The following is a 57671-nucleotide window of genomic DNA, read 5'->3' as shown; positions in this document are numbered from 1 at the left end:
CGCGTTGCATGAACCGGCGGTTGGCGCGCGCGCCGCGCAGCACCGTGCCGTCGACGGCGAGGATCCTGCGGGCCAGCTCCTCGTCCACCGGGTAGTTGTCCTTGCCGCCGAGCCACCAGTCGTAGACCCGGGCGGGGTGGGGTCTGCTGGTGTCTATGCGGGTGGGCGCGCCCTCGGGTGCGGTCATGCGGTGTGTGCTCCTCAAGTGCCGTGATTTCGTTCGGTGAGTCCTGTGGCCGGTTCTGTGGATCGGCGGATCGGGGGATCAGTAGCCGTCGCGGTACTCGGCGATGATCTCCTTGGTGCGCTGGGCCGATGCGGCACCCGCCGTCATGTGGTCCAGGACCTCCAGGTGCGAGGCGACCTCCCGGCGGGAGTCCAGATAGAGCGCACCGGTCAGGTACTCCGTGTAGACCATGTCGGGCAGTTCCGGCTCGGCGAAGCGGAACAGCTCGAAGGGCGCCGACGTCCCGGGGTGCGGGCCGTCCAGGAACTCGGCGACCTGGATGGTGACATGGCCGCTCTCCGACGCGTCGAGGAGCCGGTCCAACTGATCGCGCATGACCTGGCCGTCGATGCTCACGGGCCTTCGCAGCACGGTCTCGTCGATGATCACCCAGAGGTGGGGCGGGTGTTCGCGGGTCAGCAGTTTCTGCCGGGCCATGCGCAGCGACACATGCCGGTCGACCGCTTCGGGGCCCGTGTGCCCGATCGTCCCGGCCTCCATGACGGCACGCGCGTACTCCGGGGTCTGCAACAGGCCGGGTACGAAGTGCGGTTCGTAGGAGCGGATCAGCCGGGCGGAGCCCTCCAGGCTCACATGCATACTGAACCAGTCCGGCAGGACGTCGGAGAACCGCTGCCACCAGCCGGGCGCGTTCGCCTCCTCGGCCAGGTCCACGAACACGGCCAGTTCGTCCTCGGGTACGCCGTACGCCCTCAACAGCACATGTACGTAAGGGATTTTGAGGGAGACCTCGGCCATCTCCATCCGCCGTACGGTCGCCGCCGCCACCCGCAGGACCCGCGCGGCCTCTTCCCGTTTCAGCCCGGCGGCCTCGCGCAGCTCCTGGAGCCGTCTTCCGAGCACCACTTGGCCCACGGTGGGCGCAGCCCGCCGCTCACTCACGCCACGCCTCCCCTACGCGCCGAAGTATCGCGAGCAGTGTGTCACGTTCCGCTGTCGGCCTGACAGATCGGAGGCCCGGAGATTACCCCGGAGGTAATCGACCCCGGTGAGCATGCGCGGAACAGTGGTGGCAACGGGTTCCGGGGCGGCGCACTCCGGTCCGGAACCCGGGTTCCGGTTCTGTTTCTGCCTTTTCTGCCTTGACTTCCGCTTCGACCACGATGGAGGGGATCCGCCATGTCCGCAACCCAGTTCGCCGCCGCTTCCGCCAGACTCGCAGCAGCGGACAGACTCCCTTGTGTGCCTTGTCCGAGGGGGCGATGGGGCCGGCCGCGCCGCCGGTCGGGACCGTGGTCATCGGTATTCCTCCGTGGATACCCCGGCCGGGGAGGAAACGGGCTCCTGCGGAGCAGAGCAGGGAAAGCCGGATCGCCGCCAGGGCGGTCCGGTGTCCGCCGACCAGCGCCTGGCACTCTTTGCTCACACGGGAACTGATAGAATGTGAGGCGTGACGCAGCAGGTCAAGCGGGCTTTCAAGTACCGCTTTTACCCCACGGACGAGCAGGCAGCTGAGCTGTCCCGCACGTTCGGCTGTGTCCGCCTCGTGTACAACAAGGCGCTGGAGGAGCGCACCCGGGCCTGGTATGGCGAGCAGCGTCGGGTCTCCTACGTCCAGTCGTCCGCCGCGCTGACGGAGTGGAAGAAGACCGAGGAACTCGCCTTCCTGGCCGAGGTGTCCTCCGTTCCGCTTCAGCAGGCGCTGCGGCACCTTCAGACGGCGTTCGGGAACTTCTTCGCCCAGCGGGCGAAGTACCCGCGGTTCAAGCGCCGGAAGAAGTCCCGCGCGTCCGCCGAGTACACCCGCAGCGCCTTCAAGTGGCGCGACGGGAAGCTGACGCTGGCGAAGATGGCGGAACCTCTGGGCATCCGCTGGTCGCGTCCCCTCCCGCAGGGCGTGGAGCCGTCGACCGTGACGGTCTCCCGGGACGCTGCGGGACGCTGGTTCGTCTCCATGCTGTGCGAGGACACCGCCACGCCGGACCCGGCCACCGCGGCGGCCGTCGGGATCGACGCGGGGATCACCTCCCTGGTGACCCTGTCCACCGGGGAGAAGATCTCCAACCCCCGGCACGAGCGCCGTGACCGGGCCCGCCTCGCCCGCGCCCAGCGGAAGCTGTCCCGTAAGGCGAAGGGCTCCGCCAACCGGGAGAAGGCCCGACGCGAGGTGGCCCGCGTCCACGCCCAGATCGCCGACCGGCGCCGCGACCACCTGCACAAGCTCTCGACTCGTCTCGTCCGTGAGAACCAAACGGTCGTGATCGAGGACCTCGCCGTCCGTAACCTGCTGAAGAACGGCAAGCTCGCGCGCGCCATCTCCGACGCCTCGTGGACTGAACTGCGCTCCATGCTGGAGTACAAGTGCGCCTGGTACGGGCGCGAACTCGTCGTGATCGACCGTTGGTTCCCCTCCAGCAAGCTGTGCGGGGCCTGCGGCACGGTCCGGGCGAAGCTGCCGCTGAACGTCCGTGAGTGGACGTGCGAATGCGGCGCTGCACATGACCGCGACGTGAACGCGGCGAAGAACATTCTCGCGGCCGGGCTGGCCGTGTCTGCCTGTGGAGACGGTGTAAGACCTCAACGGGAGTCCTCCCGGACGGGGCAGCCGTCGATGAAGCAGGAACCCCAGCGGGTGACCGCTGGAATCCCCCGCCTTTAGACGGGGGAGGAAGTCAAACGACGACCGTAGCCGAGCGGCAAAGAGGGGGCGAACGGACGAGCGGCCGGTACCCGAAGTGCGAAACGGTCGGCGGACACCCTCCTGACCTGGGCCGCAACGCCCGGCCTGTGGCACGCTTGGAGAGCACCCCACATCAGTGAAGGAGCGTGGCCATGCTCGTCGAACCGCTGTCGCAGAAGGAGATCGAGGACCGGTTGGCGGAACTGCCGGGCTGGTCGCTCGACGGGGACCGCATCGCCCGTTCCTACCGCCTCGGCTCGCACTTCGCCGCGACGGCGCTGGTCATCCACATCGCCCAGGTCCAGGAGGAACTGGGCCACCACTCCGACCTCACCCTCGGCTACGACTCGGTCTCACTCACCGTGAACACCCACAGTGCGGGCGGCGCCGTCACGGACCTCGACTTCCAGCTCGCCCGCAGAGTCGAGGCCCTCGCAGCGGGCCACGGGGCGAACTGACCGGGCCGAGGGATCGCGATCGTGCTGGACTACAACCAGGAGGCGGAGCGGTACGACGCCTCGCGCGGCGGCGAGCCCAGGGCGGCGGCTGCCGCGGAGGCCGTGCTGAGCCTCGTACCCGAAGCGGCACGCAGCCTGCTCGACGTGGGGTGCGGTACGGGCATCGTGACCCGGCGGCTCGCGGCGGCGCGGACCGGGACGCGGGTGACGGGCGTCGACCTGACCGACGCGATGGCGAGGCGGGCCGCCGCTCGGCTGCCGGGGACCGTCGTACTCGCCGACAGCCGTCAACTCCCCTTTCCGGACGGCCGGTTGGATGCGGTGACCAGTGTCTGGCTGCTGCATCTCGCCGGGCGGGCCGAGGATGTCCGGGCCATCGTCGGGGAGTGCGCGCGGGTGCTGCGGCCGGGCGGGGTGTACGTCACCACCGTCGACAAGGGCGCCTCGCACAACGTGGGCAGCGACATCGACGCCATTCTCGCTTCGCGCCCGTGGCGTGCGGCACCGGACGCGGCAGCCGACGTCGAGGCCTATGCCGCCGAGCACGGACTGGTTCCGGCCGGTGAGGCGCGCTTCCGGGGGCGTGGACAAGGACGCAGTCCCCGGCGGGCCGTCGCGGACCTGCGGCGCGGATGGTTCATGACGTTACCGCCGGGCGACCCGCTGGCCGACGACTTCGCCGCCCGCCTGGAGGCGCTGCCCGATCAGGACCGGCCCCGCCCGGACCCGGTGTTCACGCTGCGGGCGTTCCGCAAGCCATGGTCATCCTGAGGAGCCATCCTTCTGGGGGAAGGCGACTCGGGTGAAGGCCATCGTCCAGTTGGTCATCCAGGTCGCCCCGTCGTCGGCCGAGAACGCCTGCTCCCAGCGTGCCGTGCTGTCCGAGATCTCCGACCACACGAACCGCACCCGGACGTCCTTGCCGTCGCATGTGTCATCACCGTAGAACTCGCCCTGAAAAGCGCCCTGTTGGTCGGTGAAGCCGCCCTTCACCGGTGGGAACAGTCTGCCGCTGCCGCTCGCGGACCAGTTCAGCGACCACTCCTCGGTCTCGCGGTCGAACAACCGCAGTGTGAGTCCCTTCGACCCGAGGGGCGGCATGTCGATCTCCTCGATGTTCGCGGCCCCGTCGAACAGACTCCAGCAGCGGCTCGTTCCGTCGAACTCCTCCCAACTGCCTGCCAGGTCGAGGAAGTCGGTGCGGCGGCGGTTGCGGACCGTCCACCCGCCGTGCAGGAAGTCGAAGTCGTGCGGGCTGCTCATGAGCGGTCTCCAGTGGTTCCCTCGGGCAGGCTGTCGGCCAAGTAGGCGCCCAGGTCCGGGACATGGGGAGCCAGCAAGTGCCTTACCCAGGCGTCGCGTTCGTGCAGGATCGGCGGCAGCTCCCAGACGCAGCCGATCCAGGGGGCGTCAGGCGTGATGAAGTGCGTGGGGTCACGGTCCGGGCAGCCGAGCACCGGCTGGCCCGCAGCCGCGCCCCTGAAGTGCAGGACGTTGTCCCACACCCAGCTGTACGCGTTGAGGTAGGCGCCGTCGTCGCCGCCCCGGTGCAGGACGACGAAGGTGGCGGGCGGGGTGCCGTCCGGCTCCGGGAGCAGCTTCGGCAGCATCGCGTACGCGGCCTCCTCGACGTCGGGTGCGATGCCTCCCGGGTCGGTCGTGACGTGGTAGCGCTTGATGTGCCGGCCGGCCACCTCGACGGGCGGGAGAACGGTCAGCAGTTTCTCGCTGAACGGAGTGAAGGCGGTGACGGGGGTCACGGGGGTGTTGGGCATGAGGGGACGTTAAGGCCACTTCACTGACATCCTGTGTCAGTGAAGTGGGTGATGTTCGCGTGAGGTCCAGTCGGCTGCTTTCCGTCCTCCTGCTGCTCCAGACCCGGGGGCGGATGACCGCTGCCCAGCTCGCCGAGGAGCTGGAGGTGTCGGTGCGTACGGTCTACCGGGACGTCGAGGCGCTGAGCGCGGCGGGCGTGCCCCTGTACGGCGACGCGGGTCACGCCGGCGGCTACCGTCTCCTCGACGGCTACCGCACCCGGCTGACGGGCCTGAACGCCGACGAGGCCGAGGCGCTGTTCCTCGCCGGGGTCCCGGGACCGGCCGCCGAGCTCGGCCTCGGCTCGGTCCTCGCCGCCGCCCAGCTCAAGGTCCGCGCCGCCCTGCCGCCGGAGCTGCGCGCCCATGCCGACCGGATCAGCGGCCGCTTCCACCTCGACGCGCCCGGCTGGTACGCGGATGCCGAGGAGGCGCCGTACCTCCCGGCGGTCGCCGACGCGGTGTGGAACAGCCGGGTCCTGCACGTCCTGTACCGCCGCTGGGCCGAGCCCACCGATGTGGAGCGCCGCCTGGAGCCGTACGGACTGGTACTGAAGGCGGGGCGCTGGTACGTCGTCGCGGGACCCGGGCCCCGTACCTTCCGCGTCGACCAGATCCTTGAACTCGCTTCGTCCGACGAGGAGTTCACCCGGCCGGATACCTTCGACGTGGCCGCGTACTGGACGGCGTACCAACGCGACTTCCATGACCGGCTCTACCGCGCCGAGGCGTTGGTGCGGCTGGCGCCCGGCGTGCGGCTGTCGGGGCCCGCCGCCGACGCCGTCGAGGTCAACGGCCTTATGGATGAGGAGGGGTGGACCCTGGCGACGGTACCCATCGAGTCCGTCGACCGAGCCCACGGGGAGTTCCTGAGACTCGGTACAGGCGTCGAGGTGCTGGCGCCGGCCGAGCTGCGGGAGCGGATCGCCCGGACGGTGACGGAACTGGCGGCGCGATACGGCGACTTCGCGCACCCGAGCGGCAACTCCCCTGCGGGCGGCGGCGACTGAGGAGTGGAACCCGTCCGCCCCGCAGGAGGTAGGTACCGTGCAGCACCCGCAGCCGCATGCCCAGCCCCATCCCCCCACCCGCACCAGACGCCGGACCCTGCTGTCCGCCGTGACCGCCGGAGTCCTCGCCGCCGCAGGGCTGGTGTCGCTCTCCGCCGCGCCGGCCGAGGCCGCCACCGCCCGGCAGGTCGAGGCGCTCGACCGGGGTGTCGTCAGCGTGCACACCGACAGCGGCAACCTGGTCAGCTGGCGCTGGCTCGGCACCGACCCGAACGACGTGTCCTTCAACGTCTACCGGGCCGGTGCGCTGGTCAACTCGACGCCGGTCACCGGCTCCACGAACTACTTCCACTCGGGCGCCCCGGCCCAGGCCGACTACACGGTCCGGGCGATCGTCGGCGGCGTGGAACAGGCCGACTCCGTGCACGCGATCCAGTTCCGCACCGGATACAAGGACGTCCCGATCACCCCGCCCGCCGGCGGCACGACCCCCGACGGGGTCGCCTACACCTACGAGGCGAACGACGCCTCGGTCGGTGACCTGGACGGTGACGGCACGCTCGACTTCGTACTGAAGTGGCAGCCCACCAACGCCAAGGACAACTCCCAGTCGGGGTACACCGGCAACACGATCGTCGACGGGATCAAGCTCGACGGTACGCGGTTGTGGCGTATCGACCTGGGCCGCAACATCCGCTCGGGCGCGCACTACACACAGTTTCAGGTGTACGACTACGACGGCGACCGCAAGGCCGAGGTCGCGATGAAGACGGCGGACGCGACGGTCGACGGAACCGGTGCCGTCATCGGCAACTCGGCTGCGGACTACCGGAATTCGAGCGGTTACGTGCTCTCCGGGCCCGAGTACCTGACCATGTTCAACGGGCAGACCGGCAAGGCGATGGGCACCGTCGACTACGTCCCGGCGCGCGGCACCGTCTCCTCGTGGGGCGACTCCTACGGCAACCGGGTCGACCGGTTCCTCGCCGGTACCGCCTACCTGGACGGCGCCCGGCCCTCCCTGATCATGGCGCGCGGCTACTACACGCGTACCGTGCTCGCGGCCTGGGACTGGCGGAACGGGGCGTTCACGCGCCGCTGGACCTTCGACTCCAGCTCCTCCACCAACAGCGGCAAGGGGTTCGACGGCCAGGGCTCGCACAGCCTGTCGGTCGGGGACGTCGACGGCGACGGCAAGGACGAGATCGTCTACGGGGCGATGGCCGTCGACGACAACGGCAACGGGCTCTGGACGACGAAGACGGGGCACGGCGACGCCCAGCACCTCGGCGACCTGGACCCGGGGCACGCGGGCCTGGAGTACTTCAAGGTGTCCGAGTCCAGCTCCCAGCCGGCCGAGCTGTACATCAACCCGGCCAACGGAACCGTCAACTGGAGCATCGCGGCCTGCTGCGACAACGGCCGGGGAGTCGCCGGGGACATCTGGGCGGGCAACGACGGAGCGGAGGTCTGGTCGGCCTCGGACTCATCGATCCGCGACGAGGCCGGCGCCACCAAGGGCCGCGAACCGTCCTCCGTCAACTTCCTGTCCTGGTGGGACGCAGACCCGGTCCGTGAACTCCTCGACGGTACGCACATCGACAAGTACGGCACGTCCTCCGACACCCGCCTGCTGACCGGCGCGTCAGTCCACTCCAACAACAGCACGAAGGCCACTCCGGCGCTCTCCGGGGACCTCTTCGGCGACTGGCGCGAGGAGGTCGTCTGGGCGACGAGCGACAACACGGCCCTGCGTATCTACTCGACGCCGATCGAGACGACGACGAGGATCACGACCCTGCTGCACGACACGATGTACCGCACGGGCATCGCCTGGCAGAACACGGCGTACAACCAGCCCCCGCACCCCAGCTTCTTCATCGGCAACGGCATGCCGACGGCCCCGAGGCCGACCGTCTACACCCCGTGAACGACGGTGGGTGCGTGTCCCGCCGGACACGCACCCACCGGTTCAGGCGACCGTGCAGCTCTGGTCACCCAGCTTGAACGCGGCCGGTTTTCCGTTCGTGCCCGACCAGTTGCCCGTGAATCCGAAGCTGACCGACGAGCCGGCCGCCACGTTCGCGTTCCAGTTCACGTTCTTCGCCGTCACCGCGGCACCCGACTGGGTGTACTCGGCGTTCCAGAGTTGGGAGACGGTCTGGCCGTTCGGGAAGGACCAGCCAAGTGCCCAGCTGCTCCAGGCGGTTGTGCCGGTGTTGGCGAGCTTCACGTCCGCCTGGAAGCCGCCCGACCACTCGCTGGTGACCTTGTACGTCACCGCGCAGGCCCCCGTGGACGTAGGCGTAGGCGTAGGCGTAGGTGTCGGCGTCGGCGTCGGATCCGTGCCGCCTCCGCCGCTCGCGTCCGACGACTCGCCGTAGACGACACCGCGCCCGTTCGTCGACACGTACACGCGCCCGTACACCCTCGGGTCACCGGTGATCGCCGCGCCCGTCCAACCCCACTGGTGGGTGTCGTCGTTGATACGCGTCCAGGTCGCTCCCTTGTCCGTGGAGCGGAAGATGCCGCGTACTCCGCCGATCTTCGCGCTCGTGTAGAGCGTCTGGTACGTCGCTCCCGTCGCCGCCTTGCCGAAGCCGATGGTGTCCGCCTGGTCGACGTTGGACAGCTTGGTGAACGTCGTGCCGCCGTCCGTCGAGTGCCACAGGCCGTACGCGCCGTCCGTCGCGCCGCCCGCCAGCCAGACGTCACCCTTCGTGGCCGGGAGGGCCTTGAAGCGCACGCTGTCGCCGGCCGGGAGGCCGGTCGCCGCCGACGCCGTGAAGGTCGCGCCACCGTCCGAACTCACGTAGAACTTGCCCGACTTGAAACCGTAGAACGTCTTCGCGTCCACCCGGTCGGACTCGACGATCGCGCCTGCCGGGATACCCGACGACGCCGACCACGACGTACCGAAACCCGTCGCGTACTGCACGCCCGTGCCTGCCGGACTCCACACGAACCGGCTGCCGTCCGACGCCGCCGCGATCGTGCCGCCGCCCGAGACGCCCGAAGGGTCCGTCCCCGCGAACCAGTTGGCGCCGTTGTCCGTCGAGAACGCGACATGCGGGCCCGAGTCCAGGTCGCCGACGCGGGCCACGATCCCCGGGTTGGTCTCGGCGTAGTCCAGGCTCGTGGTGGTGGTGAAGTTCGGTGAAGTGAACATCATCGACGGGACCTTGGTGAGATCCGTGTGCCGGAAGCCACCGATGTCGCCCAGAGCGCTGAGCAGTACCGCACCGCCCGACGGGGGAGCGGCCAGGTCGAGGACCGCTGTCTCCTCCAGGCCCTGGACCATCGGTTTGATGCTGAACTGGCTGCCGCTGTCCCAGTTCGTGAGGTTCTCGGTGCCGTAGACCGTCGCGCCCGTTCCGTACATCATGCGGTTCGAGTTGAACGGGTCGATCTCCAGCGACTCCGTCATCCACCCCAGTTTCGGGCTCTGTTCGGGCGGCGAGGGGTTCGCGCCGAAGGTCAGCCACGGGGAGGACGAGACGTCCATCGTGAACCGGTTCGCGCGGGTGGGGTACGAGGTGTAGTCCCAGGCCTTCGTCCAGGTGCCGCCGCTGTCCGTGGAGCGGAACAGCTGCGTGTCCGGCCACCAGGAGCTGTACGCCGTCGCCATCACCGTGCCCGGCTTCTGCCGGTCGATCGTCAGCCCGCTGAACCCGTAGTAGGTGTCCGCCTCCGCGACCGGGCTGATGTTCGTCCAGGTGCCGGTCGCCGTCGCGTACCGCCACAACTGGCCCTTGCCGCCGTCGTACGGTCCGCCCTTGTCGCTGTACGGCAGGTACAGGTAGCTGTTCTTCGCGTCCAGTACGCCCTTGTGGGCCAGATAGCCGGTGGGCTGCCCGGCCACCCGCGACCAGGTCGCGCCCGCGTCCGTCGAGCGGTACACCGCGTTGTCCTTGTCGGCGACCCCGACATAGATCGTGCGGGTCGCGTTCCCGGCCGTACCCGTCGACTCGTCGAAGGTGACCCAGACGATGCCCTGGTTGTCGCTGGAGTACCCGCTGGTGTCGGTCGGATCCTGCGCGTAGTTGCCGACGTTGGGGAAGTTCGCCACCTGCGACCAGGTCACCCCCGAGTCCGTCGACCGCCACAGGCCCTTGCCGCTGGGCGCGCCCAGATACAGCACGCTGTTCCTGTTCGGGTCGACAGCGAGACGCTCACCCATGCCCCGGCCGGGCATGTTGCCGCCCAACTTGAAGGGCAGATCGGCCCGTTGCCAGCTCGCGCCCCGGTCACCCGACCTCAGCACGGCACCGTTTCCGGGGTCCCAGCTGTTGGTGTACGTGCCGACAGCCGCGTACACCTTGTTCGGGTCCACGGAGTCGGACGCGAGGCTGACCACACCGGTGTGGCCCCAGCGGTCCCAGCCGACCGAGTCCGTCAGCGGGGTCCACGTCTTCGTCGACTCCTGCCAGCGGTAGGCGCCGCCGATGTCCGTACGGGCGTACGCCAGGTTCTTCTCGGTGCGGTTGAAGACGATGCCGGGGACGAAGCCGCCGCCGTCGATCCGGGCGTTCTTCCAGGTGTACGTGTCGGCCGCGAGCTTCACCTCCGCGGCGGACGGGGCGGCGAGCGCGAGCGGGCCGGCCGTCAACAGGCCTGCGGTCAGGGCCAGTACGGCCGTGAGGATACGGGTTCTTCGCATGGGTGGGGGGTCCTCTCAGCAAGAGGTCTCTTGGGGAGTGAGAGCGTGGGGGTGGAGGTGGAGGTGGGGGGGGGAGCAGTACGCGACGACCGGGCGGCCCCCAGTGCGGGAGGGGGCCGCCCGGCCGCGGTACGCGGAGCTCAGGTCCGGTTGGACCCGGCGGGGGCTATTCGAGTAGCTCCGCGTACGAACCCATGGCGAGGGCTATGTCCGCCTGGGCCCAGAACCGGTGGTAGGTGAACGAGGGCGCGGCGCCACCGGCCAGGTACCCCTCGATCTTCGACCAGTTGGGGTCGTTCTTGTAGAAGGAGCGGAGCGAGATGAAGGTCGACGACGAGTTGACCGTGTCGCCGTTCGGCATCTTCCCCGTCCAGCCCGACGGCACGTAGACGGCGTCGTCGAAACGGTTGTAGTCCGTGCGGGTCTCCGGGACGGCGATACCCAGGGTGTCCTGGTAGTTGGACCACATGCCGTCCAGCAGCGCCTTCGCCGTCGTCGCCGCCTCGGTGTCACCGGAGCGGTCGGCGTAGTACGTCAGCGTCTTGGCGTACGCCGCCGCCACGCCCACGTCGTTGGTGTAGTCGGCGACGGTGACATGAAGTCCCGCGTTGGCGCCCGGAGTTGTGGCGTTCCAGGTGTCGGGGGAGCCCGACCACTGGAGCGTCGACGGGATGCGGTAGGTGCCGTCGGGGTTGACGGTCGTCTTGGACAGGGCCCAGTCGACCCACTTGTCCAGGACGGTCTTCGCCGCCGCGTTGCCCGTCTGCTGGTAGTACTCGGCGACCCGCTCCATGGACCACGCCTGGAAGCCGAACCACTGGTTGGACGGCGGGTCGTGGTACACGGGAGCTTCGTCGTAGTACATGCCGTAGAAGGTCGGCGTGCCGGTCGGCGGGGTCGCGTAGCGGCCCGCCCAGCTGTTGGTCGCGCCGCCCGCGATGGCACCCTCGTTGGACTGGAGCCAGCGGTAGAACTCGATCTGCCGCCCCAGGGACTTCGTCCAGTCCGCCTGCCCTGTCGCCGACTTGGGCTTCAGGTCGGCGTACGAGCTGAGCGCGTAGGCGGCCAGCGGGTTCTGGTAGCCGCCGTGCGTGTGGCTGGAGCCGATGCGCCAGGCCCAGCCGGCCGAGGTGTCGTTGGCGCCGCCCCACGCGTAGTACCAGGACATCAGATAGTGCGAGGCGTCCTTGCCGGTACCGGCGGCGCAGGTCGTCGGACCGACACAGTTGCCGATCTTCTTGAAGTACTTGTCGTACATCGAGTAGCGCAGGTAGTCGCCCATCTTGGCCGCCTTGCCGACGGTCGTCGAGACGTCACTGCCCTTGCCCTGCTCCTTCGCCCAGACATCGGCCCAGTACGCGGCCTGCACGGCGCGCGCGTCGGCGTCCGGGGCGTCGGTGTACTTCCACTGCTTCGCGTACGACGCGTCGCCGGTGAACAGGTCCAAGTACCCGTTCGTACCGCCGTACTTGAAGGCGTCGCAGGTCGGCTGCGGAACGGTCTCCCACACCGATTCCTGCGATCCGCGCTGGAAGGTGTTGATGTACGAGGGACCGGTGTCCGTCGGGCCCGCCTCGCACTTGCCGGGCGAGTTGCCGTAGCCGTACACGTTGTCGACGTCCTGGAGCCAGTGCATACCGTAGACGTCGTCCGTGCCGTACGCGGTCTTCAGCTCGGCCGCGATGGGGTCCGTGCCGACCGGGACAGCGGTGTTGAGCGCGGCCGGATACTGGCTCGGCAGATCGTACTCAGGGGCGTACGTCGCCGGCTTCGACGCGTTGTAGAAGGAGTTGGTCGGCTGGTCGGCGTGGGTGGGGATCATGTACTGCTCCATGATCGACCAGGCGCCGTTGAACTTGGTCCAGTCGCCCGTCACCTTGCCGTACATGGCCTGGAGCCACAGGAGGTAGCTGTACGCCTCCGACGTGGTCTCGTGGCCCTGGTCCGGCGCCTCGACGATCAGCGTCTCCACCGAGTGGTAGGGAATGCCCTCGGGGGAGAAGTAGCCGCTCGCCGGGTTGGTGATCTTCCCGTAGAGGTCCAGGAAGCGGGCGTCGTACACCTTCGAGGCCGCCAGCTCGGTGACGGTGACCGTCGCCTTGGCGTGGCCGGTGGCCGTCGAGTCGAAGACCGCCGATCCGGTGCCTGTCGCGTTGGCGGTGATCGTCACCTTCTGGGCCGTGTTCCAGTTCGACGGCGTGAAGGTGAGCGAGGCGCCGCCCGTGACAGACAGGCCGGTGTTGCCGCTCGCGCGGGCCGTCGCCACGGTCACGTTCACGCTCGGCTGTGTCGACAGCTTCACGTCGTACGTGCCCGTCTTGCCCTGCTGGACGCCGAGTTGGGTCGGTACGGCGACCACGGCGGGACCCGAGGCGACCGTGATGCCTACCGGCGTGGACGGCGCCGAGGCACCCAGGCTGTCGTACGCCTTGGCCAGCAGCGAGTGACTTCCCACGGCCAGTCCGGTGGCCGAGTACGTGTACGGCGAGGTCGTGTCCGTGCCGAGCAGCGTGGTGTCGTCGTAGAACTCGATCTTCGTGATCGTCGCGCTGTCCGCCGCAGCCGCAGTGGCCGCCATCGGCACCGCGTCACCCTGCGAGTAGACCGCGCCCGCGACCGGGCTGGTCAGCACCGTGACCGGCGGCTGGTGGGCCCCGGCGCAGGTCGTCCCGTTGATCGCGAACGAGGTCGGCGCCGCGTTGGCGCCGCTGTACGTGAACTGACCGCCGGTACTGACGGCGGCGCCGGCGGCGATCGTCGCGTTGTACGTGGCGTTCTGCACGGTGACCGTCTGGCCGGACTGGGACCAGGTGCCGTTCCAGCCGTTGCTGAGCTTCTGGTTGCCCGCGTAGGCGTACGTCAGTGTCCAGCCGTTGATGACGTCCGTACCGCGGTTGGTGATCGTCAGATCCGCGGTGAAACCGGACCCCCAGTCGTTCGTCTTGTAGTCGACGCTGCATTGAACTGCCGCTGCCTGAGCGGGAGTTGTGCCCGTCGCGAGCATGGTCAGGGGAAGGGCGAGAACCGCCACGACAGCGGTCCAGAACCGCCGCGCGCTGCGGCGTCTGTGTCGGGGGTGCATGGTGCTGGTTCCTCCTAGCGGGCTCGGAGGTGCTCATGGAGATGTGGGGAGGAGCAACAAGCCTTGAACCAGTGGGAGCGCTCCCATAGTGAAGACGTGTGTGTCAAGGGTCAAGGTGTTTGAAGACTCGAATTGATTCGACGGCGACATCTGATGGAAACACGTCACCCCCTCTGTCCTTTGCCGTCACTTGGCGCTAACTTCGTTGACACCAGTGGGAGCGATTCCGTCAGTCGACGCGTCCGAGCGACGCGCCCGATCTGCAAGGAGTCGCTCATGCGACACCCCCCGCGTTCAGGTCTTTTAGTCGTACTCGGAGCTGCCGTCGCCCTTGTGGGCACCGCGGTCGCACCGGTTCTCACGGCGTCGGGAGCCACGCCCGCGTGCACGGTGGAGTACTCGGTCACCAGCACCTGGGACGCCGGCTTCCAGGGCTCCGTCAGGATCACCAACAACCAGACGGCGCTGAGCAGTTGGAGTCTCACCTTCGACTTCGGCGCAGGTCAGAAGCTCACCCAGGGCTGGAACGCCAAGTGGTCCCAGTCCGGCACCACCGTCACCGCGGCCAACGAGAGCTACAACGGCTCGCTGGGCACGGGCGCGAGCGTCAGTGCGGGGTTCATCGCCTCGCGGTCCGGGAGCAATCCCGTACCGGCGTCGTTCAAGCTCAACGGGACGACGTGCAACGTGGATTCGGAGCCGACCCCGACCCCGACCCCGACTCCATCGCCCACCGTCACGCCGGCCCCCGAGGCCGGGGCACCCGCTCTGCACGTGTCCGGCAACAAACTCGTCGACTCCGGCGGCGCCACCAGGCGGCTGCTCGGCGTCAACCGCTCCGGCGGCGAGTTCAGTTGCGTCCAGGGCAACGGCATCTGGGACGGACCGGTCGACGACGCCTCGGTCAAGGCGATCGCCGACTGGAAGGTCAACACTGTACGCATCCCGCTCAACGAGGAGTGCTGGCTCGGCCTGTCCAACATCAAGCCCGAGTACGCGGGCGCCAACTACATCGCCGCCGTCAAGGACCTGGTGGCGAAGGTGAAGGCGCACGGCATGACGCCGATGGTCGAACTGCACTGGTCCTGGGGTCAGTACACGGGCAACTCGGCCGGCTGCTCCGACGTGCACGCCAGCTGCCAGAAGCCGATGCCCGACATGCAGTACTCGCCCGCCTTCTGGACCTCGGTCGCCAACACCTTCAAGGGTGACCAGGCCGTCGTGTTCGACCTGTTCAACGAGCCCTACCCGGACCGCGCCACCTCCACGGCGGCCCAGGCCTGGACCTGTTGGCGGGACGGCGGCACCTGCTCCGGCATCGGCTACGAGGTCGCCGGTATGCAGGATCTGATCGACGCGGTCCGGGTCACCGGCGCCAAGAACGTGATCCTGGCCGGCGGGCTCGCGTACTCGAACGACCTCAGCCAGTGGCTGACGTACAAGCCGACCGACCCGGCGGGCAATCTTGCCGCCGCCTGGCACATCTACAACTTCAACTCGTGCTCCAGCGAGAGCTGCTGGGACTCGACGCTCGCTCCGGTCGCCGCCCAGGTTCCCCTGGTGGCGGGCGAGATCGGCGAGAACACCTGCGCGCACTCCTTCGTCGACCGGGTCATGAAGTGGTTCGACGACCGCTCCCTGTCCTACCTCGGCTGGACCTGGAACACCTGGAACTGCGCCACCGGCCCGTCCCTGATCTCCGGTTACGACGGCACACCCACAGCCTTCGGAATCGGTCTGCGCGACCACTTGCGGGCCATCGGTTAGCGCACCAACTCCCCATCACAGCAAGGCGCTTCTCACCCCACAGGAAAACGAGAGGACATCCGCACTCATGAGCCGTACCAGAACAGCGATCCTCGCCTCCATGGCGCTGGTCGCCGGTGCCACCGGTGCCGCGGTAGCCACCGCGCCCGCCGCGATCGCCGCCATCCCCTGCACCGTCGCCTACACGGTGCAGAACCAGTGGTCCACCGGCTTCACCGCCGCCGTGACGGTCACCAACAACAGCGCGGCCAAGTCGAGTTGGGCCGTGAAGTGGTCGTACGCCGGCAACCAGCAGGTCACCAGCGGCTGGAACGCCAAGATCACCCAGAGCGGCACCGCCGTGACCGCCGCCAACGAGACCTACAACGGGACGCTCGCCACCGGTGGTTCGGTGAGCTTCGGTTTCAACGGCAGCTACAGCGGCACCAACGCGCTCCCGACCACGTTCACCCTCGACGGCGTCACCTGTAACGTCGACGGCGGGACCGACCCCACGACTCCGCCGGGCCCCGGCACCGGTACGAGGGTCGACAACCCGTACGCCGGTGCCAAGGTGTACGTGAACCCGGAGTGGTCGGCCAAGGCCGCCGCGGAGACGGGCGGCAGCCGGATCTCCAGCCAGCCCACCGGCGTCTGGCTGGACCGGATCGCCGCGATCAACGGGGTCAACGGCGGGATGGGTCTGCGCGCCCACCTCGACGCGGCCCTCCAGCAGAAGGGCACCGGCGAACTCGTCGTCCAGCTGGTCATCTACGACCTGCCCGGCCGCGACTGTGCCGCCCTCGCCTCCAACGGCGAACTCGGCCCGACGGAGATCGACAAGTACAAGACCCAGTACATCGACCCGATCGCGGCGATCCTCGCGGACACCAAGTACGCGGGCCTGCGCATCGTCACGACCGTCGAGATCGACTCGCTGCCCAACCTCATCACCAACACCGGCAGCCGGGTCACGGCCACGCCCGCGTGCGACGTGATGAAGGCGAACGGCAACTACGTCAAGGGTGTCGGCTACGCGCTCAACAAGCTCGGTGACGTGCCGAACGTCTACAACTACGTCGACGCCGGCCACCACGGCTGGATCGGCTGGGACGACAACTTCGGCCCCTCCGCGGACCTGTTCAAGCAGGCGGCCACCGCCGAGGGCGCGACCGTCAACGACGTGCACGGGTTCATCAGCAACACGGCGAACTACAGCGCGCTGAAGGAGAACAACTTCACCATCAACGACACCGTGGCCGGCAAGTCCGTCCGCGAGTCGAAGTGGGTGGACTGGAACCGGTACACCGACGAACTCTCCTTCGCACAGGCCTTCCGCAACCAGCTGGTCACGGTCGGCTTCCCGTCCACCATCGGCATGCTGATCGACACGTCCAGGAACGGCTGGGGCGGCACCGCACGGCCCACCGGCCCGGGCGCGACGACCACCGTCGACACCTACGTCGACGGCGGACGCTACGACCGGCGCTTCCAGACCGGCAACTGGTGCAACCAGTCCGGCGCGGGTCTGGGCGAGCGCCCGAAGGCCGCTCCGGCGACCGGGATCGACGCGTACGTGTGGATGAAGCCTCCGGGCGAGTCCGACGGCTCCAGCTCGGCGATCGCGAACGACGAGGGCAAGGGCTTCGACCGGATGTGCGACCCGACGTACACCGGTAACCCGCGGAACAACAACAACATGTCGGGCGCGCTGCCGAACGCGCCGGTCTCCGGGCACTGGTTCTCGGCGCAGTTCCAGCAGCTCATGACCAACGCCTACCCGGCGCTCTAAGCTCCGCTGGATCGGCGGTTCGCTGTTCGGTGCGGGTTCGGTGGGGGCTTGTCGCGCAGTTCCCCGCGCCCCTGAAGGGGCGCGGGTGAGCGGCCGGCTTCCACCGGGCCCGCTCAGGCGGTTTTCCTCAGGCCGCGGCGGATCGCGAGTTCCACCGGGGAGTAGTTCTCGTCCGCGCGTTCCAACTCGTAAGGCGCCGCCGGATGAAGCGGGGGCTGAGCCATGAAACGTGGCCGGGTCCCGTGGTGCGGTTGCGCCGCATGGACCAGGAAAGGGTGGCAGAGGTATACGTCGCCGGGGCGGCCGGTGGCGTGTGCGAGCGGGCGATGCGCCGAGGCCGTCACCAGTTCCGGTGCCAGCTCCAGCCCCGAGACGCCTTCCTCGCCGTACGGCTTCAGTAGTGGTGGTACGTCCAGGTGCGAACCCACCCGGATACGCGTCGGGGCGTCCGTCTCGCCGACCTCGCTGAACAGGAACAGCATCAGCAGGGACCGGTCCCGGGAGCGCAGGTTTGTGTAAGGCCAGGTCGCGCCCTCGGGGGAGTAGCTGCCCTCAATGTGCCAGCCCGCGTCGTCCGGTTCCTCCTCGTGCGGGAACCGCAGCGGGAAACTGCCCAGCGAATAGCGTGACGCCCAGCGGCCCTCGCCCACGAGCGCGTCGAACGCCTCATGCAGCACAGGGGTGTTGACCGCGGCGGCGAACGGGCCCTGCGCCATGTCCGACACCCAGTGCACGGGCTTCGTCCAGGTGCCCGGGTCGTCCGGGTCGCATCCCGTCTCCCGCCACAGCAGCCGTGCGCAGTGCTCGGCGACGCGGGGCGGGAAGGCGCCCTCGATCTTCACGAACCCGTCTTCGAGGAAACGCTCCACCAGCTCATCGTCCATAGGCACATCGTGGGGGAGCGGGACGGGCCCGCGCATCCGGGTTTTGCCGTGAGTGGGTATACGGGAGATCTCTGTTTGCCGTAACGGCAACAGAACTGGCCCGGTCGGCAGAGTCGGAGCAGGCTGGTGCCAACGACAACGGGAGGCCCGTACACCATGGCCCATCAGCACCGGCACAACCATGATCGCGACCAGGCGCCTGCTCACGCCCATAACCGTTCCCACGACCACAACCACGACCATGCCGACATCGACTTCGCCGAGATGATCCCCCATCTGGAAGGGCAGGCCGAACTGTTCGCGCCGCTCTACGCCGATGCCCTGGCCTGGCTGCGGCGGCAGCAGCCGGAACCGGGGCTGATCGTCGACGCGGGCAGTGGCCCCGGCATCATCTCGGGCTTCTTCGCGCAGGCGTTCCCCGAGGCGCGCGTCGTCGCGGCGGACAGTTCGGCGGCGCTTCTGGAGCGGGCCCGCGAGAACGCCGGACGACTCGGCACCGCCGACCGCTTCAGCACCGTAGAGGCTGAACTGCCGGACGGGCTGGGCGAGTTGGAGTATCCCGCCGACCTGGTGTGGTCGAGCCGGGCCGTCCACCATGTCGGCGACCAGCGGGCCGCGCTCACCGCACTCGCGGCCGTACTCGCCCCGGGCGGCACGCTCGCCGTGATGGAGGGCGGCCTCCCCGAACGGAACCTGCCGCGCGACCTGGGCTTCGGGCGGCCCGGCCTGGAGGCGCGGCTCGACGTGATCGAGCAGGGCTGGTTCACCGGAATGCGCACCAGCCTGCCCGGCCACGTGCGCGTGACCGAGGACTGGCAGGCCCTGCTCACCGCCGCCGGCCTGCGCCCCTCCGGCACCCGCTCCTTCACGCTCGACCTCCCCGCCCCGCTCACGGACGCGGCCCGCGCCTATGTGATCGGTGTCTTCGACCGGCGCCGCACGATGTTCGCGGACGAACTCGACGCCGAGGACCGCGCCACCCTCGACCGCCTCGTCGACCCCGACGACAAGGCGGGTCTGCACCATCGGCCCGACGCCTTCGTCCTGGCCACGTACACCGTGTACACGGGCAGCAAGCCGCAGGAGCAGTCGCGGGGGTGAGCGGGAGAGCTGCCTGCGGAATTGGTCAGGAGGCCCGACCCGCCCGCCCCGGGCTTGACTTCGAGGGCGCTTCAAGTGATGGACTCCCCGCTGTTCACCGACGCGCATGGCACATGCGTGGCACACACAGGGGGTAACCACCATGACCGACTCACCCGTCGCACTCATCACCGGCGGCGCAAGCGGCATCGGCGCGGCCGTCGCGCGGCGGCTGCTCGACGCCGGCCACCGGGTCACCGTCACCGGCCGGGGCGAAGAGCGGCTGAACGGCTTCGCCGAGGAACTCGGGCGCCCCGAAGGCCTGTTGACGATTCCCGGCAACGCCGCCGAGTACGACCAGGTCCGCGGCGCCGTCGAGACCACGCTGAAGCAGTTCGGGCGGCTGGACACGGTTGTCGCCAACGCCGGTTTCGCCACCCACGACACGGTCGCCGACGGCGACCCGGCGGGCTGGCCGGAGATGGTGCTGACCAACGTGCTCGGGCCCGCGCTGCTCATCAGGGCCTCGATTGACGCGCTGAAGGAGACCCGGGGCCGGATCGTGCTGGTCGGCAGCGTCGCCGGGTTCGTCCACACGCCGGGCAACATCTACGGGGCGACCAAGTGGGCGGTGACCGGTCTCGCCGAGAACACCCGCCGCCAGGTCACGGAGTTCGGCGTCGGCGTGACACTGGTGGCCCCCGGGCGTGTCGAAACCCCGTTCTGGGACAGCTACGGCAGCCTGCCCCCGGGGCATCTGCTGACGGCCGACCAGCTGGCCGACTCGATCGTCTGGGCGATCCGGCAGCCTGAGGGAGTCGACGTCAACACCGTGGTCGTACGGCCGATCGGTCAGCCCAACTGACCTGTGCACGGCCTGAGTTGCTTGCCCGGAAGCCGGAAGCCGGAAGCCGGAAGCCGGAAGCCGGAAGCCGGAAGCCGGAAGCCGGAAGCCGGAAGCCGGAAGCCCCGGGAGTCCGGGAGCCCGGTGTCGCGTGCGTGTACGCGGCACCGGGCTCCCTGCCCCCGACTCCGTGGCGTCGTTGTACCGTCGCCCCGGACTCAGTTGTCGCGGATGAACTGCTTGGCCAGCTGATCACCCAGGGAGACCGCCGCGCTGTGGCTCTCTATGGGTGAGACCTGCGAGTTCTTGAACAGGATGTACGTCACGCCGGAGTCGGTGCCGCCGCTCTCCGGGTCGGGGTCGATGCCGAGGGCCTGAGCGGTGGCGTACGACGCTTCGCCGATGATCTTCGCGGGGCCGGTGTCGCCGACGACCGCGTACTCGACCTTGTTGTTGTAGACCACGGCGACCACTCCACCGCCCTTGATCCCGGCGCCGGAGTAGTTCCAGATGCTGCTGGAGCTGGGCACGACGACGTACGGCAGTGAATCGGCCTTGAGCGGCTTGCCGTTGGACTGGTGGAACGCCGTGTCGTCCTGGTACCAGGGGTCGGTGGTCTCACTGCACTTCGACGTGCGTTGTCCGTCGCAGTCGATGTCCATGTCGGCCTTCCAGAACACGGCTCCGTTCTTGCCGCACACGGGTATCGAGGCCGAGGTCTCGTCGTCCGTCCTGTACTTGCCGCTGGATATCTGGGAGCAGGACGTCACCTTGGCGAGCAGGTCGGCCGCGCTGACCGAGCCCTCCTTGGTGGACGCCGGCCGGGGCGTGCCGGAGGCGTACGAGGGGAGTGCGGCGGTGGCGAGCAGAGCTGCGCCGGCAGCCGCGGTGAGGGTCAGTGTTCGAGAGCGCACTGTGGGGGGACCCTTCTGTTAGGAAAGTTTCCTTACCGGGTGCGATCCAAGGTGGACCTGTTTGCATGGCTGCGTCAACCCTGTCGACCGGGGTTCGATGCGGGCCGGTTGCCCTTGCTCCACGGGGAGTTGGACGCGGTGGAGGCGGGGCGGGAGCCGGGAGAGGGTGGGGCGGCAGGTCGGTTCAGGGGGAGCACGGGTGGTGGCGGCGGTGCGCGTGGGGTGATGTGCGCCGGTGGTGAGATGCGGGGAACCGTCGACCGGGACGACGTCAGGTCCACGCCGAAGGGCTGCGTCGCAACGGTCGAGACCCTGCCCGCGCGCAAGCGAAACGCCCCGGAGCCGCGACCGGATTCGGTGCGGACCGGGGCGTTGCCGTGACCTTCGTCAGCCCGCCTGGAAGGTGGCCGGGTCCGGGCCGAGGCGGCGGCCCTCGTGCAGCGCGCTGATCGCCGCGAGGTCCTCCGTGTCCAGGGTGAAGCCGAAGACGTCGATGTTCTCCTTGATCCGGGACGGTGTCACGGACTTGGGGATCACCACGTTGCCCAGCTGGAGGTGCCAGCGCAGGACGATCTGGGCCGGGGTGCGGTCGTGCTTCTGGGCGATGGCAACGATCGCCGGGACCTCCAGCAGGCCCTTGCCTGAGCCGAGCGGGGACCAGGCCTCCGTGGCGATGCCGTGCTCCGCGTGGTAGTCGCGGGACTCCTGCTGCTGGAGTTGCGGGTGCAGCTCGATCTGGTTGACCGCCGGGACGACCGAGGTCTCGGCGAGAAGCCGGTCGAGGTGCTCCGGAAGGAAGTTGGAGACACCGACGGCCCGGGCGCGGCCGTCCGCGTAGAGCTTCTCGAACGCCTTGTACGTGTCGACGAACGTGCCCTTGGCCGGCTGCGGCCAGTGGATCAGGTACAGGTCGACGTACTCCAGGCCGAGCTTCTCCAGGGAGGTGTCGAAGGCGCGGAGGGTGGACTCGTACCCCTGGTCGCTGTTCCAGAGCTTGGTGGTGACGAAGAGGTCCTCGCGGGGGACGCCGGATGCGGCGATGGCCTTCCCGGTGCCCACTTCGTTGCCGTAGATCGCCGCTGTGTCGATGCTGCGGTACCCACTCTCCAGCGCGGTGGTCACCGCCTGCTCCGCCTCGTCGTCCGGCACCTGCCAGACGCCGAAGCCCAGCTGGGGCATCTCGACGCCGTTGTTCAGGGTGATCGGGGGGACCTTGCTGCTCACGAGCTCTCGATCCTTCAGTCGTCGGTCGGGTACTCCCATCGTCAACGAGCGCGAGCCGTGCCGCATTCCTGACCGGGAGAATCCACGCGACCGGGAGAATCCGCGCGAACCGGCCGTCGGCTCGGTGCCGGTGGCGAGAATGGCCGGAAACGCATCCGAGGTCATCGGTCCGGACCATTGACCGCAGCCTGTCATGCCGCGACGCTGTATGGCGTCGTCGAACATGTTGCTGAACATTGTGCAGCCATGTGAACGAACGGCTGGCCTGGGCTTTCCCTCCCCCACCCTTCCGGAAAGCAGGTACGCACCCTTGGACGAGTCTGTGATGCCTCCGGCCCCAGGCGGGATCCTGGGCCACGAGACGGGCGAGGTCCGGTACCGCAAGCGGCCCGGAAGATCCGTCACCGCCTGAACACCCACCCGCGCACGGACGCTGGTTCCAGGTGATCGGCAGGGGCGGACGGAGCGGCAACCGGACCGAGAGGTCCTGCTCCAGCATGTGCACCTACGCCCTCGCGCGCGGCGCCCGACGCGGCTACCTGGACCCCCACTTCAAGGCTGTCGCCCGGCGCGGTCACCAGGGCGCCCTGGCGAAGCTCTCGACCGGCGCGGACGGCCGGACCGAGCTCGCCGGCATCTCAGTCGGCACGAACGTCGGCGACTACGCGTACTGCATCGCCCGCACCCGGGCCGGCAACGACTTCCACGGCCTGGGCGCCTTCCTGATCGCGAACGAACAACTGTGAGGTGATTGGCGTCATGAGCACATCCAGAAGGGCGCTGCTGGGTGCCGCCCTCGGCGGAGCCGCCGGAGCGGCCGTCGGTCTGCCGGCCGCCACCACCGCCCACGCCGCCTCCTGGCAGCAGAAGTGGGCCCCGTCGGCGAGCGCCGACGGCCTCGGCGCCTTCGAGACCATCGAGGACGACCGCGCCGACTCCCACACCGCCGCCCACCCGCACATCTACGCCACCGGCAACAACTGGCGCTTCACCATGCACACCGTCGACCGCGACACCTCGACCGACCGCCAGCGCCAGGAGGTCACGGGCCTGCGCAACGGAAGCGGCAGCGACTACCTCAAGTGGACGGAGGGCCAGACCTGGCGGGTCACCTACTCGATGTACATCCCGAGCTCGCTCAAGGCGACCACCACCTTCACCCACATCATGCAGATGAAGCAGCCCGGCAACGGCACCTCGCCGCTCGTCGTGCAGTCGCTGCGCCGGGTGAACGGCGTACAGACCATCGAACTGAAACTGGCCATCGGCGACATCCTGATCGGCCGTACGAACCTGGACCCGCTGCACGACAAATGGACCGACGTCGACTTCCAGATCAAGGTCGGCAACGGCTCGGCGGGCACGGTCCGCTGGATCCTCAAGTCCGCCGGCTCGACGGTGATCGACGCCTCGAAAACCGGCGTCGACACCTTCCTGGCCGACCGGGTACGCCCGAAGTGGGGCATCTACCGCTCCCTCGGCGACACCTCCGGGTCCCTCCAGGACAGCTACCTCCTTCTCACCAACCTCCGCGGCTACCAACTCGTCTGATGAACCGTCACATGCGGCCGTTCCTGGAGGCTGAGCGGGGGTGAGGCCTGTTGCCAGGTCTCGTGCTCGGCCGAACACCCCGGACGGTGTCGGGTGTTCTGGTTGCCCGCGTTCGCTCCGCGTCCGGGCGGCACGGATCGTGTCCGTGGTCCAGGCCGTCCCGGCAACGCGCCTTGAGATCCCTACGACGGGACGAAACGCGGTGAGTCGGGCCCGGTAGGGGGTCAGGCCTTGTACAGGGCCTCGACCTCCTTCACGTACGCGTCCTCGATCGCCTTGCGCTTCAGCTTCAGGGACGGGGTCAGCAGACCGTGTTCCTCGGTGAACGCCTGGGCCAGGATACGGAACGTACGGATCGACTCGGCCTTGGAGACCAGGGTGTTCGCGGCGACCACCGCACGCCGTACCTCCTTCTCCAGGTCCGGGTCGCGGACCAGTTCCGTCGAGGTCAGCTGCGGTTTGCCGCGCATCGTGAGCCAGTGCTCGACCGCCTCCCGGTCCAGGGTGATCAGAGCCGCGATGTACGGACGGTCGTTGCCGACCACGATGCACTGGGCGACCAGGGGATGGTCCCGGACGCGCTCCTCCAGGCCACCCGGGGCGACGCTCTTGCCGCCCGAGGTCACCAGGATCTCCTTCTTGCGGCCGGTGATCGTGAGGTAGCCGTCCTCGTCGAGGGAGCCCAGGTCGCCGGTGGCCAGCCAGCCGTCGTGCAGGGTCGCGTCCGTCGCCTTCTGGTTGTTCAGATAGCCCTGGAAGACGTTGTCGCCGCGCAGCCAGATCTCGCCGTCCTCCGCGATGTGCACGGTCGTGCCCGGGATGGCCTGGCCGACCGTGCCGTACCGGGTGCGCTCGGGCGGGTTCGCGGTGGCCGCGGCCGACGTCTCCGTCAGGCCGTACCCCTCGTAGATATGGACGCCCGCACCAGCGAAGAACAGGCCGAGGCGCCGGTCCATCCCCGAACCGCCCGTCATGGCGTGCCGCACGCGCCCGCCCATCGCGGCCCGGATCTTGGAGTACACGAGCTTCTCGTACAGCTGGTGCTGCATCCGCAGACCTGCCGACGGGCCGGGGCCCAGGTCCCAGGCCTTCTCCTCCACGGCCTCCGCGTACCGCACCGCGACCTCGACGGCCTTCTCGAACGGGCCGTCCCTGCCCTCCCGTTCGGCCTTGCGGCGGGCCGCGTTGAAGACCTTCTCGAAGATGTACGGCACGCCGAGGAAGAACGTCGGCCGGAACGTGGCGAGGTCGGGCAGCAGTGCCGCCGCGTTCAGCTGCGGCTGGTGGCCGAAACGCACCCCGCCGCGGATCGCGGCCACCTGCACCATCCGGCCGAAGACATGCGCCAGGGGCAGGAAGAGGAGGGTCGCCACCTCGTCGCCCTTCTTGGAGTGGAACACCGGTTCCCACCGCGCGATCATGGTGTCCGCCTCGAACATGAAGTTCGCGTGGGTGAGGACACAGCCCTTGGGGCGGCCCGTGGTGCCGGACGTGTAGATGATCGTCGCGGTCGACTCGGGCGTGACCGCGAGCCGGTGCCGGTGCACCACGTCGTCGTCGAGGTTCGCACCGGACTCGTACAGCTCCTGCACGGCGCCGACGTCGAGCTGCCACAGCCGGCGCAGCTCGGGCAGCCGGTCGATGACTGTGGCGATGGTCATCGCGTGGTCCTCGTGCTCCACCATCGCCGCCGTCACCTCGGCGTCGTACAGCATCCAGAAGACCTGCTCGGCCGAGGACGTCGGATAGACGGGCACCACCTGCGCGCCGATCGTCCACAGCGCGTAGTCGAAGAGCGTCCACTCGTAGCGCGTACGGGACATGATCGCGACCCGGTCCCCGAACCGGATGCCCTGCGAGAGCAGGCCCTTGGCGAGAGCCAGGACCTCGTCACGGAACTCGCCCGCGTTGACGTCCCGCCACTGGCCGGCGTCGTCCTTGCGGCCGAGCGAGACATGGAGGGGGTCTTCCTGGGCACGTTCGAACACCACGTCGGCCAGTCCGCCCACAGGCGGTGCCAACGCCAACGCAGGGTTGGTGAATTCGCGCAAACCCGCTCCTAGTGACGCTTTGCACAGCGCCGTGAAAGCTACCCCACGCCTTCACATCGCGGGAGGGGTTCCAAGCCGAGCGGTGTTCAGCTTCGATGCTGTCCCGAGGTGAAAAATACGTCTGTATGGGTAGAGGGCGGACACAACCGCCTGCGTCGGAGAAGATCCGGGTTCGGCAATCTCCACCGAATCCGACCGACCCGCTCACTCCCCGTGCCAGGCCTCTTGGGAATCTTTTTAAGGTCCCGGAGGTGGTCGTCAGCGCGGGTGCAGCCGGTCCCCGCTCGTCAGGATCGCCGCCGCCAGCGTGTCGGCCGCGCTCTGGGCCGACGTACGGCGGTGGCCGTGGACCAGGACGAAGTCGACCCGGCCCAGCTCGGGCAGCCCCGCGCGTTCGGGCACCCGGACCAGGCCGGGCGGGATCATCCCGCGCGAGTGGGCCATCACGCCGAGGCCCGCCCGGGCCGCTGCGATCAGGCCGTTGAGGCTGCCGCTGGTGCAGACGACACGCCATGCCCGGCCCTGCCGCTCCAGGGCCTCCATGGCGAGGGCGCGGGTGATGCCCGGCGGCGGATACACGATCAGCGGCACCGGGCGGTCGGGGTCCAGCCGGAGCCGCTGCGCGCCGATCCACACCAGCTCGTCGTGCCAGACCGGCTCGCCGCGCGGATCCTCGGGGCGTCGCTTGGCCAGGACGAGGTCCAGTTTCCCGGCGGCCAGCTGCTCGTGCAGGGTGCCCGACAGCTCGACCGTCAGCTCCAGATCCACCTCGGGATGGTCGTACCGGAAGGCCTCCAGGATCTCGGGCAGCCGGGTCAGTACGAAGTCCTCGGACGCGCCGAACCGCAGTCGGCCGCGCAGCCGCGTGCCGGTGAAGAAGGCCGTCGCCTGCTCGTGCACCTCCAGGATGCGGCGGGCGAAACCGAGCATCACCTCGCCGTCCTCGGTCAGCTCCACGGAGTGGGTGTCCCGGGAGAACAGCTGCCGGGACGCCGCGTCCTCCAGGCGCCGCACATGCTGGCTGACCGTCGACTGCCGCAGCCCGAGCCGTCGGGCGGCCTGCGTGAAGCTGAGCGTCTGGGCCACGGTCAGGAAGGTCCGCAGATGGGAGGGGTCGTACACCCCTCCACGCTACCCCGTTATCGCGAAACGTGATGACAGTCAGAGCGGTGTACGGGATTCCCGATCACGAACCGGAGGAGGACGATGGAAAGGGCACGACCGTCCCCGTACCTGACGTCCCTGTACTGAGTAGTGGAGCACCGTGAAACGCCTGAAGTGGCCGAGCTGGATGCCGATCGACCCCTACATCCTGCTGTTGCTCGGGACGGTGGGCCTCGCGGCACTCCTCCCGGCACGCGGGACGGGCGCCGACGTCGCCTCGGGTGCCTCCACGGCCGCCATCGCCTTCCTCTTCTTCCTCTACGGCGCCCGCCTCTCCACCCGAGAGGCGCTGGCGGGGCTGAAACACTGGCGGCTGCACGCCACGGTCCTCGCCTGTACGTTCGTCGTCTTCCCGCTGCTCGGCCTGGCCGCCCGTGGACTCGAACCGGTGTTCCTGACCCACGACCTCTACATCGGCCTGCTCTTCCTCACCCTCGTCCCGTCCACGATCCAGTCGTCCATAGCCTTCACCTCGATGGCCCGGGGCAACGTGCCCGCCGCGATCTGCGCGGGCTCCTTCTCCTCTCTTGTCGGCATCGTCGTCACCCCGCTGCTCGCGGCCACCCTGCTCGGCAGCACCGGCGGCGGCTTCTCGCTCGACTCGCTCCTCGAGATCGTGCTCCAGCTGCTGGTGCCGTTCCTCGCCGGGCAGCTGCTCCGGCGCTGGATCGGCACGTTCGTCACCCGGCACAAGAAGGTGCTGGGGCTGGTCGACCGCGGCTCGATCCTCCTCGTCGTCTACACCGCGTTCAGCGAGGGCATGGTCGAGGGCATCTGGCACCAGGTCGGCCCCGCCCGGCTCGGCGGCCTCCTGGTCGTCGAGGGCGTACTGCTCGCGGTGATGCTGGCGCTCACCTGGTACGGCGGCAAGGCGCTCGGCTTCGACCGTGAGGACCGGATCACGATCCAGTTCGCCGGCTCGAAGAAGTCCCTGGCGGCCGGACTGCCCATGGCGAGCGTCCTGTTCGGCGCCCAGGCCTCGCTGGCCGTGCTGCCGCTCATGCTCTTCCACCAGATGCAGCTGATGGTGTGCGCGGTGATCGCCAAGCGCCGCTCGCAGGACCCGGTGACAGCCGACCCGGTGGTCACCGGGCAGGACGCGGGCGGACCGTCCCGCGTGACGGCCGGTACGGCGACGTGTCACCGATGAGCCGTCCACGAGAGCCGGGCCCGGCCACAGAGGCCGGGCCCGGGTCCCGCGCGACGGCGATCTCCGTACGTCGTCAGGAGTGACGGGGATGTGAACGGCTCTCGTTCACCTTGTCCAGGGGCAGCCACAGGACCGTGCTGCCCGTGGCGCTCTCCTCGTCCGCGGTCGCCGTCATGGAGGCCGTGGACAGTTCCGCCGTACCCAACGCCCGGTCCCAGACCCGGACATCGTCGATCGCACCGCTGAAGTGCTGCAGACTGTCCACCCGTTGCCCGACGTGCACCCCGAACACCGAGTTGCGGCTGACGGATCCGGTCACGTCCGCCACGCTGACGGCCGTACCGTCGACGAAGAGCGTGAACTGGCCGCCGCCACGGCGCAGGGCCGCGAAGTGCCACTGGCCGTCGTTGTAGGTGCCCACGGAGGTCGCGGACGCCGTCCTGACGGCCGACGCGCCGTCCCGGACGGTCATCAGGCCCCGTACCCGGTTGCTCGCGGGCTCGGCGCGGAGCCAGACCTGCGGCTGGGTGGAGCCCACCCCGCCCATCCACAGCAGCGGCCGGTCACCGGCCGTCGCCGTGGTGCGGAACCAGAGCGCCACGGTGAAGTCCTTGGTGCCGAGCGGCAGCCGGTCGCTGTACGGGAGGCGCACGGCGTCGTCCACGCCGTCGAACTCCAGCGCGCCGCCACCGAACACCCCGGTGGTCGCCGTGGCGCCGCCCAGAACGGCGGCCGGTCGGGCCTGCGGGGCCAGGTCACGGGTGGTCGGGTCCGGACCGCGCGCCGGTGTCAGCCAGTCCTCGGTGAAGCGGGCGAAGCGGATCTCGTCGCGTGCGTCGACGGTGCCGGCCTCGTACATCAGGCCCGCCGTCCCGCTGTCGATCTTCACCAGGTCGGAGTAGCCCGACCAGTCCCGGGTGACGACCGTGCCCCGGTCCACGCTGTCCCAGGTGCGTCCGCCGTCGTACGAGGAGCGGATCATCATCGTCCGGCGCCGGTCGGGATCGCCCGGGCAGGCCAGCAGCACGCGGGCGCCCAGGCCCACCGTGGAGCACTGGACCTGGGGTGCGTAGAGATCCGGGAGGGCGCGGAAGGGAGTGACGAAGCTGCTGCCGCCGTCCGCGCTGAAGGCCTGGGTGCGGTGTCCGAGATCGGTACCGTCCTGTTCCCGGCCGCTGACCAGGATCACCCCGTCCGAGCGCTCCGTGATCGTCACCTCGGACGGTTTCTGCCGGAAGGTGCCGTCCGCCGCGATCGGCCAGCTGTCGGTGGCACCGACCTTCCAGTGGTCGCCGCCGTCGTCGCTGATGATCAGCGCGGCGTGGTTGGCGCTGATCCGACTGCCGTCCCACGACTCGGTGTTGACGCCGAAGACGAGCCGGCCGGCGTGCTCGCCCCGGGTGAGCTGGATGCCGTGCACGGGGCCCGTCGCGTACCAGGAGTTCCACTCGGGCGGCATGATCTCGGCGCTCAGGTCGCGCGGCTCGGACCAGTTCAGTCCGTCGTCGTCGCTGTACTGCAGATGGGGGGTACGGTCGCACGGCACCGGGCAGTTGCCGCCGCCCCGGCCCGTGTTCCAGCTCTGCGCGAGGAGGATGCGGCCGGTCTCCCGGTCCACGATCGGCGCCGGGTTGCCGTGCGTGTCGACCCCGCCGTCGTTGACGACCTGGACGGGGCCCCAGGTGCGCCCGTCGTCGGTCGACCGCTTGACGACGATATCGATGTCACCGGCGTCCCCGCAGTTGTCCTTCCGTCCCTCGGAGAAGGCCAGCAGCGTGCCCTTCAGGGTCCGGACGATCGCGGGGATCCGGTAGCAGGCGTAACCGGGGTCCTGGGAGGCCCGGAAGAGCACCTGCTGCTCGAACGTGGCCGTCTCGGTGGCCTGTTCGGCACCTGCGGGGCTCGGCATCGCGAGCAGCAGAGCGGCCGTGGTGAACACGGCCGTGAGGGTGGATCTGAATCGTGCGCGAAGACTTGACGGCATGTACGGCCCTGCCCTTCAACGTCTGGACTTCATGCGTCTGGACTTCAGAGTTCGTGACTTCAGAGGTCTGGACATCTGAACAATCGGGCATCCGAAAATCTGGACATCCTACGTCCAGCGTGCGCGCATCAGACGGTAGTTGGATGCTCAGCCGCCCCACAAGAACCGTGTGTCAAGGGATCAGGACAACCTTGCCGAGGTTGGTCCGGGACTCGATGACCCGGTGTGCGCCGGCCGCGTCCGCCAGGGCGAACTCCCCGTGCACCACCGGTCGTACGGCTCCTTCGGTGAACAGCCTCCACAGCTCGCGGCGCCACCGCTCGTACAACTCGGGTTGCTCGCGGGCTATTCGGCGCAGCTGGAACCCGGTGACGGTCGTGCCGCCCACCAGCAGGTCGTACGCGTCGATAGTGCCGCCGCCCGAGCTGTACGCGACGAGCCGCCCGCCGGGGGCGAGGGCGGCCGGCGCCGGGGTGAGCGACGCACCGCCGACCGCGTCGAGGACGTAGTCCACGGAGGCGAACCCGCCCTCCGGGCTCCCTTCGGCCGGCCGGCCGTGACCGGGTCGGCCCAGCCGGTCGTACGGGACCACCTCGTCGGCTCCGAGGCCGCGCACGAAGTCGGCCTTGGCCGGGTCGGAGACGGCGCCGACCACCCGGGACGCACCGCGCGTCCGCGCGAGCTGCACCGCGAGCTGCCCGACGCCGCTCGCAGCCCCTGTGATCAGCGCTGTTTCGCCCGGTGTCGGGCGGGCCGCGGACAGAGCGCCGAGGGCGACCAGTCCGCTGCGGACGAGCGCGACCGCGTCGACCGCAGAGGCGCCGTCGGGCACGGGGGAGTCCATGCCTTCCTGGAGCACCGCGAAGTCTGCGTAACCGTGGCCGAAACAGAGCCCGGTGACCCGGTCGCCCGGCCGGAAGCCGGTCACTCCGGCCCCCGACGTCGTGACCTTCCCGGCGATCTCGCCGCCCAGCGGGACCGGTTCGGCGGCCTCGGTCACCTTGCGGACGACGGGGAGGGTGACGCCGATCGCCTCGCAGCGCACGAGGAGCTCACCGGGCCCGGGCTCGGGCACGAGGGCCTCTTCAAGGAACAGGGGACCACCTGTGTGCCCGTACCGAACACGGCGCATCCGCACCTCGCACCTCATGCCTCTGGAAAACCGTTGGGAGCCCCAACGATAAACGTATAACCATTGGGAGGTCCAATGATTATTGGTTAGTCTTTCCGCATGTCTGTCGAACTTCGTTCCATACGCGTCCTCCCCAGCTGGATCCTGGGGAGGGCCGCCGATCGTGGACGGGCGCTGGTCGCCGCGGCGCTGGCCGACGAGGGGCTGAAGATGTGGCACCACGTGGTGCTCTCCGCCGTCGCGGAGCTGGGCCCGGTCGCGCAGGCCGAACTGGTGCGCGGGGTGGGGCTCGATGCCAAGGACATGGTCGGCGTTCTCAACGACCTTCAGGACGCCTCGCTGGTCGTGCGCGCACCCGATCCGCACGACCGACGCAAGAACGCGGTGACGGTCACGGCGGACGGGCGGCGGCTGCTGGCCCGCTGCGAGCGGGCCGCGCGCAAGGCCAACGACGAGCTGCTGGCGCCGCTCACGGTCGTGGAGCGCGAGCTGTTCATGGGCCTGCTCGCCCGGGTGTCGGGTGCGACGTAGCCGACAGGTCAGCGGGCAGTCGGATAGAGGCGGGGCCCCACCGGCGCAGGGGGCGCTCCCCGCCGTTCGAGGCCCCGCCGCCGTGCCGCGGGGAAGCCGGTCAGCCCTGGGAGGCCGCGGCCTGCAGGGCGATACGGTCCTCGCCCGCGTACACGTTCATGTTGGCGCCCCGGAGGAACCCCACCAGGGTCAGCCCCGACTCGGCCGCCAGGTCGACGGCGAGCGACGAGGGCGCCGAGACGGCCGCCAGTACCGGAATCCCCGCCATGACCGCCTTCTGTGCCAGCTCGAACGAAGCCCGGCCGGAGACCAGCAGGATCACGCGGGACAAGGGGAGGTCGCCGTTCTGCAGCGCCCGGCCGACCAGCTTGTCGACCGCGTTGTGCCGGCCCACGTCCTCGCGGATGTCGATCAGCTCGCCCTCCTCCGTGAACAGGGCCGCCGCGTGCAGACCCCCGGTCCGGTCGAACACCCGTTGGGACGCCCGGAGCCGGTCGGGGAGGCTCGCGAGCAGTTCGGGCGTCAGCCGGACCGGGGGAGCGTCGTCGCCGTCGTCGATGGGCCAGCGGGCCGTCGTGCGTACCGCGTCCAGACTCGCCTTGCCGCACAGGCCGCACGAGGACGTCGTGTACACGTTCCGCTCCAGCGTGATGTCGGGCAGCACCACGTCCGGAGCCGTCCGCACGTCCACCACGTTGTACGTGTTCGAGCCTCCCCCACTCTCGGCTCCGCTCGAGCGGGAGGCGCCCCCACCCGTGGCACCCGCGCAGTACACGATGTTCTGCAGGTCGCGCCGCTCGGCCAGCACGCCCTCGCTCACCAGGAAGCCGGCGGCGAGCGCGAAGTCGTCGCCCGGTGTCCGCATGGTGATGGCGATCGGCTTGCCGTTCAGCCTGATCTCCATGGGTTCCTCGGCGACGAGCGTGTCCGGACGGGTGGAGATCGCACCGTCCCGGATCCGGATCACCTTGCGTCGTTCCGTGACTCGTCCCATGTCCTGATCAGCCCCGGTTCTGTACGTGCTGGTAGGTGACCTTCGCGATCCATTGTCCTGCACGTGCGCAGTGGCTCAGCGGCCCACCGGGCCCTGTTGCCGAAAGGGAATAGTTGACGACATATTGTCTACAGTATGGGAGGTGGGTCGGCAAGAGGTGTGGCACGGGTCGGAGCGATGGCGGCGCGTCCCGGAACGCCACCCCGTGCGTCCCGGGAGGCCGTTCGTCCGGTCCGAACTACCGTTCGGCGCAGTCTGGATACCGTTCACCGCATACGGTCGGCGAGTTCGACCGGCCACCTTCCCAACCGTGCGGCCGGTTCCTATCGTCCGGGATCATGAGTCCCCCCATCGCGCCCCCCGGCTGGAGCCGCTGGCTCGTACCGCCGGCCGCCCTCTCGGTCCACCTCTCCATCGGTCAGGCCTACGCCTGGAGCGTCTTCAAGCCGCCGCTGGAATCCGCGCTCGGCCTCAGCGGCACGCAGAGCGCGCTGCCCTTCCAGCTCGGCATTGTCATGCTCGGCCTGTCCGCCGCGTTCGGCGGCACCCTCGTCGAGCGCAACGGGCCGCGCTGGGCCATGACCGTCGCCCTGGTCTGCTTCTCCTCCGGCTTCCTGATCGCCTCGCTCGGCGCCGCCACCGAGCAGTACTGGCTGATCGTCTTCGGCTACGGCTTCGTCGGCGGCATCGGCCTCGGCATCGGCTACATCTCGCCCGTCTCCACTCTGATCAAGTGGTTCCCGGACCGGCCCGGCATGGCCACCGGCATCGCGATCATGGGCTTCGGCGGCGGCGCGCTCATCGCCTCGCCCTGGTCGGCGCAGATGCTGGAGTCGTTCGGCTCCGACAGCTCCGGGATAGCGCTCGCCTTCCTCGTGCACGGACTGACGTACGCCGTGTTCATGTCGCTCGGGGTGCTCCTGGTGCGGGTGCCGCGCGGCGGGAAGCCCGCCGCAGGCGGGGCGAGCGGGCCGAGCGCCCTCACGGGCGTCCAGGTCTCCGCGCGCAGCGCCGTGCGGACCCCGCAGTTCTGGTGCCTGTGGGTCATCCTCTGTATGAACGTGACCGCGGGCATCGGCATTCTGGAGAAGGCCGCGCCGATGATCAAGGACTTCTTCGCGGACAGCTCCACCCCGGTCTCGGTGTCGGCGGCGGCCGGTTTCGTCGCGCTGCTGTCGGCGGCCAACATGGCGGGCCGGATCGGCTGGTCGTCCACCTCCGACCTGATCGGCCGTAAGAACATCTACCGCGTCTACCTCGGCGTGGGGGCGCTGATGTACGCGTCGATCGCCTGGTTCGGGGACTCCTCCAAGCCGGTGTTCATCCTGTGCGCCCTGGTGATCCTCTCCTTCTACGGCGGCGGCTTCGCCACTGTCCCCGCCTATCTGAAGGACCTCTTCGGGACCTACCAGGTCGGCGCGATCCACGGGCGGCTGCTCACCGCCTGGTCCACGGCCGGTGTCCTCGGCCCGCTGATCGTCAACTGGATCGCCGACCGGCAGGAGGAGGCCGGCAAGACCGGCTCGGCTCTCTACGGGCTGTCGTTCTACATCATGATCGGACTGCTCGCCGTCGGTTTCGTCGCCAACGAACTCGTCCGCCCCGTCGACCCCCGCCACCACATCCCCGCACCGAAGGAGGCCGCCGATGTCCAGCGACAGCAGTCCGTCTGAAGGCGCGGGCCCGCCGCCCGACCGCCGGCCCCTGATCGCGTTCGCCTGGCTGTGGGTGGGGGCGCCGCTGTGTTACGGCGTGTACGAGCTGGTGCAGAAGGCGACACAGCTGTTCACGGGGTAGGTGTTCGGTCACGCCGTGCTCTGATAGAAGCCGACAACCCGGCCGCGTTAATCCTGTGGCATCGCGTGCCGCCGTACTGGTGAGTCACTGATCAGACTGGTGGATCCCGCTACCGAAAAGCAGCAAGGGGGACCCACCCATGAACGGCTCGCGCATCGCCGCCGTCGGTCACTACCAGCCCGCCAAGGTGCTCACCAACGAGGATCTGGCGGGTCTGGTCGACACCAACGACGAGTGGATCAGAAGCCGGGTGGGCATCCGTACGCGCCACATCGCCGGTCCCGACGAGCCCGTCGACGAGCTGGCCGCGCATGCCGCCGCCAAGGCGCTCGCGGCGGCGGGCCTGACCGCGAGCGACATCGACCTCGTCCTCGTCGCCACCTCGACCGCCGTCGACCGCTCCCCGAACATGGCCGCCCGGGTCGCGAACCGGCTCGGCATGCCCTCGCCGGCCACGATGGACCTCAACGTCGTGTGCGCCGGCTTCACCCACGCCCTGGCCGCGGCCGACCACGCGGTCCGGGCCGGGGGATCGGTCCGGGCCCTGGTCATCGGCGCCGACAAGATGTCCGCGGTGGCGGACTGGACCGACCGCACGACCTGCGTACTCGTCGGGGACGGTGCGGGCGCGGCGGTCGTCGAAGCCTGTCCGGCGGACGCGCCGGGACCCGCCGGAATCGGGCCCGTGCTGTGGGGCTCGGTGCCCGAGATGGGAAACGCGGTACGGATCGAGGGCACGCCCTCACGGTTCGCGCAGGAGGGGCAGAGCGTCTACCGCTGGGCCACCACCCAGCTGCCGCGCATGGCCCGCCAGGCCTGCGAGCGCGCGGGCCTGGCCCCCGAGGACCTCGCCGCCGTCGTCCTGCACCAGGCCAACCTGCGCATCATCGAACCGCTGGCGGCGAAGATCGGCGCGGTGAACGCCGTCGTGGCACGCGATGTCGTCGAGTCCGGCAACACCTCGGCCGCCAGTATCCCGCTCGCCTTCTCGAAGCTGGTCGAGCGCGGCGAGATCTCCACCGGCGACCCGGTCCTGCTGTTCGGCTTCGGCGGCAACCTCTCGTACGCCGGGCAGGTCGTCCTCTGCCCGTGAGCGGGGCGGTCTCACGGGCCTGCCATGGACGGGGTGGGCCCTCCGCGGCCCACACAGGGCTCCTTCGGGACGCCTGTTTCTTTGTCCTCTCAGTGGAAGAAGTAGGCGGCAATCTCTGCTCAACTTCTTCCCAGCCCCGGCAGTCGCTGCTACGTTCCACTCCAAAGCCCGGCGAAGTGGCCGGAAGGCAGTGGCCGGTTGGTTCCTGACTAGGCGGGGAGGGGCCAGTGAGACGCATGACCGCTCGACCCGCGAACGCCCACCAGTCCCGGCTGCTGCGTCTGTTGCGTGACGGCGGGCCCAACTCCCGGGCCCAGCTGGGGGATCAGATCGACCTGTCACGGTCCAAGCTGGCCGTGGAGGTGGACCGGCTCCTGGAGACGGGCCTGGTCGTGGCCGACGGACTCGCCGCCTCGCGAGGCGGTCGCCGCTCCCACAACATCCGGCTCGCCCCCGCCCTGCGCTTCCTCGGCGTCGACATCGGCGCGACCTCGATCGACATCGCGGTCACCAACGCCGAACTGGAAGTGCTGGGACACCTCAACCAACCCATGGACGTACGCGAGGGCCCGGTCGCGGTCTTCGAGCAGGTCCTGTCCATGGCCGCCAAGCTGAGAGCCTCCGGGCTCGCGGAGGGGTTCGACGGCGCCGGCATCGGCGTCCCGGGCCCGGTCCGCTTCCCCGAAGGCGTACCGGTCGCCCCGCCGATCATGCCCGGTTGGGACGGCTTCCCCGTCCGGGAGGCGCTCAGCCAGGAACTGGGCTGTCCGGTGATGGTCGACAACGACGTGAACCTGATGGCGATGGGGGAGCAGCACGCGGGCGTCGCCCGTTCCGTGGGCGACTTCCTCTGCGTCAAGATCGGCACCGGAATCGGCTGCGGCATCGTCGTCGGCGGTGAGGTCCACCGCGGGGTGACGGGCAGCGCCGGCGACATCGGCCACATCCAGGCGGTGCCCGACGGGCGCCCTTGCGCCTGCGGCAACCGGGGCTGCCTGGAAGCCCACTTCAGCGGCGCCGCTCTCGCCCGCGACGCCAAAGAGGCGGCCCAGCAAGGACGTTCGGCGGAACTCGCGGCCCGATGGGAGGCGAACGGCGCCCTGAGCGCCGTCGACGTCGCCGCCGCCGCTGCCGCCGGGGACGCCACCTCGCTCGACCTGATCCGCGAGGGCGGCAACCGCACCGGCCAGGTCATCGCCGGTCTCGTCAGCTTCTTCAACCCCGGCCTGGTGGTGATCGGCGGCGGGGTGACCGGCGTCGGCCACACCCTGCTCGCCGCGATCAGAACCCAGGTCTACCGCCAGTCGCTGCCACTGGCGACCGGCAACCTGCCCATCGTTCTGGGGGAGTTGGGCCCCACCGCCGGAGTCATCGGCGCGTCCCGCCTCATCAGCGACCACCTGTTCTCACCCGCGTAGGCCGCCTCCTTACCCGAGCCACCCGACGCACACCACCAGCACAGCGCCCTGCTCTGCCCTGCGCAAAACGCCTGCCCGGCAGGCGATCCACCCTGCAACCGGCCCGCACGCCCGCCAAGGGGAACCGTCATGGCACCAGAACCACCGCTGCTCAGCATGTCCGGCATCACCAAGTCGTTCCCCGGAGTCCGGGCCCTCGACGGCGTCGACCTCGACGTCCAGGCCGGTGAAGTGCACTGTCTGCTCGGCCAGAACGGGGCCGGAAAGTCCACTCTCATCAAGGTCCTGGCCGGCGCCCACCAGCCCGACGACGGCACGATCAGCTGGCGCGGCGAGCCGGTCACCCTGCGCTCGCCCATCGCCGCCATGCGCCTCGGCATCGCCACCATCTACCAGGAACTCGACCTGGTGGAAGGCCTGTCGGTGGCCGAGAACGTCCACCTCGGGCATGAACCCACGGCCGCCGGATTCGTCGTACGGGGCAAGGCCGCCAAAGCGTCGACTGCCGTGCTGCTCAGGCGACTCGGGCATCCGGAGGTCGAACCGGGGCGCCTGGTGGGGGAGTTGTCGGCGGCGCAGCGGCAGATCGTGTCCATGGCGCGGGCGCTCTCCCACGACGTACGGCTGATCGTCATGGACGAACCGTCCGCCGCGCTCGACCCGGAGGAGGTCGACAACCTCTTCCGTATCGTCGGCGACCTGACCGCCGACGGGGTCGCCGTCGTCTACATCTCGCACCGCCTGGAGGAGATCCGCCGTATCGGCGACCGCGTGACCGTGCTCAAGGACGGCCGGGCGGTGGCCGGCGGACTCCCCGCCAAGTCCACACCGACCCGCGAGGTCGTCGCCCTGATGACCGGCCGCAACGTCGAGTACGTCTTCCCGGACCGCCCCGCGACACAGGGGGACGCGGGCATCGCGCCGGTCCTCGAAGTCCAGGGGCTCGCCAGGGAGGGCGAGTTCGCGCCCGTCGACCTCACCGTGCGCCCCGGCGAGATCGTCGGGCTTGCCGGACTGGTCGGGTCGGGTCGCTCGGAGATCCTGGAGACGATCTACGGCGCCCGCAAGCCGACAGCCGGGCAAGTGCTCGTCGACGGAAGGGTGTTGAGGCCCGGAAGCGTACGGGCCGCAGTGCGCGCCGGGCTCGGGCTCGCCCCCGAGGAACGCAAGGCGCAGGCCCTCCTGATGCTGGAGTCCGTCACCCGCAATGTGTCGGTCTCCTCCATGTCCCGCTTCGCACGCGGAGGTTGGATCGACCGGGGCGCCGAACTGGAAGCCGCCCGCGCCGCCACCCGTGAGCTCTCGCTACGCCCCGACAACCCCTCCGTACCCGTCCGCACCCTCTCCGGCGGCAACCAGCAGAAGGCCGTCCTCGCCCGCTGGCTGCTGCGCGGCTGCCGTGTCCTGCTCCTCGACGAACCCACCCGGGGAGTCGACGTCGGCGCCCGCGCCGAGCTGTACGCGGTGATCCGCCGCCTCGCCGACGAGGGCCTCGCCGTCCTGCTGGTCTCCAGTGAAGTGCCCGAGGTGCTCGGCCTCGCCGACCGCGTCCTGGTCCTGCGTGAGGGCCAGGTCGTCCACACGGCACCCGCCCGTGAACTCGACGAACACCGCGTGCTCGACCTCGTGATGGAAGGAGCCCCTGTGGCCAGCGCATCCTCTGCGGCCGGCAGCCCCGCGGCCGGTGAAAGGGGCCCCGCATCATGACGCAGCCCGTGTCCCCGCCGCGCACCACCACCGACAAGGTCCCGTCGGCCGGTCGACTCCCGGCCTGGCGAGGCGTGGTGGCCCGCGCCGACATCCGCACCCTCTCCCTCCTCGGTGTCCTCGCCGCACTGATCGTCGTCGGCGGGATCACCAAGCCCGACGAGTTCCTCGACACCCGCAACCTCCAACTCGTCCTCACCCAGGGCTCGGTGATCGGTGTCGTCACCGTCGGGATGACCTTCGTCATCATGTCGGGCGGCATCGACCTGTCGGTCGGCGCGATCGTGGCCCTCTCCTCGGTGTGGGCGACCACCGTCGCCACCCAGGAGTACGGCTTCGCCGGCATCCTCTTCACCGCCGTACTCGTCGGACTGGGCTGCGGACTGGTCAACGGGCTGCTCATCGCGTACGGCGGGATGGTCCCGTTCATCGCCACGCTCGCCATGCTGGCCTCGGCGCGCGGACTCGCCCTCCAGATCACGGACGGTTCGACGCAGATCGTCACGATCGACAGCGTCCTCGACCTCGGCGAGCGCGACGCGTACATCCTCGGCATCCCGCCACTGGTGCTGGTCTTCGCGGTAGTGACGATCATCGGCTGGCTGATCCTGAACCGCACCACCTTCGGCCGCCGCACGGTCGCCGTGGGCGGCAACGCGGAGGCGGCCCGCCTGGCCGGCATCGACGTACGCCGCCAGCGCCTCTACCTGTACCTCCTGTCCGGGCTGTGCTGCGGGATCGCCGCCTTCCTGCTGATCATCCTGTCCGGCTCGGGCCAGAACACCAACGGCAACCTGTACGAGCTGGACGCAATCGCTGCCGCGATCATCGGCGGCACGCTGCTCAGCGGGGGTCGCGGCACCATCGTCGGCTCCGTGCTGGGCGTCCTGATCTTCACCACGATCACCAACATCTTCGCCCTGAACAACCTGCAGAGCGATGTGCAGCAGATCGCCAAGGGCGCGATCATCGTCGCCGCCGTGCTCGTCCAGCGCCGTACCGCAAGCACGACCTGAGGGAAGGGTTCACCGCCATGCCAGAGCCGACGCCTTTCACAAGCCGCAGAGGACTGCTCTTCGGGACCGCCGCCGTCGGGGCGGGAGTCCTGCTCACCGGTTGCACAAGCAATGAGCCCGATGACGAGCCCGCCGCGAACGACGACCGGCCGGCCGCCGCCGACACCCCCGGCAAGGCCGTCACCATCGGCTTCGCCGGACCGCAGGCCGACCACGGCTGGCTCAACGCGATCAACGACAACGCCAAGAGCCGGGCGAAGAAGTACTCCGACGTGACGCTGGAGATCACCGAGGGCTCGAACGACACCGCCGCGCAGATCGGCCAGATCGAGACGCTGATCAACAAGAAGGTCGACGTGCTGGTGATCCTGCCCGCCGACGGCAAGGCGCTCACCCAGGTCGGTCTGAAGGCGATGCGCGCCGGCATCCCGGTCGTCAACCTGGACCGGATCTTCAACACCCCGCAGGCGTACCGCTGTTGGATAGGCGGCGACAACTACGGCATGGGCCTCAACGCCGGTCACTACATCGGCGAGCAGCTCAAGGACGTCGACGACGCCAAGGTCATCGAACTCGCCGGCCTCGACAACCTGGAACTGACCAAGCAGCGCACCCAGGGCTTCGACGACGCCCTGAAGAACTACCCGAACATCAAGAAGGTCGCCCGCCAGGCCGCCGAGTTCACGGTCGAGTCGGGCCAGGCCAAGATGGCCCAACTCCTCCAGGCGCAGTCCAAGTTCAACGCCCTGTGGAACCACGACGACGACCAGGGCGTGGGCGCGCTGCGGGCGATCGAACAGGCCGGCCGCGACGACTTCCTGATGGTCGGCGGCGCGGGCGCCCTCTCCGCCTTCCAGGCCATCAAGCAGGACAACGGTGTCCTGAAGGCGACGGTGCTCTATCCGCCCACGATGGCCGCCTCGGCGATCGACCTGGCCCGTGCGCTCGGCCAGGGCAAGGGAGTCAGCGGCCTCTCCGAGTTCGAGATCCCGTCGTCCCTGACGCTCTACTCGGCGGTCGTCGACAAGGCCAACGTCGATCAGTACATGCCGACCGGCTTCAAGTAGAGGCAACGGGCCAGGAGCCGTGCTCCAAAGGGGCGCGGGGCTGTATCGAACATGCGGCTCCGCCGCGTGGGCGCGACCAGCCGCGACGCGCCCGCAGGCGACACACCGCGCTGCCTGCGGAGCGCTTGGCGCCACCACCACGAGGAGGACATCCGCATGGCACAGCCGCAGGCAGGCGCCGCCGAGGCCGACAAGCCGACGCTGGGCGTCGGCATGGTCGGATACGCGTTCATGGGCGCAGCCCACTCCCAGGGCTGGCGTACCGTGGGCCATGTCTTCGACCTGCCCCGGCGCCCGGCGCTCGCCGCGATCTGCGGCCGGGACCCCGGTGCCGTCCGAGCGGCAGCGAACAGGCACGGCTGGGCGGCGGCCGAGACCGACTGGCGTGCCCTGATCGAACGGGACGACGTCGACCTCGTCGACATCTGCACCCCCGGCGACAGCCACGCCGAGATCGCCCTCGCCGCCCTCGCCGCGGGCAAACACGTACTGTGCGAGAAGCCCCTCGCGAACACCGTCGAGGAAGCCATGGCGATGACTGCGGCGGCCGAAGAGGCCGAGCGGCGCGGCCAGTTGGCCATGGTCGGCTTCAACTACCGCCGCCTGCCGGCCACCGCGCTCGCCCGTTCCATGGTCGCCGAGGGCAGGCTCGGCAGCCTGCGGCACGTACGGGTGACGTACCTTCAGGACTGGCTGGTGGACCCGGAGTTCCCGCTCACCTGGCGGCTGCGCAAGGAGTCGGCGGGGTCGGGCGCGCTCGGCGACCTGGGCGCGCACATCGTCGACCTCGCCCAGTATCTCGCCGGCGAACCCCTCGCCGGAGTCTCCGCCATCACCGAAACCTTCGTACGGGAACGCCCGTTGCCCGGCGGTACGACCAGCGGCCTGACCGCCACCGCGACCGCCGGCGCCGGACAGGTCACCGTGGACGACGCCGCCGTGTTCACCGGCCGCTTCGCCTCGGGCGCCCTCGCCTCCTTCGAGGCCACCCGGTACGCGACCGGCCGCAAGAACGCTCTGCGCATCGAACTCAACGGCGAACGCGGCTCGTTGGCCTTCGACCTGGAGCGCCTCAACGAACTCGCCTACCACGACGGCACCGAACCCGGCACGCACGCGGGCTTCCGCCGCATCCTCGTCACCGAACCCGACCACCCCTACCTGGACGCCTGGTGGCCGCCGGGTCACGGCCTCGGCTACGAGCACTCCTTCGTCCATCAGGCCCGCGACCTCGTCCTGGCGATAGCGGAGGGCAGCCGGCCCCGGCCGTCCTTCGCGGAGGGCCTCCAGGTGCAACGCGTCCTGGCGGCGGTGGAGGAGAGCGCGGAGAAGAACTCCGTCTACACACCCATAGCGGGCTCACCCGTATCGATCAAACCGGTATCGATCTCACCCCTGTCGGACTGAGGAGGCTCGACGAGAATGCCGCGCGACTTCACACTTTTCACCGGCCAGTGGGCCGACCTGCCTCTCGAAGAGGTCTGCCGCCTCGCCCGTGACTTCGGCTACGACGGACTCGAACTCGCCTGCTGGGGCGACCACTTCGAGGTCGACAAGGCCCTGGCGGACCCGTCCTATCTGGAGGGGCGTCACCAACTCCTCGACAAGTACGGCCTCAAGTGCTGGGCGATCTCCAACCATCTGGTCGGCCAGGCCGTCTGTGACGCCATCATCGACGAGCGGCACCAGGCGATCCTGCCCGCCCGTATCTGGGGCGACGGCGACGCTGAGGGAGTACGGCAGCGTGCGGCGGCCGAGATCGCCGACACGGCACGGGCCGCCGCGGCCTTCGGCGTCGACACCGTCATCGGCTTCACCGGCTCCGCGATCTGGCACCTCGTCGCCATGTTCCCGCCCGCCCCCGAGTCGATGATCGACCGCGGCTACCAGGACTTCGCCGACCGCTGGAACCCGATCCTCGACGTCTTCGACGCCCAGGGCGTGCGGTTCGCACACGAGGTCCACCCGAGCGAGATCGCCTATGACTACTGGACAACCCAGCGTGCGCTGACGGCAGTCGACCACCGGCCGGCCTTCGGTCTGAACTTCGACCCCTCGCACTTCGTGTGGCAGGACCTCGACCCGGTCGGCTTCCTGTGGGACTTCCGCGACCGGATATACCACGTCGACTGCAAGGAGGCCCGCAAGCGGCTCGACGGCCGCAACGGCCGCCTCGGCTCGCATCTGCCCTGGGGCGACCCGCGGCGCGGCTGGGACTTCGTGTCGGCCGGCCATGGCGACGTCCCCTGGGAGGACGTCTTCCGCATGCTGCGCTCCATCGACTACCGGGGGCCCATCTCCGTGGAGTGGGAGGACGCCGGCATGGACCGGCTCCAGGGCGCCCCCGAGGCGCTGACCCGCCTCAAGGCGTACGACTTCGACCCGCCGTCGGCCTCGTTCGACGCGGCGTTCGGCAGCAACGACTGAGCCGCTCCTGAACGTTCCACCGAGCTGCTTCTGAATGTTCCGGGGTGACGGCGCACCCCGGCGTATCGCACCCGCATGTACCACGAGCTCCATTCTGGAGGCATTCGTGCACGCGAAAGACGGCCCCACCCGCACCGGAAGAATCGCGAGTCGCAGACGACACCCCCAAGTCCGCAGAGCGCTCGCCCTGTTCACGGGCGCGTTGCTCGCGGGAGCGTCACTGACCCTGGTCGCACCCCAGGCCGGCGCAGCCGTCGCCGCCCCGGCGGCTCCCCCCGCCGCGGCTGCCGCCGAGGACTTCCAGCAGGTCACCCTGGCCAAGGGCGAACCGGAGGTCGGCGAGCCCATGTCGCTCGCCGTCCTCCCGGACCGCTCGGTCCTGCACACCTCGCGCGACGGCGAACTCCGCATCACCGACGCCGCCGGAAACACCCGGCCGGCCGGCAAGCTCGATGTCTACTCCCACGACGAAGAGGGCCTTCAAGGCATCGGCGTGGACCCGCAGTTCAGTTCCAACCGCTTCATCTACCTCTACTACGCACCCCCGTTGAACACCCCGGCGGGCGACGCCCCCGAGACGGGCACCGCAGCCGACTTCGCGCCCTTCGACGGCGTCAACCGGCTCTCCCGGTTCGTCCTCAACGCCGACGGCACCCTCGACAACGCCAGCGAGAAGAAGATCCTCGACGTCCCGGCCTCGCGCGGCCTGTGCTGCCATGTCGGCGGTGACATCGACTTCGACGCGGCGGGCAACCTGTACCTGTCGACGGGCGACGACACCAACCCCTTCCAGTCCGACGGGTTCACGCCCATCGACGAGCGCGCGAACCGCAACCCGGCCTTCGACGCCCAGCGTTCGGCCGGCAACACCAACGACCTGCGCGGCAAGATCCTGCGCGTCAAGGTCGGAGCGGACGGCTCGTACACCGTCCCGGCCGGCAACCTGTTCGCGCCCGGCACGGACAGGACACGCCCCGAGATCTACGCGATGGGCTTCCGCAACCCGTTCCGCTTCAGCGTCGACAAAGCGACCGGCATCCTCTACATCGGCGAGTACGGTCCTGACGCGGGCGCGGCAGACCCGGCCCGAGGCCCCGCGGGCCAGGTCGAGTTCGCCCGTGTCACCGGGCCCGGCAACTTCGGCTGGCCCTACTGCACCGGCGCCAACGACCCTTACGTGGACTACGACTTCGCGACCGGCACATCGGGCGCCGCCTTCGACTGCGCCGCCCCGAAGAACACCTCGCCCAACAACACCGGCCTCACCGACCTTCCCCCGGCGCAGGCCGCCTGGATCCCGTACAACGGCCCGTCCGTACCGGAGTTCGGAGACGGCTCCGAGTCCCCGATGGGCGGTCCGGTCTACCACTACGACGCCTCGCTCGACTCCCCGGTCAAGTTCCCGGAGGCCTACGACGGCGACTTCTTCGCCGGTGAGTTCGGCCGCCGCTGGATCAAGCGGATCACCAGCGACGGCGCCGGGACCGTCCAGTCCATCAGCGACATTCCGTGGACCGGCACCCAGGTGATGGACATGGCCTTCGGGCCGGACGGCGCACTGTACGTCCTCGACTACGGCATCTCGTGGTTCGGCGGCGACGAGCACTCTGCCCTCTACCGCGTCGAGAACGCCACCGACGGCCACTCCCCGGTCGCGCAGGCCGCCGCCGACGTCACCTCCGGCCAGGCCCCGCTGAAGGTGAGGTTCTCCTCCGCCGGCACCACCGACCAGGACGGCGACGCCCTCACCTACAGCTGGGACTTCGGCGACGGCGGTACGTCGACCGCCGCGAACCCCTCCCACAAGTACCGGAAGAACGGGACGTACACGGCGACGGTGACCGCCAAGGACACCACCGGCCGTACCGGCGCCGCGAGCGTCCAGGTCGTGGTCGGCAACACCGCACCCAAGGTGGTCCTCCAACTCCCGCAGGACGGGCAGCTGTTCGCGTTCGGTGACGCGATCCCGTTCAAGGTGAGGGTCACCGACCGGGAGGACGGCCGGTCCATCGACTGCACCAAGGTCCAGGTCACCTTCATCCTCGGCCACGACAGCCACGGCCACCCCCAGACCTCGGCGAACGGCTGCTCCGGCACCATCCAGACCAGCGCCGACGGCGGCCACGACCCGGACGCCAACATCTTCGGGGTCTTCGACGCCCAGTACACCGACCTCGGTGGCGGCGGCCAGGCACCCCTGACCACCCACGACCAGAACGTCGTCCAGCCCGACCACCGCCAGGCCGAGCACTTCAACAACTCCTCGGGCACAGTGGTGAGTTCACGGGAGTCGGCGAACGGCGGCAAGGCAGTCGGCGACATCGACAACGGCGACTGGATCGCCTTCACGCCGTACGTCCTGAGCAACGCCAAGTCGCTCACGGCACGCGTCGCCTCGGCCGGCCCGGGTGGCAGGCTGGAGATCCGCGCGGGTTCACCGACCGGCAAGGTTCTCGGCCGAGCGACCGTACCGGCGACCGGCGGCTGGGACACCTACCAGGACGTCACCGCCAGGCTGTCCCACGCCCCGCAGGGCACCACAACGCTCTACCTGGTCTTCAAGGGAGCCGCGAGCGGTGACCTGTTCGAGGTGGACGACTTCGCCTTCACCACGGGCTGAGGGGAGTGCGCCATGCGATCAACAGGACTTACCGTCAACGCTGTTGTGGGCACGGCACTTCTCCTTGGAGGCGTGTCGACCCCGGCAGCCTCCGAGCCCGCACCACGGCACGTCGACCGGGTGCTGGTCTTCTCCAAGACGGCAGCCTTCCGGCACGACTCCATCCCCGACGGCATCACGGCGCTCAAGGAGCTCGGCGCGAGCGCCGGCTTCCGGGTCGACGCGACGGAGGACGCGGCGGCGTTCAACCCGGCGAACCTCCGCCGGTACGCGGCCGTCGTCTTCCTCTCGACGACCGGCGATGTCCTGACGAACCGTCAACAGTCGTCGTTCGAAAGCTACATCCACCACGGCGGCGGCTACATGGGCATCCACGCGGCGGCCGACACCGAGTACGACTGGGCGTTCTACGGCGGCCTCGTCGGCGCCTACTTCCAGGGGCACCCGGCGATCCAGCAGGCCCGGACGGTGGTGGAGGACCGCGCCCACCCGGCGACCGCCACGCTGGGCACGGACTGGAACCGTACCGACGAGTGGTACAACTACCGCTCCAATCCACGGAGTTCAGTGCACGTCCTGGCCTCCCTCGACGAGTCGTCGTACACCGGCGGCACCATGAACGGCGACCACCCGATCGCCTGGTGCCAGAACTACGCGGGCGGACGCTCCTTCTACACAGGCGTCGGCCACCTGTCGTCCGCCTACACCGAACCGGCCCTCCGGCAGCACCTGTTGGGCGGACTCCGCTGGGCCACCGGCAAGGCCCAGGCGGACTGCCGCCCGGAGAACGGCTACCAGCCACTCTTCGACGGCACCTCACAGTCAGGGTGGCAACAGGCGGGCCCCGGCACGTTCACCGTCTCCGACGACGGCACGCTGACGTCGTCCGGCGGCATGGGCCTGCTCTGGTACGCCGCCCGTAGCTTCGGCGCCTACTCGCTGAAGCTGGACTGGAAGGCCCGCGGCTACGACAACTCCGGTGTGTTCGTGGGCTTTCCGCCCTCGGACGACCCGTGGTCGGCGGTCGACAAGGGCTACGAGATCCAGATCGACGCGACCGACGCCCCCGACCGCACCACCGGGGCCGTGTACGGCTTCCGCTCCGCCGACGTCAGGAAGCGCGACCGTGCGCTGAATCCGCCGGGGGAGTGGAACACGTACGAGCTCCGGGTGGAGGGCGAACGGCTCCGCGTCTGGCTCAACGGCGTGAAGATCAACGATTTCACCAACACCGATCCGGCCCGCAGCCTGCGGGACGGTCACCTCGGCATCCAGAACCACGGAGTCGGCGACCAGGTGTCCTTCCGTGACATCCGGATCAAAGAACTGCCCGTGACCGCGCCGGCGAGCCCGGCCGCTCAGGGCGACTGAGCGGCGGCGGGCGGGGGACGCCGGACCTCCGCCCGCCGCCTTCCCGCCCTTCCCTTCCCGGCCTGCCGCCGGAGGGTGTGAACACCGTGATCGACAACCGGTGATCGACAAACCGTGAACGACAAGGAGGCTGTCCATGTCCACGTCGTCGTCTCACCCTCGAACTCGTGTGGGGGTATGGCTGATCGGAGCCGGTGGCTCCGTCGCCACCACCGTCGTCGCGGGCTGCGCCGCCGTGACAGCGGGACTGCACCGCCCCACGGGCATGGTCACCGAGACACCCCCGTTCACGGACTGCGACCTTCCGCCCCTGTCCGCGCTCGTCTTCGGCGGCCACGACACCGTGGACTGCCCGCTGCCCAAACGTGCCGAGGCGCTGACGGCAGCAGGAGTCCTGCCCTACGGACTCCCCTCGGCCATCGCCTCTGAACTGGCCGCCGTGGACCGGGAGATCAGACCCGGCGCTCCGACTCCCGGCGACACGAACCGAACCCCGAACGGCCTGGTGACGACCTTCGCCGCAGACATCCAGGACTTCGTACGACGCCACGACCTGGACCGAGCCGTGGTGGTGAACGTCGCCTCCACGGAGCCGGCCCCGAAGGGCACCGCCCTCCCGCCGAGCTCGCTGTACGCGGCGGCTGCCCTGCGCGCCGGTTGCCCGTACGTCAACTTCACACCGTCGACGGGGCTGCACCACCCGGCGCTCGCCCACACGGCGGCGACGAGCGGGCTGCCCTACGCGGGCCGGGACGGCAAAACCGGTCAGACGCTGCTCAGGTCGGTCCTCGGCCCGATGTTCAGGCAACGGGCGCTGGAGGTCCGCGCCTGGTCGGGCACCAACCTCCTCGGCGGGGGAGACGGCGCGTCCCTCACCGACCCCTCCGCGGCGGCGGCGAAGAACGCCGGCAAGGAACGCGTCCTCACCGACACCCTCGGCACAACACCGGAGGGCGTGGTCCACATCGACGACGTCCCGTCCCTCGGCGACTGGAAAACCGCGTGGGACCACATCGCCTTCGACGGCTTCCTCGGCACCCGGATGATCCTCCAGACCACCTGGCAGGGCTGCGACTCGGCCCTTGCGGCACCCCTGATCCTCGACCTGGCCCGCCTGACCGCCCGCGCCCACGAAACAGGTCTCTCCGGCCCCTTGAGCGAACTCGGCTTCTACTTCAAGGACCCGATGGGCGACGGCCCGGCGGGACTGGGGGAGCAGTACGCGGAGCTGGTGCGGTTCGCGGAGCGGCTGCGAGTCGGGGGAAGGACAGCGGTGCCGAGAGCGGTTGGAGCGGTTGGACCGGTGGGTTCGGCGGGGCCGACGGAACTGGCGGGATCAGCGGAGTTGGCGGTTCCGACGGGGCTGTCAGGGCTGTCAGGGCTGTCGGGAAAGCGAGCCGACCGGGACGCGGGTGCCGGGACAGAGGGCCGCCGTTCGAGCGGGCCACTGGGCGGGGCACCTGCCGACGGCGAGGGGGAACGCCGATGAGCGCCTCACCCGACCCGGCGCCCCGAGGCGGTGCACAGGACCGGGGCAACCGGGGACGCGCCCGGTCCATGGCTCCGTACGACCCCTCCACCGCCCCCCTCCGCTTCGGCTACGGAACCAACGGCCTCACCGACCTCCGCCTCGACGAGGCCCTCGGCCTGCTCGCCGACCTCGGCTACGACGGCGTCGGCCTGACCCTCGACCACATGCATCTCGACCCGCTCGCTCCCGACCTCCCCGCCCGCACCCGCCAGATCGCCCGCCGCCTGAACACCCTCGGTCTCGGCGTCACCGTGGAAACCGGCGCCCGCTACGTACTCGACCCGCGCCGCAAACACGGCCCCTCTCTCCTCGACCCCGACCCGGACGACCGCTCACGACGCGTCGACCTCCTGCTCACCGCTGTCCGAGTTGCCGCGGACCTCGGTGCCCACGCCGTGCACTGCTTCAGCGGCATCACCCCCGCCGGCACGGACCCGGGCACCGCCTGGCACCGCCTGACCGAAGCCCTCGCCCCCGTCCTGGACGCGGCCACCGCAGCCGGCGTCCCGCTCGCCGTCGAACCCGAACCCGGCCATCTCCTCGCCACCATCGCCGACTTCCACCACCTCCGCCACGCACTCGACGACCCCAAGGCCCTCGGACTCACCCTCGACATCGGTCACTGCCAGTGCCTCGAACCACTCCCTCCCACCGACTGCGTCCGTGCCGCCGCGCCCTGGCTGCGCCACGTCCAGATCGAGGACATGCGCCGCGGGATCCACGAACACCTCCCGTTCGGCGACGGGGAGATCGACTTCCCGCCCGTACTCGCCGCGCTGGCCGCCACCGGCTATCAGGGCCTGACCGTCGTGGAGCTACCCCGCCACTCCCACGCGGGCCCCCACCACGCCGAACAGTCCCTCCGCTTCCTCCGCGACACGGCCCGTGCCGCCCCGGCCCCTTCCGCCAGCTCCCCTGAGGCCGCATCGCCGACCACCACGGTGCCTCGGCCCGCCAAAGCCCCGCAAACCACCCCTCCGCATACAGCCTCCTCGATCGCCTCAACCCCGACGGCCGCTTCCGCCACCCTCCTTCACGGCTCCGGCCGACCGCTCCGTCACTCCAGCCGAGGGGAGCACCCCATGACCCAGCCCCACACCGGCCCGGGCACCCCTACGGCCGGCAGCCCCCTCTCTCCCACCCCCACGCCGCCCACCCCACTGGTCGACCTCCGTACCCAGGTCACCGCCCACCTCGGCGAAACCGCCCGCACCTGGCTCGCTCTCGCCCTGGACGAGGCAGCCGCCCGCCCCGGCACCCACGGTCCCATCTCCGCCTGGGAGTTGCGCCTCGCCGAAGCCGGCCGCCGCTGCGGCACCGACCACGCGGACGCCGTACGCGTCCTGATCCTGCACGCAGCCCACGCCGGCCCGGACGCCCTCACCCGCGTCTACCGGCAGGGCACCGCCGCCGAACGCCGAGCCGTCCTGCACGCCCTGCCCCACCTGGTCGCCGGCCCCGACGCCCTACCCCTGGTCGAGGACGCCCTGCGCACCAACGACACCAGCCTCGTCGCCGCAGCCGTCGGCCCGTACGCCGCCCGTCACCTGGACGACCACAACTGGCGCCACGCCGTCCTGAAGTGCCTGTTCACCGGCGTGCCCGTCGACGCGGTGGCCGACCTCCACCACCGGGCCCGTGCCGACACAGAGCTCGCCCGCATGCTCGACGACCACGCCGCCGAACGAGCCGCCGCCGGCCGCCCCGTCCCCGAGGACCTGCACCGCGTCCTGGCCCTGACGGCGTCCGAAGCGAAGGAGTCCTGATGCGCATCTTCGACCCCCACATCCACATGACGTCTCGGACCACCGACGACTACCAGGCGATGTGCACCGCAGGCGTCCGCGCCGTCGTCGAACCCTCCTTCTGGCTCGGCCAGCCGCGCACCTCGCCCGCCTCCTTCCTCGACTACTTCGACTCCCTCCTGGGCTGGGAACCCTTCCGCGCCGCCCAGTACGGCATCGCCCACCACTGCACGATCGCCCTCAACCCCAAGGAGGCGAACGACCCCCGCCTCGCCCCCGTCCTCGACGAACTGCCCCGGTATCTCGCCAAGGACCGCGTCGTCGCCGTCGGTGAGATCGGCTACGACTCGATGACCCCCGCCGAGGACACCGCCCTCGCCGCCCAGCTCCAGCTCGCCGCCGACCACGGGTTGCCCGCGCTCGTCCACACCCCGCACCGCGACAAGCTCGCCGGCCTCCGCCGCACCCTCGACGTCGTACGGGAGTCCGCCCTGCCCCCGGAGCGCGTCCTGGTCGACCATCTCAACGAGACCACCGTCAAGGAGGCCAAGGACGGCGGCTGCTGGCTCGGCTTCTCGGTCTATCCGGAGACCAAGATGGACGAGGAACGAATGGTCGCGATCCTCCGCGGCCACGGCCTCGAACAGGTGCTGGTCAACTCCGCGGCCGACTGGGGCAGAAGCGACCCACTCAAGACCCGCAGGGTCGGCGACCTGATGCTGGCGGAGGGCTTCACCGAGGACGACGTCGACCGTGTCCTGTGGCGCAACCCCGTCGCCTTCTACGGGCTCAGCGGCAGGCTGGACCTCGACGTCGACGCGAGAGACGCCACCCACGAGGGCAACTCCGTCCTGCGCGGCGGGGAGTGACCGATGCGCTTCCGCCACCCCGACGGATCCACCGTCCACCTCGCCTACTGCACCAACGTCCACCCCGCCGAGACCCTCGACGGCGTCCTCGCCCAACTCCGTGACCACTGCGAACCCGTACGCCGACGCCTCGGCCGTGACCGGTTGGGCATCGGACTGTGGCTGGCCAAGGATGCCGCCCACGCCCTGGTCACCGACCCATCCGCCCTGCGCGGCCTGCGCACCGAACTCGACCGGCGCGGCCTCGAAGTCGTCACCCTCAACGGCTTCCCGTACGAGGGCTTCGGCGCCGAGGAGGTCAAGTACCGCGTGTACAAGCCGGACTGGGCCGACCCCGAGCGACTCGCCCACACCACCGACCTGGCCCGGGTCCTCGCCGGTCTCCTCCCCGACGACGTCACCGAAGGCAGCATCTCCACCCTGCCGCTCGCCTGGCGCACCGCCCACGACACCGCACGCGCGGCCTCGGCGCTGACCGCCCTGGGCACCCTCGCGGAGCGCCTCGACGCCCTCGCCGAACTCACCGGCCGCTCCATCCGCGTCGGACTGGAACCGGAACCCGGTTGCACCGTCGAGACCACCGACGACGCCATCGCCCCGCTCACCGCGATCGGCCACGACCGCATCGGCATCTGCGTCGACACCTGCCACCTCGCCACCTCCTTCGAAGATCCGCACACCGCCCTGGACGCGCTCACGCGGGCCCGCGTCCCCGTCGTCAAGTCCCAGCTCTCCGCCGCACTGCACGCGGAGCACCCCCATCTCCCCGAAGTCCGCGAGGCCCTCTCCGCCTTCGACGAACCACGCTTCCTGCACCAGACCCGCACGGCCACCGCCGCCGGACTGCGCGGCACGGACGACCTCGGCGAGGCCCTCCACGGCGATGCCCTGCCCGACGCCTCCCCATGGCGCGCCCACTTCCACGTCCCGCTCCACGCGGCCCCCGCCGCCCCGCTCACCTCCACGCTCCCCGTACTCAAGTCCGCGCTGACCCGGCTCGTCGGCGGCCCGCACCCCCTCACCCGGCATCTGGAGGTCGAGACCTACACCTGGCAGGCCCTCCCGCCCGAGCTGAGGCCTCGCACCCGCGCCCAGCTCGCCGACGGCATCGCCGCCGAACTCACCCTCGCCCGTGACCTGTTGAGCGACCTGGGCCTGAAGGACCGCCATGAGGCGCCGCCTCCAGGCGAAGCCGGCATGGAGCAACTCCTCGACGACGAGGACAAGGAAACCCACCGTCTCGACCATCCGAGCTCCGGTGAACTCGTCGCCGTGGCGGAGCCGGACGCCTGGTTCACGTACTACTACCGCCTCGACGACGCACCCGCGCCCGACTTCGCGCAGCTCGTCGAGATCCACCGCGAACCCGGATACGACCCGGTCGAACTCCTCATGGATCCGCGCGACCCCTTGGTCATGGTCAAGGCGGCCACCGCACCAGGGCCTGCCCCGCAAGAAGCTCGGCCTGCTTTACCGCACGGCGGTGGTGCCTCTGGTTCCCTCGCCTATTCGCGGCAGCCACGACCGCCTTCCGGCGAGCGACGACGACGGTCCGCTCCTCATCTGCTCCACCCCCCCGTGCCGTCGACGGCCGCATCGCGGCCACCGATGTGAAGTCGCTCCTGCTCCAACCGACCGGTCTCTCCTGACTGGTCACAAGTGAAGCACTCACCACTGACAACGCCTTCCCCATCGAGGAGTTCCACATGAGCCGCACGCCCCGACCGACCGGCAGCAGCAAGGCGCACGACCCCGAACTCACCCACCGCCTCAGCCGAAGAGGCATGCTCGGCGTGGCCGCCGGAGCCACCGCCGCCGCTCTCCTCGGCGCCGCCTCCCCGGCCACGGCCGCCACTTCGGCACAGACCGCCGCCGCGGGCCGGGGCCGTCCCGTCCTGCCGCCCGGCCGGCTCGGCATCCAGCTGTACAGCCTGCGCGACAAGGTCTCCACGCTGGGCTTCGCCCCCGTCTTCGCCGAGCTGAAGAAGTACGGCTACGACGAGGTCGAGTTCGCCGGATACACCCAGGGCTCCGCGGGCCCCATCACCCTCGCCCAGCTCAGGCGACTGGCGCGCGACCACGGCCTCAACCCGATCGGCAGCCACGTCGGCTACTACGCCAGTGACCCGAACGCGTACACCTTCGCGCAGAACCTCGACAAGGTCCTCGACGACGCCCAGGCCCTCGGCCTCAAACACATCGGCACCGCCTCCGGCCCGTTCCGCTACGGCTCCACCGTCGACGCCTGGAAGCGGGCGGCTGAGGAGTTCAACACGTACGGCGCGGCGGCCAGGGCACGCGGCATGAAGTTCTACCAGCACAACCACTCCGAGGAGTTCTCCTTCGCCACCGACAACCCGAAGATCCGGCTCTACGACGTACTGCTCGCCGAGACCGACCCCAAGCTCGTGTACCTGGAGATGGACATCTTCTGGGCGTACTCGGGCCAGTTCCGCTTCTCGAAGCGGCCCGACGGCACACCGGCGCCCTTCGAGCCCCTCGACTACGTCCTCAGGCAGCCCGACCGCTACCCGCTCTTCCATGTCAAGGACGGCGTGAGCGACCCGGGCAACCAGTACGGATACCGCATGACCGACGTAGGCGACGGCGACATCGACTACCAGCGGTTCATCTCGGGCGTGACCCGGCTGCACGGCCACCGCCTCGCCCACCACTGGCAGGCCGAGCACGACAACCCGGCCGAGTCCTTCACCTTCGCGCGCCGCTCCAGCGAGCACCTCCACTCGTTGCGCGAGAAGTGCTGACGGGGCCGCGTACATATAGAGGTGGCCCTCCCGGAACGGCGAATTCCGGGAGGGCCACCTCACGCGCGCGTGCTGTCACCCAGCGGGCTGCGGCTCCGCGGTCCGGGTGGCCGTGGTGTGACCCGGCTGCCGCAGCAGCAGGGCGATCCCCGCCGCCACCATGGAGACGGCACCGGCCAGGGCGTACGCGCCGTCGTACCCCCAGGCCGCGACGACCATGGATCCCAGGCCCCCGCCGAACAGGCCGCTGACCAGCTTTCCGCTGTACACCAGCCCGTAGTTGGAGGCGTTGTAGTTCTCCCCGAAGTAGTCCGGGGTGAGCGCCGCGAACAGTGGGTAGAACGCGCCGCCTCCGAAGCCGGAGAGGAAGGCGAAGAACAGGAACAACGCCTCGCTCTTCACGTCACCCGCCCAGATCACCCCGAACTGCGCCAGGCCCAGGACGACGATGACGAACACCAGGGTGGGTTTGCGGCCCCACTTGTCGGACAGCCAGCCCACGACACCGCGGCCGATGCCGTTGATGACCGCCATGACGCCCATGGACGAGGCGGCCACCAGCGGGCCGAAGCCCACCTCCTTGGCGAAGTCGACCTGGAAGGAGATCCCGAAGATCGACACGCCGGCGGTCAGCACGATGGCGAGCCACATCAGGGGGAGCATGCCGGTCCTGATGGCCTCCTTCGGGGTGTACTGCTTCACCGCGGGAGGGTTCCTGGTGAGGCTGGTCGCGTTCTTCTCGTCACCGGCGTACGTCAGCGGATCGATGTCCGCGGGCCACCAGTTCTTCGGGGGATCCTTGAAGAAGAAGGCGGACGCGAGGACAACGATCATGATGTAGCAGCCGATCAGGTCGAGGACCCGGTGGTAGTTCGCGGTGTCGAAGCCGTAGTTGAAGATGAAGATGAACGGCAACGATCCGTACGCGAAGCCTCCGTTGACGAACCCCGTCCTCGCTCCCCGGCGTTCGGGGAACCACTTGCCGACCATGTTGATGCAGGTCGCGTAGACCAGGCCGGCGCCGATGCCACCGACGACGCCGAAGCCCAGGATCGCCAGCCAGACGTTGCTCAGGTGCGAGAGGGCGAGGAACCCGAGGGCGCACAGGCCCGAGCCGATGTACATGGCTTTGCGGGCCGTCAGGACGCCCCTCTCCCGGAGCCAGCCCGCGGGGAAGGCGATGCCGGCCTGGAAGAAGACCCAGACGCTGAGGATCCAGAAGGTGTTGCTCTGCGTCCAGCCATGGGCGTGGGACAGGGTGTCCTCCGCCGAGCCGTACGCGTATTCGAAGACACTGATGGCCATCATGGCGATCCACGGCAGGTACACCATGAGCTTGCGGGAGTGACCGAGGATGTCCCGGTCGGTCTCGCCCACGCGGTAGACGCGTCCGTGGGAGTCGGTCACTTCTCGGTAGGGACGGTGTGCGGCTTGGGGGTCTGTCGACGGACTGTCCGTCACATTGCCCTTTGAACTGCTCGTCGAACTGTTCGTCGCGATGGGATCTGCCGTCATGTCAGGCCAATTCCTCCGTGTCAGGCCGTTTCCTTGCTGACGTGTCAGGCCATTTCCTCGCCGAGCGGCTGGGGGTTGGGGGAGACCCGGCGATCGGCCGCCGGCCTGCCGGGAGCCTTCAGGAACACCGCCAGTACGGCGGAGGCCAGGCCGATGGAGCCGGCCAGGACGAACGCGCCCTCGTAGTCCCAGTGGTCGACGACGATCGCGCCCACTCCGGAGCCGACGAGGCCGGAGATGAGCTTCGAGCTGTAGACCATTCCGTAGTTGGAGGCGTTGTTGTTCTCCCCGAAGTAGTCGGCGGTCATGGCCGCGAACAGCGGGAAGATCGCCCCGCCGCCGAAGCCGGAGACCATGGAGCAGAACAGGAAGAACGGCATGCTGCCCATCTGGCCGGAGACCAGCACGCCGAACTGGGCCGTGCCCAGCACCAGACATACGATGACCAGCGTGTGGCGTCGCCCGTAGCGGTCGGATATCCAGCCGATGACACCGCGGCCGGTGCCGTTGACGATGGCCTTCAGGGACATCGCCGTGGCCACGATCCCGCCCGCGAAGCCCATGTCCTTGCCGAACGGCACCTGGAAGGCGATGCCGAAGATATTGATGCCGGCGGTGCACAGCAGGCAGAACCACATCATCCACAGGACTGGCTGACGAGACGCTTCCCTCGGGGTGTACTGCTTGACCGCCGGCGGGTTCTTCTCCAGCGCCCGGCGGATCTTCGGGTCGTCCGTGGCCTTGAGCGGGTCGACGTGCGCGGGCCACCAGTTCTTCGGCGGGTCCTTGAAGAACCAGCCGGCCGAGGCCACGACCAGGCACAGCCCTACGCCGACGCAGGCGAGCACGGTCCGGTAGTTGCTGATGTCCATGTACGAGGTGAACAGGAACACGAAGGGCACCGAGCCGTAGGCGAAACCGCCGTTGACGAAGCCCGTCTTGCCGCCCTTGCGCTCCGGATACCACTTGCCGACCATGTTGACGCAGGTCGCGTAGACGAGACCGGCGCCGATACCACTGCACATGCCGAAGCCGAAGTAGGCCACGAGCACGTTGGGTGCGTACGCCAGCGAGACGTAGCCGAGCATGGTGCCGACCGCGCCGATCATCATCGCCGTACGGGCGGGCAGTCTGCCGCTCTCCCGCAACCGACCGGCGGGGAAGGCCACGGCCGCCTGGAAGAACACCCAGACGCCCATCAGCCAGAAGATGTGCCCGCTGTCCCAGAGATGGGCCTCGTGGAGGGTGTCCTCCGCGGACGTGAACGCGTACTCGGCGGAGCTGATGCCCATCATGCCGATCCACGGCAGGATGACCATCCACTTGCGCCTGCGGCCCATGATGTCGACATCGGATTCGCCGACTCGGTACATGCGGCCGTTGTGGTCCGTCACCTCCCGGTACGGGACGGACGTCGAGTAGTCGATGGTTGTCATCTTGGTGAAGACTCCTTGCGTCGAAAGATCTGGCCAGCGCCCCCTGTCCAAATGCCTTTCGTGCGCGCATGGGTCCCGGAGCCGGCCGACGCGCACCGTCGGACGCCCCCTGTGCCGGGTTATGTCATGAACCGCCTCCCAACAGCCGGAAGGTGCCGCACCTTTGTGGTGCGCGCTCCGAACTCCCCACCTCAGACCACCCCGTTCGCCTTGAGCAGGCGCAGCTCCTCGTCGCCCAGGCCGAGTTCGCCGATGAGGATTTCTTCGGTGTGCTGGCCGAGGAGGGGTGGGGTGGTGATGTGGGTGGGGGAGTCGGAGAGTTTGATCGGGTTGCCGACGGTGGTGAAGGGGCCGCGTTCGGG

43 protein-coding genes and 5 pseudogenes (1 of these 48 running past the window's edge) are annotated in these 57671 nt (G+C 69.5%); 31 read left to right on the top strand and 17 right to left on the bottom strand.

The annotated features are described in order from the left end of the window. Window positions 1-187 carry the 5' portion of an SAM-dependent methyltransferase gene (locus G3I71_RS38510; RefSeq protein ID WP_164322434.1) on the bottom strand. It extends 629 nt beyond the left edge of the window, so only the first 187 of its 816 coding nucleotides appear in the window; the start codon lies at window positions 185-187; its stop codon lies off the left edge, out of view. Window positions 188-265: 78 nt separating this feature from the next. Then, window positions 266-1129: a helix-turn-helix transcriptional regulator gene (locus tag G3I71_RS38505; protein WP_164322432.1), complete on the bottom strand. Its 864-nt coding sequence runs from the start codon at window positions 1127-1129 to the stop codon at window positions 266-268. Between the two features lie 508 nt (window positions 1130-1637). Here G3I71_RS38505 and G3I71_RS38500 point away from each other — a divergent pair. From G3I71_RS38500 to G3I71_RS38490, 3 genes are all read left to right on the top strand, one after another. Beyond that, on the top strand, window positions 1638-2846 hold the full coding sequence (locus G3I71_RS38500; RefSeq protein WP_164322430.1) for an RNA-guided endonuclease TnpB family protein: 1209 nt from the start codon (window positions 1638-1640) through the stop codon (window positions 2844-2846). A 173-nt stretch (window positions 2847-3019) separates the two neighbouring features. Continuing rightward, window positions 3020-3325 (top strand): 4a-hydroxytetrahydrobiopterin dehydratase, encoded by a 306-nt coding sequence (locus G3I71_RS38495; protein WP_164322428.1) that lies wholly within the window; start codon window positions 3020-3022, stop codon window positions 3323-3325. 21 nt (window positions 3326-3346) lie between these two features. Then, the gene (locus tag G3I71_RS38490) at window positions 3347-4096 is read left to right on the top strand and encodes a class I SAM-dependent methyltransferase (RefSeq protein WP_164322426.1); all 750 of its coding nucleotides are present in this window, start codon (window positions 3347-3349) and stop codon (window positions 4094-4096) included. Here G3I71_RS38490 and G3I71_RS38485 read toward each other — a convergent pair. Both G3I71_RS38485 and G3I71_RS38480 read right to left on the bottom strand, forming a co-directional pair. Then, the gene (locus G3I71_RS38485; protein WP_164322423.1) at window positions 4088-4588 is read right to left on the bottom strand and encodes a hypothetical protein; all 501 of its coding nucleotides are present in this window, start codon (window positions 4586-4588) and stop codon (window positions 4088-4090) included. The genes G3I71_RS38490 and G3I71_RS38485 overlap by 9 nt on opposite strands. After that, entirely contained in the window at window positions 4585-5100 is a 516-nt protein-coding gene (locus tag G3I71_RS38480) for a hypothetical protein (protein ID WP_164322422.1), read from the bottom strand. The genes G3I71_RS38485 and G3I71_RS38480 overlap by 4 nt, the downstream gene beginning before the upstream one ends. A 59-nt stretch (window positions 5101-5159) precedes the next feature. On the opposite strand from G3I71_RS38480, the gene G3I71_RS38475 reads away from it, so the two are divergent. Both G3I71_RS38475 and G3I71_RS38470 read left to right on the top strand, forming a co-directional pair. Continuing rightward, entirely contained in the window at window positions 5160-6149 is a 990-nt protein-coding gene (locus G3I71_RS38475; protein ID WP_164322420.1) for a YafY family protein, read from the top strand. Window positions 6150-6246: 97 nt separating this feature from the next. After that, window positions 6247-8079 carry a rhamnogalacturonan lyase gene (locus G3I71_RS38470; protein ID WP_203732498.1) on the top strand — a complete coding sequence of 611 codons (1833 nt, stop codon included), beginning with the start codon at window positions 6247-6249 and terminating at the stop codon, window positions 8077-8079. A 42-nt stretch (window positions 8080-8121) separates the two neighbouring features. Here G3I71_RS38470 and G3I71_RS38465 read toward each other — a convergent pair whose 3' ends face one another. Both G3I71_RS38465 and G3I71_RS38460 read right to left on the bottom strand, forming a co-directional pair. Next, window positions 8122-10809, bottom strand: a complete 2688-nt coding sequence (locus tag G3I71_RS38465) for a cellulose binding domain-containing protein (protein WP_164322416.1) — start codon at window positions 10807-10809, stop codon at window positions 8122-8124. Window positions 10810-10975: 166 nt separating this feature from the next. Further along, entirely contained in the window at window positions 10976-13891 is a 2916-nt protein-coding gene (locus G3I71_RS38460) for a glycoside hydrolase family 48 protein (protein ID WP_164322413.1), read from the bottom strand. A gap of 276 nt (window positions 13892-14167) precedes the next feature. On the opposite strand from G3I71_RS38460, the gene G3I71_RS38455 reads away from it, so the two are divergent. Both G3I71_RS38455 and G3I71_RS38450 read left to right on the top strand, forming a co-directional pair. After that, window positions 14168-15658: a cellulose binding domain-containing protein gene (locus tag G3I71_RS38455; protein ID WP_203732484.1), complete on the top strand. Its 1491-nt coding sequence runs from the start codon at window positions 14168-14170 to the stop codon at window positions 15656-15658. Between the two features lie 67 nt (window positions 15659-15725). Next, window positions 15726-17429, top strand: a complete 1704-nt coding sequence (locus G3I71_RS38450) for a glycoside hydrolase family 6 protein (protein WP_164322410.1) — start codon at window positions 15726-15728, stop codon at window positions 17427-17429. 113 nt (window positions 17430-17542) lie between these two features. Here G3I71_RS38450 and G3I71_RS38445 read toward each other — a convergent pair whose 3' ends face one another. Then, window positions 17543-18313: a phytanoyl-CoA dioxygenase family protein gene (locus tag G3I71_RS38445; protein ID WP_164322408.1), complete on the bottom strand. Its 771-nt coding sequence runs from the start codon at window positions 18311-18313 to the stop codon at window positions 17543-17545. Window positions 18314-18469: 156 nt separating this feature from the next. Between G3I71_RS38445 and G3I71_RS38440 the strand changes: the two genes are divergently transcribed. Together G3I71_RS38440 and G3I71_RS38435 are read left to right on the top strand one after the other, a co-directional pair. After that, on the top strand, window positions 18470-19414 hold the full coding sequence (locus tag G3I71_RS38440) for a trans-aconitate 2-methyltransferase (protein WP_164322406.1): 945 nt from the start codon (window positions 18470-18472) through the stop codon (window positions 19412-19414). A gap of 142 nt (window positions 19415-19556) precedes the next feature. Next, window positions 19557-20258: an SDR family oxidoreductase gene (locus tag G3I71_RS38435; RefSeq protein ID WP_164322404.1), complete on the top strand. Its 702-nt coding sequence runs from the start codon at window positions 19557-19559 to the stop codon at window positions 20256-20258. Window positions 20259-20455: 197 nt separating this feature from the next. Here the strand turns inward: G3I71_RS38435 and G3I71_RS38430 are convergent, their stop codons facing one another. Further along, window positions 20456-21151: a glycoside hydrolase family 75 protein gene (locus G3I71_RS38430; protein ID WP_164322402.1), complete on the bottom strand. Its 696-nt coding sequence runs from the start codon at window positions 21149-21151 to the stop codon at window positions 20456-20458. Window positions 21152-21538: 387 nt separating this feature from the next. Further along, entirely contained in the window at window positions 21539-22375 is an 837-nt protein-coding gene (locus tag G3I71_RS38425) for an aldo/keto reductase (RefSeq protein ID WP_164322400.1), read from the bottom strand. Window positions 22376-22812: 437 nt separating this feature from the next. On the opposite strand from G3I71_RS38425, the pseudogene G3I71_RS38420 reads away from it, so the two are divergent. Both G3I71_RS38420 and G3I71_RS38415 read left to right on the top strand, forming a co-directional pair. Next, window positions 22813-23121, top strand: a pseudogene (locus G3I71_RS38420) (glycoside hydrolase family 88 protein); the annotation flags it as partial. 13 nt (window positions 23122-23134) lie between these two features. After that, window positions 23135-23926: a Tat pathway signal sequence domain protein gene (locus tag G3I71_RS38415; RefSeq protein WP_164322398.1), complete on the top strand. Its 792-nt coding sequence runs from the start codon at window positions 23135-23137 to the stop codon at window positions 23924-23926. Between the two features lie 224 nt (window positions 23927-24150). Here G3I71_RS38415 and G3I71_RS38410 read toward each other — a convergent pair whose 3' ends face one another. After that, on the bottom strand, window positions 24151-25977 hold the full coding sequence (locus tag G3I71_RS38410) for a long-chain fatty acid--CoA ligase (RefSeq protein WP_164322396.1): 1827 nt from the start codon (window positions 25975-25977) through the stop codon (window positions 24151-24153). A gap of 258 nt (window positions 25978-26235) precedes the next feature. Then, window positions 26236-27099, bottom strand: coding sequence for a LysR substrate-binding domain-containing protein (locus G3I71_RS38405; RefSeq protein WP_164322393.1), 864 nt, complete (start codon window positions 27097-27099; stop codon window positions 26236-26238). Between the two features lie 142 nt (window positions 27100-27241). Between G3I71_RS38405 and G3I71_RS38400 the strand changes: the two genes are divergently transcribed. Then, window positions 27242-28291, top strand: coding sequence for a bile acid:sodium symporter family protein (locus G3I71_RS38400; protein WP_343243192.1), 1050 nt, complete (start codon window positions 27242-27244; stop codon window positions 28289-28291). Window positions 28292-28364: 73 nt separating this feature from the next. Here G3I71_RS38400 and G3I71_RS38395 read toward each other — a convergent pair whose 3' ends face one another. Together G3I71_RS38395 and G3I71_RS38390 are read right to left on the bottom strand one after the other, a co-directional pair. Beyond that, window positions 28365-30275, bottom strand: a complete 1911-nt coding sequence (locus G3I71_RS38395; RefSeq protein WP_164322391.1) for a sialidase family protein — start codon at window positions 30273-30275, stop codon at window positions 28365-28367. Between the two features lie 172 nt (window positions 30276-30447). Next, window positions 30448-31407: a zinc-binding dehydrogenase gene (locus G3I71_RS38390; RefSeq protein ID WP_164322389.1), complete on the bottom strand. Its 960-nt coding sequence runs from the start codon at window positions 31405-31407 to the stop codon at window positions 30448-30450. A 99-nt stretch (window positions 31408-31506) separates the two neighbouring features. Between G3I71_RS38390 and G3I71_RS38385 the strand changes: the two genes are divergently transcribed. Further along, window positions 31507-31938: a MarR family winged helix-turn-helix transcriptional regulator gene (locus G3I71_RS38385; RefSeq protein ID WP_164322387.1), complete on the top strand. Its 432-nt coding sequence runs from the start codon at window positions 31507-31509 to the stop codon at window positions 31936-31938. A gap of 100 nt (window positions 31939-32038) precedes the next feature. Here G3I71_RS38385 and fdhD read toward each other — a convergent pair whose 3' ends face one another. Further along, window positions 32039-32932, bottom strand: a complete 894-nt coding sequence (gene fdhD, locus G3I71_RS38380) for a formate dehydrogenase accessory sulfurtransferase FdhD (protein ID WP_164322384.1) — start codon at window positions 32930-32932, stop codon at window positions 32039-32041. 338 nt (window positions 32933-33270) lie between these two features. Between fdhD and G3I71_RS38375 the strand changes: the two genes are divergently transcribed. The 18 genes and pseudogenes from G3I71_RS38375 (at window position 33271) to G3I71_RS38300 (ending at window position 54358) form a co-directional block, all read left to right on the top strand. After that, window positions 33271-34605: an OFA family MFS transporter gene (locus G3I71_RS38375; RefSeq protein WP_164322382.1), complete on the top strand. Its 1335-nt coding sequence runs from the start codon at window positions 33271-33273 to the stop codon at window positions 34603-34605. Further along, window positions 34580-34729 (top strand): hypothetical protein, encoded by a 150-nt coding sequence (locus G3I71_RS50480; protein ID WP_203732483.1) that lies wholly within the window; start codon window positions 34580-34582, stop codon window positions 34727-34729. Before G3I71_RS38375 ends, G3I71_RS50480 begins: the two co-directional genes overlap by 26 nt. A 139-nt stretch (window positions 34730-34868) precedes the next feature. Next, complete coding sequence (locus G3I71_RS38370) at window positions 34869-35822, top strand: beta-ketoacyl-ACP synthase III (protein WP_164322380.1); 954 nt, start codon at window positions 34869-34871, stop codon at window positions 35820-35822. A gap of 236 nt (window positions 35823-36058) precedes the next feature. Beyond that, window positions 36059-37240, top strand: coding sequence for an ROK family transcriptional regulator (locus G3I71_RS38365; protein ID WP_164322378.1), 1182 nt, complete (start codon window positions 36059-36061; stop codon window positions 37238-37240). A gap of 129 nt (window positions 37241-37369) precedes the next feature. Next, window positions 37370-38947 (top strand): sugar ABC transporter ATP-binding protein, encoded by a 1578-nt coding sequence (locus G3I71_RS38360; RefSeq protein ID WP_164322376.1) that lies wholly within the window; start codon window positions 37370-37372, stop codon window positions 38945-38947. Beyond that, window positions 38944-39963 carry an ABC transporter permease gene (locus G3I71_RS38355; protein WP_164322373.1) on the top strand — a complete coding sequence of 340 codons (1020 nt, stop codon included), beginning with the start codon at window positions 38944-38946 and terminating at the stop codon, window positions 39961-39963. Before G3I71_RS38360 ends, G3I71_RS38355 begins: the two co-directional genes overlap by 4 nt. A 17-nt stretch (window positions 39964-39980) precedes the next feature. After that, a complete protein-coding gene (locus G3I71_RS38350; RefSeq protein WP_164322371.1) occupies window positions 39981-41030 on the top strand; it encodes a substrate-binding domain-containing protein in 1050 nt (349 codons plus the stop codon). Between the two features lie 156 nt (window positions 41031-41186). Then, window positions 41187-42437 (top strand): Gfo/Idh/MocA family protein, encoded by a 1251-nt coding sequence (locus tag G3I71_RS38345; RefSeq protein ID WP_164322363.1) that lies wholly within the window; start codon window positions 41187-41189, stop codon window positions 42435-42437. Between the two features lie 15 nt (window positions 42438-42452). Continuing rightward, window positions 42453-43457, top strand: coding sequence for a sugar phosphate isomerase/epimerase (locus tag G3I71_RS38340; RefSeq protein WP_164322361.1), 1005 nt, complete (start codon window positions 42453-42455; stop codon window positions 43455-43457). A gap of 106 nt (window positions 43458-43563) precedes the next feature. Then, on the top strand, window positions 43564-46077 hold the full coding sequence (locus tag G3I71_RS38335) for a PQQ-dependent sugar dehydrogenase (protein WP_343243191.1): 2514 nt from the start codon (window positions 43564-43566) through the stop codon (window positions 46075-46077). A 12-nt stretch (window positions 46078-46089) separates the two neighbouring features. After that, window positions 46090-47448, top strand: coding sequence for a ThuA domain-containing protein (locus G3I71_RS38330; RefSeq protein ID WP_164322359.1), 1359 nt, complete (start codon window positions 46090-46092; stop codon window positions 47446-47448). A 136-nt stretch (window positions 47449-47584) separates the two neighbouring features. Then, a complete protein-coding gene (locus G3I71_RS38325) occupies window positions 47585-48937 on the top strand; it encodes an inositol-3-phosphate synthase (RefSeq protein ID WP_239149589.1) in 1353 nt (450 codons plus the stop codon). Between the two features lie 68 nt (window positions 48938-49005). Further along, window positions 49006-49854, top strand: a pseudogene (locus G3I71_RS51675) (sugar phosphate isomerase/epimerase family protein); the annotation flags it as partial. Between the two features lie 207 nt (window positions 49855-50061). Then, the gene (locus G3I71_RS51670) at window positions 50062-50745 is read left to right on the top strand and encodes an EboA domain-containing protein (RefSeq protein ID WP_239149590.1); all 684 of its coding nucleotides are present in this window, start codon (window positions 50062-50064) and stop codon (window positions 50743-50745) included. Continuing rightward, on the top strand, window positions 50745-51593 hold the full coding sequence (locus G3I71_RS38315) for a TatD family hydrolase (RefSeq protein WP_164322357.1): 849 nt from the start codon (window positions 50745-50747) through the stop codon (window positions 51591-51593). The genes G3I71_RS51670 and G3I71_RS38315 overlap by 1 nt, the downstream gene beginning before the upstream one ends. 3 nt (window positions 51594-51596) lie before the next feature. Next, window positions 51597-52754: pseudogene (eboE, locus tag G3I71_RS38310) on the top strand (metabolite traffic protein EboE); the annotation flags it as partial. 33 nt (window positions 52755-52787) lie between these two features. Next, window positions 52788-53242: pseudogene (locus tag G3I71_RS38305) on the top strand (alkaline phosphatase family protein); the annotation flags it as partial. 57 nt (window positions 53243-53299) lie between these two features. Continuing rightward, the gene (locus G3I71_RS38300; RefSeq protein WP_164322355.1) at window positions 53300-54358 is read left to right on the top strand and encodes a sugar phosphate isomerase/epimerase; all 1059 of its coding nucleotides are present in this window, start codon (window positions 53300-53302) and stop codon (window positions 54356-54358) included. Window positions 54359-54433: 75 nt separating this feature from the next. On the opposite strand, the gene G3I71_RS38295 is transcribed toward G3I71_RS38300, so the two are convergent. From G3I71_RS38295 to G3I71_RS51665, 3 genes and pseudogenes are all read right to left on the bottom strand, one after another. After that, window positions 54434-55873: an OFA family MFS transporter gene (locus G3I71_RS38295; protein ID WP_164322353.1), complete on the bottom strand. Its 1440-nt coding sequence runs from the start codon at window positions 55871-55873 to the stop codon at window positions 54434-54436. A gap of 44 nt (window positions 55874-55917) precedes the next feature. Further along, on the bottom strand, window positions 55918-57309 hold the full coding sequence (locus tag G3I71_RS38290; RefSeq protein ID WP_164322351.1) for an OFA family MFS transporter: 1392 nt from the start codon (window positions 57307-57309) through the stop codon (window positions 55918-55920). A gap of 191 nt (window positions 57310-57500) precedes the next feature. Next, window positions 57501-57671: pseudogene (locus G3I71_RS51665) on the bottom strand (formyl-CoA transferase); the annotation flags it as partial.

The organism is Streptomyces sp. SID12501, assembly GCF_010550245.1.
GTDB lineage: Bacteria > Actinomycetota > Actinomycetes > Streptomycetales > Streptomycetaceae > Streptomyces.
The sequence above is the reverse complement of the archived record's forward strand: the minus strand, read 5'-3'. Positions and strand labels throughout refer to the sequence as shown.

Coding starts and splice junctions, on each gene's coding strand:
- G3I71_RS38495 (WP_164322428.1), top strand. CDS start 3,020: ATGCTCGTCGAACCGCTGTCGCAGAAGGAGATCGAGGACCGGTTGGCG.
- G3I71_RS38485 (WP_164322423.1), bottom strand. CDS start 4,588: ATGAGCAGCCCGCACGACTTCGACTTCCTGCACGGCGGGTGGACGGTC.
- G3I71_RS38480 (WP_164322422.1), bottom strand. CDS start 5,100: ATGCCCAACACCCCCGTGACCCCCGTCACCGCCTTCACTCCGTTCAGC.
- G3I71_RS38465 (WP_164322416.1), bottom strand. CDS start 10,809: ATGCGAAGAACCCGTATCCTCACGGCCGTACTGGCCCTGACCGCAGGC.
- G3I71_RS38460 (WP_164322413.1), bottom strand. CDS start 13,891: ATGCACCCCCGACACAGACGCCGCAGCGCGCGGCGGTTCTGGACCGCT.
- G3I71_RS38455 (WP_203732484.1), top strand. CDS start 14,168: ATGCGACACCCCCCGCGTTCAGGTCTTTTAGTCGTACTCGGAGCTGCC.
- G3I71_RS38450 (WP_164322410.1), top strand. CDS start 15,726: ATGAGCCGTACCAGAACAGCGATCCTCGCCTCCATGGCGCTGGTCGCC.
- G3I71_RS38445 (WP_164322408.1), bottom strand. CDS start 18,313: ATGGACGATGAGCTGGTGGAGCGTTTCCTCGAAGACGGGTTCGTGAAG.
- G3I71_RS38440 (WP_164322406.1), top strand. CDS start 18,470: ATGGCCCATCAGCACCGGCACAACCATGATCGCGACCAGGCGCCTGCT.
- G3I71_RS38435 (WP_164322404.1), top strand. CDS start 19,557: ATGACCGACTCACCCGTCGCACTCATCACCGGCGGCGCAAGCGGCATC.
- G3I71_RS38415 (WP_164322398.1), top strand. CDS start 23,135: ATGAGCACATCCAGAAGGGCGCTGCTGGGTGCCGCCCTCGGCGGAGCC.
- G3I71_RS38395 (WP_164322391.1), bottom strand. CDS start 30,275: ATGCCGTCAAGTCTTCGCGCACGATTCAGATCCACCCTCACGGCCGTG.
- G3I71_RS38390 (WP_164322389.1), bottom strand. CDS start 31,407: ATGCGCCGTGTTCGGTACGGGCACACAGGTGGTCCCCTGTTCCTTGAA.
- G3I71_RS38385 (WP_164322387.1), top strand. CDS start 31,507: ATGTCTGTCGAACTTCGTTCCATACGCGTCCTCCCCAGCTGGATCCTG.
- fdhD (WP_164322384.1), bottom strand. CDS start 32,932: ATGGGACGAGTCACGGAACGACGCAAGGTGATCCGGATCCGGGACGGT.
- G3I71_RS38375 (WP_164322382.1), top strand. CDS start 33,271: ATGAGTCCCCCCATCGCGCCCCCCGGCTGGAGCCGCTGGCTCGTACCG.
- G3I71_RS50480 (WP_203732483.1), top strand. CDS start 34,580: ATGTCCAGCGACAGCAGTCCGTCTGAAGGCGCGGGCCCGCCGCCCGAC.
- G3I71_RS38370 (WP_164322380.1), top strand. CDS start 34,869: ATGAACGGCTCGCGCATCGCCGCCGTCGGTCACTACCAGCCCGCCAAG.
- G3I71_RS38365 (WP_164322378.1), top strand. CDS start 36,059: ATGACCGCTCGACCCGCGAACGCCCACCAGTCCCGGCTGCTGCGTCTG.
- G3I71_RS38360 (WP_164322376.1), top strand. CDS start 37,370: ATGGCACCAGAACCACCGCTGCTCAGCATGTCCGGCATCACCAAGTCG.
- G3I71_RS38355 (WP_164322373.1), top strand. CDS start 38,944: ATGACGCAGCCCGTGTCCCCGCCGCGCACCACCACCGACAAGGTCCCG.
- G3I71_RS38350 (WP_164322371.1), top strand. CDS start 39,981: ATGCCAGAGCCGACGCCTTTCACAAGCCGCAGAGGACTGCTCTTCGGG.
- G3I71_RS38345 (WP_164322363.1), top strand. CDS start 41,187: ATGGCACAGCCGCAGGCAGGCGCCGCCGAGGCCGACAAGCCGACGCTG.
- G3I71_RS38340 (WP_164322361.1), top strand. CDS start 42,453: ATGCCGCGCGACTTCACACTTTTCACCGGCCAGTGGGCCGACCTGCCT.
- G3I71_RS38330 (WP_164322359.1), top strand. CDS start 46,090: ATGCGATCAACAGGACTTACCGTCAACGCTGTTGTGGGCACGGCACTT.
- G3I71_RS38325 (WP_239149589.1), top strand. CDS start 47,585: ATGTCCACGTCGTCGTCTCACCCTCGAACTCGTGTGGGGGTATGGCTG.
- G3I71_RS51670 (WP_239149590.1), top strand. CDS start 50,062: ATGACCCAGCCCCACACCGGCCCGGGCACCCCTACGGCCGGCAGCCCC.
- G3I71_RS38315 (WP_164322357.1), top strand. CDS start 50,745: ATGCGCATCTTCGACCCCCACATCCACATGACGTCTCGGACCACCGAC.
- G3I71_RS38300 (WP_164322355.1), top strand. CDS start 53,300: ATGAGCCGCACGCCCCGACCGACCGGCAGCAGCAAGGCGCACGACCCC.
- G3I71_RS38295 (WP_164322353.1), bottom strand. CDS start 55,873: ATGACGGCAGATCCCATCGCGACGAACAGTTCGACGAGCAGTTCAAAG.
- G3I71_RS38290 (WP_164322351.1), bottom strand. CDS start 57,309: ATGACAACCATCGACTACTCGACGTCCGTCCCGTACCGGGAGGTGACG.